The following is a 57,671-nucleotide window of genomic DNA, read 5'->3' on the forward strand; positions in this document are numbered from 1 at the left end:
CAATAATTTTCCGTCAACGTATCGATAATAAAATATATTTTGCCTCAGATATAAATCAAGTGTACTCATGGTAATCGGCAGTTAGATCGCCGCTCCGTTCTTGGTAATATCATTTTAATCATTACCTTATATTGTTAGTGTTAACGATAGCAATAATTACAAATGAATCAATAAAATTAATAACTATCATTACTTGTTTTTAAAAGATTTATTGTGTTGTTATGGGTTGATTTAAATAATGAAATTATCATTTGTCACACTGCTATATTAATGTTTTATTAAACCTCTTTGCTTTCTATTTTTTGTAATATTTGCTGCGTAGCTTTGATTGTAAATAAATAACCCTTTGCGATTTGAACTGGTATTTAATAACAAGTTATTTAATGATGCATTACTTAATTAGAATGGAGTAAAGGGATGAATAAGCTCGCATTAATAACAGGGTCGAAAGGGGGTATTGGTTCTGCAATATCATCACGTCTTGTTGGAAATGGTTATAGGCTAGTAGCTACGTATTATACTGGCAATTATGAATGTGCGAAAGAATGGTTTGAAGAAAAAGGTTTTTCTGATGATCAAGTACGCTTATTTGAACTGGATGTTACGAATACCGAAGAGTGTCATCAGAAGCTTGAACAACTTCAAGAAGAAGAGGGTACATTCGATCTCGTGGTCAATAATGCAGGAATTACACGAGATGGCCAGTTTAAGAAAATGAAAGCGGATGCGTGGTTTGACGTGATTAATACGAATTTGAACAGTGTATTTAACGTCACTCAACCTTTATTTTCAGCAATGTGTGAGAAAGGTGGTGGGCGCGTTATTAATATCTCTTCAGTGAATGGCCAGAAGGGACAATTTGGCCAGACTAACTACTCGGCTGCTAAGGCTGGCATGATTGGTTTTTCAAAAGCACTGGCTGCTGAAGGTGCTCGCTCTGGCGTGACGGTCAATGTCATTGCGCCCGGGTATACCGGCACACCAATGGTCGAGGCAATGCGAGAGGAAGTCCTTGATTCAATCAAGGGGTCGATCCCACTTAAACGATTAGCGCGACCTCAAGAAATAGCGGCAGCGGTCGCTTTTTTAGCAAGTGATGATGCCGCTTATATTACGGGTGAAACCTTGTCTGTCAATGGCGGTTTATACATGGCTTAACGGAGCACTAATTATGGAAAAAATATATATCGTTGCCGCAAAACGTACTCCGATTGGTAGTTTTGGAGGGAGTCTGAAAAATTATTCAGCTGGGCTGTTAGCGGCTGAAGCGATCAAGGGTGCCCTAGCATCTTGCCCTGTTGATGTTAAAGACATTGATGAAGTCATTGTTGGTCATGTTGTCAGTGCTAATCAAGGAATGGGTGTGGGCAGACAAGCGGCTATTTATGCTGAAATCCCAGACGAGGTACCGGCATATTCACTGAACATGGTATGTGGAAGTGGTATGAAATCGATCATGGATGCCGTTGCTCATATAAAGGCAAATGAAGCCGAGGTCGTGGTTGCGGCTGGTGTTGAAGTCATGTCCCAAATACCTTTTGCATTACCTGCGACGGCTCGCTTTGGCCATAAAATGGGTGATATGTCAGCTAAAGATTTGTTGGTTTCCGACGGGTTAACCGATGTCTTCAATCGCTACCATATGGGCGTGACCGCGGAAAATGTGGCTAAACATGTCGGTATTTCTCGTGCGGAACAAGATGTTTATGCAATAGAAAGTCAAATGAAAGCAGTATCGGCGATAGAAGCAGGTCGTTTTGCCGATGAAATTGTGCCAGTCGACATTACGGTGAAACGTCAAATCGTTTCATTTGCAACAGATGAATACCCGAAATCAGATGCCACGTTAGCTGGATTAACGAAGCTTAGGCCAGCCTTTGATAAAGAGGGGTCAGTTACGGCTGGGAATGCATCGGGTATAAACGACGGTGCGAGCGCTGTCGTGGTTGCCTCGGAAAGCGCAGTAAAACGCATGGGCTTAACACCGATCTGTGAAATCGTCGCGACAGCTCAAAGTGGGCTTAATCCCAATATTATGGGGTTAGGTCCAGTAAAAGCCGTTCATAACGCGTTAGAAAAAGCGCAGCTTTCGATATCCGATATTGATACGTTTGAGTTTAACGAGGCGTTTGCCGCGCAAGCGATAGGTGTTATTCGAACTCTCGCTGATGACTATGCTATTCCTGCAGAATCAATTATTGAAAAAACGAACCCTAATGGTGGTGCAATCGCACTTGGTCATCCACTTGGTGCATCAGGGAATCGCATTGTCGTTACCTTGGTACATGAAATGCTGCGCGAGCAGCACGAATATGGCGTCGCTTCACTATGTGTTGGAGGTGGCATGGGTACAGCCATTGTCGTCAAACGTTGTTAATCAAATTTAATCCCAATATCACTATTATTTTTTAGGAGACACCGTTATGTATACAGATATGTTTAAGATGTTTAATGAGCAGTCAGAAAAAACGATTGAACCATACACCAAGTTTAATCAATTAATGACGAAGAATATTGAGACGATGACTGAGTTACAGTTGAATGCAATGCGTTCATATACTGAGTTAGGCCTATCACAAATGAAAGCTGTTGCTGAAATTAAGGATGTGTCTTCGTTGACGGTTTTTAGCACTCAACAGGTCACATCACTAACTCGCCTATCTCAACAAATGGCAGACGACAGCAATAAGCTGCAAAAAGTGGCGAAAGAGTTTAAAGACGACCTTGAAGCACTCACAACCGAAACAATAAAAACGAATACACCGGCATAATTGGCGCTGGGGTGTAAATACCAAGGGTTTCGAGTGCACTAGTGTTCGAGACCCTTTTTTAATTGATAGGAAAAGGGTTTGAGTTATGTTTCAAAACTTTTTTTCGGACTACCTTGTAACGCTGCAGGAAAGTAACCAGAAATGGTGGCAAGACTTCGAGCAAGGCAAGGCAGCCGCGAGTAACCCGCTCTCGACAGCGATGCATGAACTGAATATAGAAGATACGGCTCGGTTTATGGAAAAAGCATCTCAGCAACCGGCTGTGATGTTGGATATCCAGATGAATTGGTGGATGCAACAGTTAGAGATTTGGCAAAATGCAGCATTGGGTAACGAAAAGGCCGATATCGTTAATTCGGAAAAAGGCGATCGTCGTTTTGAAGACCGCGCCTGGAGTGAGGAAGCGTTTTATAACTGTATAAAACAATCGTATGTGTTGTTTACTCAAACGTACCTAAACACCATCAATTCTGTCGAAGGTGTTGATGAGAAAGCAAAGGAGCGTTTGTCGTTTTTCTCTCGCCAAACATTGAATGCGCTTTCTCCTAGTAATTTTATCGCGACCAATCCAGAACTACTTAAGCTCACACTTGAGCAAAATGGTGAAAACTTGTTGGCGGGCATGCAGCAACTTCAAGAAGATATGAAGTCTAGTGCCGATGTGCTGAAGATTCGTATGACCAATACTCAATCTTTTGAAATTGGTGAGCATATTGCGAGCACTGCAGGGGAGGTCGTTTACCAAAATGAGTTATTCGAGCTCATTCAGTATCGCCCACTAACGGAAAAAGTGAACACGACGCCATTGCTTATTGTTCCTCCGTTTATCAACAAGTATTACATTCTTGATCTTCGCGAACAAAACTCGATGGTGAAGTGGTTACTTGAACAAGGTCAAGCGGTCTTTATGATGTCTTGGCGTAACCCTGGCGTCGAACAGGCACAAATTGAGTTTGGTGATTACGTTACAGAGGGTGTCGTCAAAGCGGTGACGGCAATCGAATCAATAACCGGTCGTGAGCAAGTTAACGCTGCAGGTTACTGTATTGGCGGCACGGTTCTAGCGTCGACGATCGCTTATTATGCGGCGAAACGAATGAAAAAGCGCATTGCCTCTGCGTCATTCTTCACCACGTTACTTGATTTTTCCCAACCGGGTGAAGTCGGAGCGTATATCAATGATCCTATTATCAACGCGATAGAAGCTCAAAATAACGCACAGGGATTCATGGATGGACGCTCACTTAGTGTGACGTTTAGTCTGTTGCGAGAGAACAGTCTGTATTGGAATTACTATATAGATAACTATCTCAAGGGCGAAAGCCCTGTTGACTTCGATCTTCTCTATTGGAATAGCGATAGCACAAACGTTACCGCGTCTACTCATAATTTTCTATTGCGGAGCCTCTACTTGGAAAATCGTCTTATAGAAGACAAAGGCGTGAAAATAGGAGGCGTTTGGATAGATCTCAATAAAATAAACGTGCCGAGTTATTTTATCTCGGCCAAGGACGATCATATTGCGCTGTGGCAAGGTACTTACAGAGGCGCATTAAAAGTCGGCGGTAGCAAAACGTTTGTATTGGGAGAGTCAGGTCATATCGCCGGTATTGTTAATCACCCAGCGAAAGACAAATATGGCTTTTGGGTAAATAGCTCCTTAGAAGAGTCACCTGAGGAATGGATGGCAAATGCCGAACACCAGAAGGGATCTTGGTGGATTCATTGGAATAACTGGCTGAATCAGTTTAACGAACAAGAATGGATAGAACCATTTTCTATTGGTAACAGTGACTATCCCGTACTTGGTACAGCCCCTGGTCAATACGTTCGACAAACACTGCCAATTAAGGATTCGCCTGTAGAAGAGCAAATAGCGATGCCCAATATTGCAACGGTGTAACACAGAGCAGCTATTGCTTTATGTCGTATGAAGAAGTCACGGAATGTGGCTTCTTTTTTACGTGAGGCATAACGTAACGCAGGCCAATGTATCCGTAAAATACTTTTTTTTATGGTAGGGATCCTTAATATGAATGATGTATTGGAAAATATTGAGGTTATGATGAAGTTTGAGACGTTAGAACAAAAAGTAAGCTACATTATGGGGCGAGAAATCGCTGTCGAATTAGCGAAGAAATCGTTTCCAAAAATGAACATCAAGATTATTCAAGAAGCAATCATGGATACATTTTTACAAAAAGAGTGGCCATTTGATTCTGACAACGCTGAGTCGCTAAAAAATGAACTTGAAGTACAGCAAAAATCTGCTCAAGCGACGCTAGAGCAACAAAAAGCCAATCGTGAATATGAATTCTTTAGTAAGAATGCGCTCCGTACATCGGTGGTGACGCATAGCTCTGGCATTCAATATGAAATTATCGATAACGGTGCGCAATCTGCTGAGATTATCCCTGAAAGTAAAGTCTCGATCCGACATAAAACCTGGTTGCTCAACGGGCAGCAAGTGGATGGTTCAACTCACCTTGCAACACCTCTAACTGTGCAATTACACCAAGTTCCCTTGTCATGGTTGATCGTTTTAAAACAGATGAATATTGGAGCAACATGGCGACTGTATGTACCAGGGCATCTAGCTTATAAAGAAAATGCTCACCAAAGTGTGCCAGCGGATACCGCCATCATCTTTGATTTACACATCGAGAGCGTAACTTAGATTTATATGTGGAAAAATAATAATACCCAGCATTTAGTGTTGGGTATTTTTGTTTATTTGGTAAGCTTTTTGACTAGTGATGCGTGATATTATTTTTTCTAATGTCACTTTTAAAAGATATTAATATATTAAACCTGTTTCAATGTTTGTTTTTATGCTGAAAATGGCGATATATGTAGTTTAATTTGTTGTGGTATTGTTAAGGGTGGGGGTTTTGAGTGTGATCTCGATCACGACCCGGATTAGCGAAACAAATTTATCATTCTAATCTGACGCTTCTTACTGCTAATCTGCAGGCGCTTTTGATGACTCCATCACTATGCAACATAAAAATAAGGAGTAATTATGACTAACGCCAAGAAACCTATGTCACTGACGACTCGAGTGATCATCGGTATGGTTGCAGGTATTTTAACAGGCTTCGCAATTCGAGGCCTCTTTGCTGAAAATGGATTTGTAGACGCATACATTGTAAATGGTCTTTTTGAAGTCGGTGGACAAATCTTTATTGCCAGTTTGAAAATGCTTGTTGTCCCACTTGTTTTTGTTTCTCTTGTTTGCGGAACAAGCTCACTTAAAGACGTGACGACTTTAGGCCGATTAGGTGGTAAAACGGTCGTGTTCTATATTGCCACAACGGCAATCGCGATTACACTCGCATTAACGATGGGCACGGTGTTCCAACCAGGCCAAGGTGCAGATTTAACTGCGGCCAGTTCATTTGCTTCCGCTGAAGCGCCATCGCTGGGACAAGTTATCATTGATATGTTCCCAACCAACCCAATTAGCGCGATGGCGGAAGGGAAAACACTTCAAGTTATAGTCTTTGCTGTATTGTTCGGGATAGCAATCAGTGCCGCGGGTAAACCAGGCGAACGTGTAGCGGCGATGTTCCAAGACTTAAATGAAGTCATTATGAAGCTGGTTGCACTTTTGATGAACATCGCGCCATATGGTGTGTTCTTCCTAATGGCAAAATTATTTACTGGTCTTGGATTAAGTGCGATTTTCAATTTAGCTGAATACTTCCTAGTATTAAGCGCTACGTTGCTGCTTCATGGTCTCGTCACTTACAGCGTCTTGCTTAAATCCTTCACTGGCCTAAGTCCAAAGATATTCTTGAAGAAGATGGAAGACGCAGTGATGTTTGCATTCTCAACGGCGTCTTCAAACGCAACCATCCCGGTTACGATGGAAACGGCGCAAAACCGCTTAGGTGTAGACAACAAAGTGGCATCGTTCACTATCCCCCTTGGTGCAACCATTAACATGGACGGTACCGCAATCATGCAAGGTGTTGCGACTGCGTTTATCGCTCAAGCCTTTAATATCGACTTGACGATGGGGGATTACCTAACCGTTATCCTAACCGCCACTATCGCGTCTATCGGTACTGCAGGTGTTCCAGGTGTGGGTTTGATCATGTTAGCAATGGTACTAAACCAAGTTGGCTTACCACTGGAAGGCATTGCATTAATCATGGGTGTCGACCGTTTACTGGATATGATTCGTACTGCGGTTAATATCACGGGTGACAGCGCGGTGACGTGTATCGTAGCGAAATCAGAAGGGTCATTAGACGTAGAGAAATTTAATAACCCTGCTGCCGGCCAAAAAGAAGAAATGGTGGAGTTGGCAAGAGGCTAACGACTCACCAAAATAAACCCCCAGTGATTTGACTCACTGGGGGTTTTCTTATTTATTGCGGATATTAATCATTCATTACGTAGAAACGCTAAGTAAGCCTAGTTAGGGCAATTTTTGCTTAAGAGAGAACAGTGGTTTGGAACGACAAGTTGGATGGCAGAGGGGATAACCTCAAATGTAATGCGTTTTTGAGACAGCGGCTCACCATCAAGGTTTACTGGCATTATTGAATCAGACAACCATTCAATAGTTTTGACCTGATTGCGTTTTACAAACCTGCCCATGAGCGTGTCTTCGCTCAAGAGCTCTTCTAACACATTAGGGATATCGATTGGCTCGAATTCTTCTAGTGAGATGACATCTAGCCACCCATCATCGATACAAGCGCGAGGTGCTAGGACTTGTCCACCGCCCGCCATCCTGCCATTACACACTGCGCCAATGACGATATTGCTATCTACGAGTTGGTTATCGTATCGGACGGCGCCTTTAAATGGCTGGAAGTTTATCGCTTGGATTAACCCAGAGAGTGTATAAGCGCCTCCACCTAAAAAGTTTTTTAATGCGACAGGCGTCGTTGCGGTTACTTGTGCGCCAAAACCAGCAGTGGCGATATTAATAAAGAATCGATCATTTGCACGAGCAGCATCAACAGAGTGAGCATTACCATCTAGTGCGAGCTTGAGGGCTTCATAGGGGTTATCGGTGGGTATACCACATGCGCTAGCAAAGTCATTGGCTGTGCCTAAAGGCAAAATCGCAACATCAAGATCAGAGTGCTTTTGTGACAAAATGGCATCGACGACTTCGTTAACCGTGCCATCCCCGCCACCGGCTACAACACGGTTTATACCTTGTTCTTTAGCCTCTGATACTAAACGAGCAATGTCACCTGTTTCCCAGGTTGTACGAACATCAATGCTATGACCTTCCTCTCTTAGCTGATAAACAGCGTGTCGGATGTCATCTTGAGCGGCTTTTTTTCCATTAAGAAGCAGGCGTATTGTCATCGTTGTACCATTATTTAAAGACAAGAGAACGTCGTATCATTTTGATTTTACTATAGCACAAAGGTTTCTATTGCTTTGGCCACACCATCATTATCATTGCTATCAGTGATGTAATCCGCGATAGCTTTTGTTTCATCCATGGCATTTTCCATCGCGACACCCTTGCCGGCATATCTAATCATGTGATGGTCATTTTCAGCATCACCAAAACACATAACCTGTTCGGCTGACAGTCCAAGTTGCTTCGCTATGACACTGACACCTTCGCCTTTATTACTTAAAGGATTCAGGAATTCTAAGAAGAAGGGGGCGCTTTGAACAATGGTGTAATCTTTGTAGTAAGCTTGGGGAATTGCTGAGATTCCAAGGGTGAGCTTACTTGGTTCGCCTACAATCATCGCTTTTATTATTTTATGATCATCATCCAGTTGGTTAAAATCAAAAACAGTGATATCGAGTTTATTTATTTTCGCTTCATGATCGGTGTAAGGGTTTGATTCGGTTGTGATGAGGCCCAACTCTTCGCTAAATGCATGGCAATGCAAATCAAGTTTTTTTGCGAGTATTGCCACTTCTTTTGCACTTTTACCATCTAATATTTGGTGATGAAGTACTTCGCCGCTTTGTACTTTTTGTACGAAAGCACCATTGAAGTGAATAATGAAGTCATCTGGGGTGTTAAGTCCCAGTTCATTAACAGCATCGATCATGCCGTTAATTGGCCGACCTGATGCGAGAACCACTGTGACGCCTTTTTGTTTAGCGGCATGAATTGCCTGTTTAGTGCGGTCGGTGATTTTTTTGTCTGATGTTAACAGGGTGCCATCCATATCAATGGCGATCAGTTTATACACAATAACTTACCTTAAAAGAAAACGACGACACTAGCATAAAAAAACTCAGGTATAAGTACCAGAAATTTAGTCGAAGAGTTTGTATTGAATTTCTTATGCGCTTACTTTAAGGTCTGCACATTAGTCATCATCAGCAATGTTCAATGAATACGACGCAATTTAAAATCAATGAGATGTTTGAAACCATTCAGGGCGAGGGTGTCTATACAGGCGTCCCTGCTGTTTTTGTACGCTTACAGGGGTGCAGTGTGGGCTGTGCTTGGTGCGATACCAAGCAAACTTGGTTTACCGACAACGAAGATGAGCGTTCGTTTGGTGAAGTTATCGCCAAACAGGGGGATGACCCTACTTGGTACAATGCAACGGCGAGCGAGTTAATTGAACAATACAAACAGCTTGGCTACAGCGCTAAGCATATTGTAATTACTGGCGGTGAGCCTTGTGAGTATGATCTTCTTCAACTTTGCGAGGCATTTGAAGATATTGGTTGCCATTGCCAAATAGAAACCAGCGGGACCGCACCTGTGATGGTGACACAAAACACATGGGTGACAGTGTCACCAAAAGTGGCAATGAAAGGTAAACTACCGGTACTACGATCGGCATTAGAAAGAGCCAACGAAATTAAACACCCGGTCGCAACACAAAAAAATATCGACCAGTTAGATGAGTTACTCGCTGATGTCACGCTGAATCCAGCGGTGATCATTGCATTACAGCCAATCAGTCAGAAAACGCGAGCGACAGATCTATGCATTGAAACGTGCATTAAACGAAACTGGCGTCTATCGGTTCAGACGCATAAATATTTAAGTATTGCATAATAAGATTAGGAAACAGACCCATGAAAAAAGCCGTAGTGGTATTCAGTGGTGGACAAGACTCGACGACATGTCTAGTAAAGGCGTTAAAAGAGTATGATGAAGTCCATGCAATTACGTTTGATTATGGACAACGTCATAAGCTTGAAATTGAAGTCGCTCAAGCGTTAGCGACTAAACTTGGTGTCACGGCTCACAAAGTAATGGACGTTGGTTTGCTGAGTGAATTGGCGATCAGTTCGTTAACGCGTGATGACATCCCTGTATCTCATGAACTGCAAGCCAACGGTTTACCGAACTCTTTTGTACCTGGCCGTAATATTTTGTTTCTTACATTAGCTGGTATCTACGCTTATCAAATCGGTGCCGAAGCCGTGATTACAGGCGTGTGTGAAACGGATTTTTCTGGTTATCCTGATTGCAGAGACGAGTTTGTTAAAGCGATGAACACGGCGTTAGTGCAAGGGATGGACAGGAACTTTACGATACAAACACCTTTGATGTGGCTAAATAAAGCAGAGACATGGGCATTGGCCGATCAATTAGGGTCGTTAGACTTGGTCCGTAACGAAACACTGACATGCTATAACGGTGTCATTGGTGATGGATGTGGTGATTGTCCGGCTTGCGATTTAAGGGCAAAAGGGTTGCAGCATTATCTCGATAACAAAGAATCGGTATTAGACTCCTTAGCCGTCAAATAAAATCGATAAGCAACAGATAAAAAAATAGAGGCCTTAGCCTCTATTTTTTTATCTTAAGGTATATACACGAATCAAAACGATTTATCGTCTTGAAGCGTTGACTACTTTAGATAAAGTTTTGCAACATCAGACGGTTCGATTTCTTTTCCATCTAGCTGAGCGTTCCAGTTGGCACCGATTAAGACACCATCTTCAGCAAGAGTAAGTAACCAGTCTTCAACAAAAATATCTAGCGGGATATGCAGTACTTCAAAATCAGCCCACTCTTCAACGTTATGCGTTTTTGCTTCTTCTTCCGAAGACCAAAATGGCATTACTTCAGAATTTTCGAATTCTGTTGAGTCACATGCCAACCAACCTTCATCGTTTTTCAGGCCCCAAACCAGCTCAGACGCTTTGGTTTCTTGGATGAAAAGCGCTAGGTTTTGTTCGACATCTGAAGTCAATTTACTCATGATTTTTATACTCTTAGTAATAACTGGCTTAAGAGTAGCACGAGATGGGATAGAACTAAATGAAGGACGTTAAAAAGGGCAGTACAATTGACTGCCCTACAAGATATATTGTTGTTAAAACAGCCTATTTGCCAATTTTAGTGAAGATAGTCCATTGCTGTTCAACTTCGCCTTTATATCCGATGACGGATGCGACTACTTTACGATTCATTGCATTAGCAAATTCGCTTGACCCTAGCTCTTCTAGTTTTGTATCACCGAACCCAATGATGGTCAGCCTAGTAGGATCAATCCCGTTATCGATGATGGCTTGTCGGACCGCGTCCGCGCGCGTTTGGGATAAAATAAGGTTCTTGTCTGGATTGCCGATGATGCTGGCATAGCCCTCTATCTCAATTTTTGTTTCTGGATAGGTCGCTAAGAAGTCAGCCATTTGTTGAATTTGATTCTGAAATACGGGCTTTATTACTGCTGAGTTGTTATCAAACAATACACGAATCGCCATTGATTGTGACGTATCGATGTATTTTTCACAACCGTCATTGTCGATGACTGAACCGTCAGGCGTAACCACACATAAGTCTCTCGCATTAATTACGCCATCCTTATCATCGTCTACTAAATCTGCCTTTTGATCGGCAAGTGGCGTTGGAATATAGTCGTATTTATCTTGCTCTTGAGTGGTTGCCTGTATTGTTAGCGAAAAAACGGACAAGCTACATAGCATCATAAGATTATGTCGTTTCATGATTTAGTACTCCACCTTTTCATTCCACTCTTGAGGCGTGTCAATGCGTAATCCCTGTAACAGGTTACCGGTTGCATTCATAACGCGGTACTTAGCTAACTGCTCTGCATATTTAGCATCTAGATAACCCTTTCGTGCTTCAAATAGCTCATTTTCAGTGTTGAGTACATCAAGCAGCGTGCGTTTGCCTATCTTGTATTGTTTCTGGTAAGCCACAACCGTATCGGATGCAGAATCTACGTGATCAGATAAAAATTCTTTCTGCTGAACCGTATACTCAAGCCCGGTCCAAGACAGTTTTAACCCTTCTTCAACCATGCGGAATGTGCGATCTCGATAATCCTTGGCTTTGTTTAGTTGATAGGCTGCGGACTCGGTACGGTCTGAATCTGAGCCTCCGTTATAGAGGTTGTAACGCATGCGCACCATGGCTCTGGTTTCATTATCAGTTCCTATATTTCCACTAGCATCATCACGCCAATTGTGACCTGCATCTATGTAGAACGTAGGGTAGTTAACCCCTTTTGTTTGTTGATATTGAAAGCGTGCCGAATCGACGTCAACTTGAGAAATACGGATGACAGGGTGTTGTTGAACCGCTATTTCTAATGCTTGGTCTACCGTCGGAGGAATTGCAACCAGATCAGCTTGAGGGTAAGTAAGACCTAGAGGTATTTGGCCAACTAGACGTTTGAATTGGGTATGGGTATCAAATAGGTTATTTTGTGCAGCCAGTAAGTTACCATGGGCTTTGGCAATACGTGCTTCAACCTGTGACAAATCGGCAGTTGAACCAATACCAGAATCAACCCGTTTCTTGATATCAGAATAGATTTTCTTATGCACTTCTAGATTGGCTTCGGACAACGACAGGATTTCGTAAGCTTTGGTCGCTTCCAAATATATACTGGATACTTCCAATGCGATATCGGACGCATCTGCTAAAAGTTGATAACGCACAGATTCAGCTTCAGCTGCTGTTCTGTCCATGTCGTTGAAGGTCTCGTTGCCGTCCCAAAGTAATTGGGTGAGGCTAATGCCCACTTCTTTTCTGGTAAGGCTTTCGTTACGATTGTTTAGTGAGTCTGCACGATCATAATCGGTTCGTTCGTAACCGATACCGCCGTCAAGGTCGACTTTTGGTCTGTAGGCCCCAACAGATGCCTCTGCATCATATCGCTTACTGACGTATTCGTTATACGCAGCTTTGATGTCGGGATTGGTGGCCAAAGTGGTTGCAACCGCTTGTTCTAGCGTCTGGCCTGCAGCAGGAAGACTAACTGCCACAAAACAGGCGACTGCTGAAATTGTTAACTTGTTCAATGTGACTCTCCTTGACCCTTATGCGACGTTACTTCTTCGATAAGGCTTGTTATGAACAAACGTTGTCGTTTTTATTATCTGATAATGTAAGTTAACTCATTAGGTTACGTTATCTATTACTAAACTATAGCGACCTATGAAGCAATATCAAATGGGATTTGCAATGTTCGTGTATCTAAACTAAGAATTTTCAAATCTTTTTCGCTTAAAGGGCGAAACTACAAACATATTATTGAAAATAGTAGAGAAATTCGGTTGTTCAATAGAAAGAGTGGGAGCGTGTCTCAAAATTGAGACAATGATGGCATAAAAAAAGCCACTCTTATAAAAATGAGTGGCTTAGTGTCAAAAGTGTTAATTGTTATGTAGAGATATTGGACTAAAGGACTTTACAAGCGAAGCCTTTTAAATAAAAGCCTTCTGGGTATGCCGTATCTGTTGGATGGTCGGCGGCTTGTTCGAAGCGTTCAACAAATTTAACTGAACGTCCGGCATCCAATGCAGCATCGGCTATGATTTTTTGGAATAGGTTTTGCTCCATTAAGCCTGAGCAAGAGTAAGTAAGTAACGTGCCGCCCGGCTTTAGGATTTGCATGGCCAACATGTTGATGTCTTTATAACCCCGACACGCGCCATTGAGTTGTGCTTTTGACTCAGCAAACTTTGGCGGGTCCATGATGACGACATCAAATTTTGTGCCTTGATCTCTGTATTCACGCAATAATTTAAAGACATCTGCGTTAAGGAATATCGCTTCTTTGCCTTTAAAACCATTCAAATGTGCGTTTTGTTTGGCTGTATCGAGTGCTAATTGAGATACGTCAGCGTTGATGACGCGTGTTGCACCACCTTTGAGCGCGTAGAGGCCAAATCCGCCTGTATAGCTAAAGCAGTTAAGTACTTCTTTGCCAGAGACGTATTTTTGAGACTGGTACCGACTATCTCTTTGGTCTAAATAGAAACCTGTTTTATGTCCTTTGATAATATCAACGCTTATCTTCACGCCGTTTTCTTCAATAACGACTGGCTCAAGCGGCTCTTCGCCCAATAGCACTCCGGTGCGCTCTTTAAGACCTTCTTTTTTCCGCACAGATACATCCGAGCGTTCATAGATAGAACATTCTGGGAAACAAATGTGTAAGGCTTGAACAAGTACATCTTTATTGTGCTCGGCGCCGGCACTCAATAACTGACACACCAAAAACTGGTTATATTTGTCGATAGTGATACCCGGTAACCCGTCTGATTCGGCTGCGATCAGACGGTAGCCAGTGAGTCCATCTCGTGTGATGATATCTTCTCTAAGAAGCTGAGCGGTTTTAATGCGAGAAACAAAAAAATCAACGTCAATATCAACTTTTTGAAAGCTCCACACACGTGCTCGGATTTGTGAGTTAGGAGAAAAAGCGGCTTTGGCTAACCATTCGCCATTATCAGCAAAGACATCGACAGTTTCGCCCAGTCCTGGTTGTCCATCTACGCGAGAGATGCCGCGTGAAAAAATCCAAGGGTGTTTACGTCTTAGTGACTTGTCACGACCTTTTACGAGATGTATTGCTGGAGTCATGGGATGCCTTACGGGTTTTGCCAAAGAAAGGGCGGCTATTTTGTGTGAAGTTTTAGATAAATGCAAACAATGCAGTCGTTATAACCATGTTTAGGTATTATTTGCACATAATTGCGCCTACTATTTTAATAATTAATGCAAAGTGAGTAATAAGATGGATGTTTGTAAGAAGTTTATTATTCAAGGTCTTGTGCAAGGCGTAGGTTTTCGATACCACACTTGTCATGAAGGTTTACGATTAGAAACAAAAGGGTATGCAAAAAACTTACATGACGGTTCGGTGGAGGTCGTAGTGTGCGGTACACTACGAAATGTAGAACGTCTCCAAGCTTGGTTAACAACAGGCCCTCGAACAGCGCGGGTAGAGTCTGTTGTTGAAAAACCATGTGACCATCAATCGTACAGCGGATTCAAGATACTTTGATGCGTATATGCTTGAGAGTTTTCATTAAAGTTAAAGACATTTCGCTGGCTTAGGGAGCCCTGCCAGTTTAGTTGCTTGTTTTGCGGGGCCTTTTTTAAACAGCTTAAATAAATATTTGCTGTTACCTTTCTCGGGTCCGTGTGCTTTTTCCATTGCCTTCACCAGCATTCTTACTGCTGGAGATGTATTGAATTCTTTATAGAACTCTCGAACAAACATAACCACTTCAATATGCGCTTCGGTGAGTTCTATATTTTCATCCTCTGCAAGAATTGTCATCATACCTTCTTCCCACTCTTCAAAATTAAGTAGGTATCCTTCTGCATCAGTCTTTATGGTTTTGTTTTGATATTGGAACATAGTATCAATCTGTTGATTAGTGACGTTGGGATGGTAGCTCAAAGGGTGAGGTAAATTCAAGGATGTCATTGGGAGTGTAGAGGGATCAAATGCAAAAAAGCCCGAGGAAATCTCGGGCTTTCAAATCTAGACAACGTTGACGAATTAATCGTCGTTCATGATACCAAGGATACTTAGTAAGCTAATGAAGATGTTGTAGATAGATACGAACAATGTAATCGTTGCTGAGATGTAGTTAGTTTCTCCGCCACGAATAATGCCTTGAGTGGTCATCAGGATAGCCATTGTGGAGAACACAATGAACAAGCTGCTAAGCGCAAGGTGCATAATAGTCGATTGGATGAAGATACTTGCAATCATACCAACGATTAAAACAACAAATAGTGACAACATTAAGCCGCCAAGCATAGAAAGATCACGCTTGGTGGTGAGTGCATAAGCCGACGCTGCCATAAACGATAGCGCTGTGCCACCTAGAGCGGTTAGGATGACGTCACCCATGCCGGCACCTAAATAAGCATTTAAGATTGGACCAATCGTATAGCCCATAAAGCCAGTAAACAAGAATGTGAATACTAACCCCATAGAGTTGTCGCGGTTTTTCTCAGTTAAGAAAAGCAACCCGTAAAAACCAACTAGAGTGATGATGATGCCAGGGCGCGGTAGACCCATAGCCATAGATACACCAGCCACTACTGCAGACCACAGTAGAGTCATAGAGAGTAGGGCATACGTGTTGCGTAGTACTTTGTTCGTTTGTAGAACGCTCGCTTCAGACGAAGTGCGAGATACCATAGGACCGTTCATAATCTTCCTCGTAGATGATTGACTTACTTATATGACTAGTTATGGGGCCGATTGTTCAAAAAATCAAGCTTTCCTATTATAAGTCACTTTACAAAATCATAATAAAAATAGTTGCTTAAGTATGTAGTAAGATGTAACACAATGTGTCACATCTGCAAATTATTGAATCCACAAAAAAAGGTGACGTATTCGCCACCTTTTTTTAATGGTTATTAATTTAATGATGCAAAATCTGACTTAAGAAGTTTTGTGTTCTGTCTGATTGTGGATTCTCGAAGAAATCAATAGGGTTGTTTTCTTCGATGATTTCGCCAGCATCCATAAAGATAACTCGATCGGCGACTTCTTTTGCAAAGCCCATTTCATGTGTCACACAAAGCATGGTCATCCCTTCGTCAGCGAGTTCAACCATAACATCGAGTACTTCGCGAACCATCTCTGGGTCAAGCGCTGAGGTTGGTTCGTCGAAAAGCATGACCTGCGGGTTCATACAAAGTGAACGTGCGATGGCGACTCGTTGTTGTTGCCCGCCAGATAACTGACCCGGATATTTGGCGGCTTGGTCTGGAATCTTTACACGTTCAAGGTATTTCATCGCCACGGCTTCTGCTTCTTCTTTAGGCATTTTTTTTACCCAGATAGGTGCAAGCGTGCAATTTTCTAACACAGTGAGGTGAGGGAAGAGGTTGAAATGTTGGAAACACATGCCTACTTCTCTTCTCACGGCTTCGATGTTTTTTAAGTCCTCGGTAAGCTCAGTACCAGAAACGAAAATATTACCAGCTTGGTGTTCTTCTAAGCGATTGATACAGCGAATCATCGTAGACTTACCAGAGCCCGATGGGCCACAAATAACGATTTTTTCACCTTTTTTAACGCTTAGGTTAATATTTTTCAGTACGTGAAACTCACCGTACCATTTATTCATGTCCTTAAGCTGGATCATGTAGTCTTCTTGTTGCGTCATAATACGTCCTTGAATTTCCGTTTTATCGTTTGTGACCGGTATGCAGTTTATTCTCAAGCCATATCGAATATCTCGACATGCTGAAGCAAAATACCCAGAACACTAACGCGACAAATACATAACTTTCCGTAGAGAAACCTAACCACTCAGGGTCGGTATTCGCTGCCTGACCAATACCTAACACATCGAACATGCCGATGATGAGTACTAAGCTGGTGTCTTTGAAAAGACCGATAAAAGTGTTAACGATTGAAGGAATGGTAATCTTCAATGCTTGAGGTAACACAATGAGCCCCATTTTTTTCCAATAACTTAACCCAAGCGCATCGGCGGCCTCATATTGCCCCTTAGAGATAGCCTGTAAGCCACCACGGACCACTTCGGCCATGTACGCGGCACTAAATAGGACAACACCGACTAACGCACGAATTAGCTTATCTGTTTCTGTGCCTTCCGCCAAAAAGAGGGGAAGCATAACAGAGGCCATGAATAGCACAGTAATAAGTGGCACGCCACGCCAAACTTCAATGTATACCGTACAGATACTTCGAATGATTGGCATTTCGGATCGTCGGCCTAACGCAAGTGCAACACCAATGGGTAAAGACACAATGATACCAACAAGGGCAATGATTAACGTGACTAGCAAGCCACCCCATTTATGCGTATCAACGACTTCTAACCCAAATACACCGCCATAAAGCAGAGCACCTGCCACGAATGGATAGATATTAACAAAGACCAACCATATCCATAAGCGTTTAGGCGTACGTTCATAAGCAAGCAAAGCGACAAAAATAGCTAACGTTGCATAAAATAAGCGTGGTCGCCAAAGTTCGGCTTGTGGGTAAAAACCATACATGAACTGTTCCCAGCGCACGCTAATAAATACCCAACAGGCACCTTCTTTAGAGCATGCATCACGAGTTGTTCCTACCCAATCAGCATTAATAAATGCCCAGTTTACGACTTGCCATAAAAGCGAGATGCATAGGTAACCAACGATGAGTGACAAAATCGAATTCACTGGTCCGTCGAATAAATTTTTTCGTAACCATCCCACTAAACCCACTGTGTTGGCTGGTGGTGGAAGATCTGGTTGAAATTGATGCTGTGACATATTATCTCTCCACCAATGCTACTTTGCGGTTGTACACGTTCATCAATGCTGACGTTAGTAAGCTTAAAGTGAGATAAACACCCATAGTCATGGCAATAACTTCTATTGCTTGGCCAACTTGGTTCAAGGTTGTTCCGGCGAAAACAGACACCAAGTCTGGATAACCGATAGCCATCGCTAATGATGAGTTTTTAGTTAAGTTAAGATATTGGCTGGTTAGTGGTGGAATGATGATTCTCATTGCTTGTGGAATGACCACTAGTTTTAGAGTCCTTGTACGTGGTAAGCCAAGAGACATGGCCGCTTCGGTTTGACCGTGATTGACCGCGTTGATACCAGAACGAACAATTTCGGCAATGAAGGAGGCGGTGTAAATACTTAAAGCAATGGTAAGAGCCGCCAGCTCGGGGAGAATACTGATACCACCCTTAAAGTTAAACCCTTTCAATACAGGATATTGCGCTGAGATTGGCATACCCATTACAAAATAAGCAATCAGTGGTGCTCCAACCATAAGGCCGAGCGCGATGCGAAACATAGGGGTTTGTTGGCCAGTCAACTTTTGTTTATTTTTAGCCCATATATTGACACCAAGTGTCGCAATGATACCAATAACAAACACAGCAATAACGATACTACTGCCTGCTTCCATTACTGGGGCTGGGAAATAAAGTCCTCGGACGTTTAGGAAAATGGCTTCACCTAGGCTCATACTTTGTCTTGGCGAGGGAAGTGCTTGTAAAACAGCGAAATACCAAAAAAATATTTGTAGTAATAGTGGGATATTTCTGAAAATTTCAATATAGACAGCGGCAAATCGGCTAACTAGCCAGTTAGAAGAAAGTCGGGCGATGCCGATAACAAAACCAAGCACTGTCGCAACAATGATGCCGAGGACAGAAACAAGAGCAGTGTTCAAAAGCCCAACAAAAAAAGTTCTACCGTAAGAGAAGGTTTCATCGTACTCGATAAGTGATAAACCGATCCCAAATCCAGCTTCTTCAGAAAGAAAGTCAAAACCAGTAGCGATACCACGGGCTGCTAGGTTATCCAATGCATTCGTTACAATAGTGTAGAAAAACGCACCTAACGCTAGAACAGCGATGGCCTGAAAGACAACGGAGCGAAAGGTAGGGTTGTACAGGAGATTTGCGCTTTTCGCAGGTTTGACCTGCGCTGCGACTTGATCATTAGTAGGTTTCATACAGCTATAACCTCAAATCCTTTGAGAAAGGGCGGTTAGACCGCCCTTGTTTTGGAACTAAATTATTTGTTACTAAGTAAAACGGTTAGCGAAGTGGTGGAGCGTACATGAAGCCACCCGCATTCCACAAAGCATTAACACCACGGTCAATTTTTAGTGGTGAGCCTGTACCAACAGTACGTTCAAAACTCTCGCCATAGTTACCAACTTGTTTGATGACCTGATAGCCCCAATCGTCATTAATGCCTAGGCCTTTACCTTTTGGACCGTCGATGCCAAGAATACGCTTGATGTTTGGATCGTTTGATTTCATCATCTCGTCAGCGTTCTTTGATGTAATGCCATATTCTTCGGCATTAATCATTGCATTTAGCGTCCATTTCGCGATGTTAAACCATTGGTCGTCGCCTTGTCGCACAACAGGGCCTAGAGGCTCTTTAGAAATAATTTCTGGAAGTACTGCAGCAGCACTTGGATCTTTCAGGTTGAGACGTAGGGCATAGAGACCAGATTGGTCAGTCGTTAGTACATCACAACGTCCAGCATCGAAACCTTTAGACGTTTGCGCTGCAGTATCAAATACGACAGGCTTGTAAGACATACCGTTGATGCGGAAGTAATCGGCTAGGTTCAATTCAGTTGTCGTACCCGATTGAACACAAACAGAAGCACCATCAAGATCTTTTGCACTTGCTACACCAAGGTCTTTCATTACCATGAAACCTTGACCGTCGTAGTAGTTAACCCCAACAAAGTTCAAACCTAGTGCGGTATCACGGTGTAGAGTCCACGTTGTATTACGCGACAGTACATCTATCTCACCAGATTGAAGGGCAGTAAAACGCTCTTTTGCTGTGAGTGGTACGTATTTAACTTTGGACTTGTCACCAAGGACTGCGGCTGCAACTGCTTGGCAGTATTCTACATCAATACCTTCCCATTCACCTTTTGAGTTAGGGTTGGAGAAACCGGGAAGACCCGTACTCACACCACAAGTTAAAACACCTGCTTTAGTGACCTTCTCTAGTGTACTGTCAGCCGCGTTAGCTGACGTGCTTATCATAGCTGCCGAAGCGGCTACAAAAGATGCGATTAGAGTGAGTTTCGTTGCCATTGTGTATCCTTCCTGTAAATTCCGTATAAATCAGGTCCATCCTGAATACAATATGCAAATCATTGTATTTAGTGAATCATTATTTTGGTGCATCATAAGTTCTTAATAATCGAACTAATTTCTATCAGTTGTAACAACCGTTTAAAGCGTAGATAATGATTTATGATTTCTCAAATTATTAATTTAAAAGATGTTTTGAGTAGTCACATGGTTGTTAACAATGGTTAGAATGACTAAATGTAATAGTTTTGTAAATAGTGCAACTGTACACCATGTTGGTGCTATAGAAGTTGATGTGTTAAAAAAACGTTAATTTAAAATGTTTGATTGATATTTTATGTTTTTCATTGGTTTCGTGCTTGTCTTGGTCGAAATTTCAGTGGAAAATTGTTTTGTGATGAATGTCTCGGTGACAAAGCTGCACCATGTTGGTGAGATTGAATGAATAGTTATTTCGTTTTGAAAAGGAAATTTATGCGTTACTTTCCACTGTTTATGGATCTACTTGAGAAGCCTGTATTAGTTGTTGGTGGTGGCGAAGTCGCTTGCCGAAAAATTGACATGCTAATCAGAGCTGGAGCCTGTGTAACGGTTGTGTCCCCTAAGATTGAGCCATATTTGATGCAACTAGTAGAAAGTGGCAAGTGCCATTGGATTCAACGTTTCTACGAACGAGAGTTGATGACGGCCAATTATGTACAAGTTTGGGCAACAACCGATAATCCCACCCTGAATCATCAGGTGCATAAAGATGCAAAGAAAATAAATACTCTTGTTAATGTGGTTGATGATACACCGTATTGTGACTTCATCACGCCATCTATTATTAACCGAGGTCGCATCCAAATAGCTATTTCAAGTGGTGGTTCTTCTCCGGTTTTGATTCGAGGGGTACGGGAAAAAATTGAGGCAATTCTACCGATGAATACCGCTCAACTGGCCGATTTTGCGGCAAGTAAGCGAGTAGACATCAAGCAACGTTTCCAATCTGTAGACGAGAGACGTAAGTTTTGGGAGTTGTTTTTCCGAGAGCCTGAAGTGATGAATTGTGTAAACAATCAGGATATTGAGCGGGCGTATCAGCGTCTTATTGAGCACTCAAACCAATTCTCAGACTCATGTACGTGGGTCGAGTTTGGTACGGATCCTGAATATTTACCGCTTAAAGCGCTACGATTGATGCAGGAAGCAGAAATCGTGTTCCACGATGACGCTTGCCCATTTGGATTTATCGACTTGGTAAGGCGAGATGCAGAAAGGGTGGTGTTTAAAGACATTACCGAAGTATCAGAATCTATACGCCGTGCCAAAGCTAACAAGCAAAGGGTTGTCGTATTTATAGACCCAACTTCGTCAGCTTATCGTTTACTGAAGGAAGACGATGTGGTTATTCAACTGGGGAAAATGAAATAAAAAGGACTTAAGTCCTTTTTATTTCATTTGAGTGAAGCTTGTTGTTGGTATGATATACCATTATCGCGTAGCCCACACTGAGTGGGCTGGCCGCTAACTTGGCGCTAATTAATCGCGAAAGTTTTCGAACTGGAACGGTTGACCTAGCTCACCCGTCTTAACCAATTGCATAGCCGCTTGTAGATCGTCACGCTTCTTGCCCGTTACTCGTACTTTTTCGCCTTGAATAGACACCTGTACTTTTACTTTTTCGTCTTTAATCAGCTTAACAATCTTTTTGGCAATTGGGGTTTCAATGCCTTGCTTGAATTCGACATTCTGGTGCCATAACTTTCCAGTCTGCTCAGCAGTTTTAGATTCCATTGAACCCACATCTACACCGCGCTTAGTTAGGTTGCCACGCAAGATGTCACGCATTTGTTTAAGTTGAAAGTCACTCTCGCAAGATAGCTTTACCACTTCTCCAGTTAGAGAGAATGAGGCTTCCACGTTGCGGAAATCAAAGCGAGTCGTGATCTCTCTGTTCGCGTTATCGACAGCATTGCGGACTTCTACGAGTTCGATCTCAGAAATAATATCAAATGATGGCATGTTAGACTTCCTTACTATTACGTTGTTTTACGGCGTCAGCGAGTACATTGAGCATATCAACAGTATCGCTCCAACTTAGGCATGGGTCAGTGATTGACTTACCATATTCGAGGTTATTGATGTCTTCCATGCTCTGATTGCCTTCTTCTATAAAGCTTTCAGCCATGATCCCTGCGACCTTATGTGATCCCGTAATAATTTGGCGTGCGATTTCTTCAGCAACATCGAGCTGTTTGCGGTGCTGTTTTTCGCAGTTCGCATGACTAAAATCAACCACAAGTCTTTCAGGTAGGTCAAATGACGCAAGTTGCTCACAGGCATTGTTTATTGATGCTTCATCAAAGTTAGGGCCTGTATCACCACCACGCAAAATAATATGGCCATGTGGGTTTCCGCTAGTGCGGTAGACCGTCATACGACCATTTTTATCTGGTGAGTAGAAATAATGCGAAGCACGAGCCGCTCGGATAGCGTCCATAGCAATTTTGACGCTGCCGTTAGTGCCGTTCTTAAATCCTACTGGGCAAGAAAGTGCTGATGCCATTTCTCTATGGATTTGTGATTCAGTCGTACGAGCGCCAATCGCTCCCCAGGTGATGAGATCAGCAATATATTGACCAGTGATCATATCTAAGAATTCAGTGGCTGTTGCTAGCCCCAGCTTATTGATATCAAGCAAAAGTCCTCTTGCTTTATTTAAGCCAGTCTCAAGCGCATAAGAACCATCTAAATTCGGGTCGGTAATTAACCCTTTCCAGCCAACGACAGTACGAGGCTTTTCAAAATATGTGCGCATAACAATGAAAAGCTCATTGCTATACTGGTCTTGGATCGCACTTAGGCGTTTTGCGTAATCAAGCGCTGCGTCAGTATCATGGACTGAGCAAGGGCCAACAATGCATAGAAGGCGGTTGTCTTCGCCAGTAAGAATGCGTTCGATCTGGCGGCGAGACTCTGCGATTCTCGTGGCGACATCATCTGTAATAGGGTGTGACGTACTGAGTTCGAGCGGAGTCGGCATTGGGCCTAGTGCCTGGGTTCTTAATTCGTCTGTTTTTAATGGCATGGGGCAGCCTGCATTTTAATTTCGAAGCGGTAAAGATAACGGAAATGAGGAACCAAATAAACTATTAATGGCAATCTCCTTAAGGAACGAGGTATTACAGTGAAACTAGGCTTTATAATTGCTCAAAATTAGTTCAAATAGAAGGGCTGATAGCGTGCCAGTTAAATAGTTGGCGAATATTCGTGTTCTTGTCTTGTATTCCATAGAGTGAGTCGGTATTTTGCCAGTAGTTAGTATTAACAAAGCACGGAGCGGTCATGAGTTACGAAAACGAGCAAGTCAATAATAAGCCAACGGCATCACTGAGTTACGGCAATGTATTTCCCAGTCACTCTGATCAAGGTGACGCTGAACACTTATATGTCTCGATCGCGGAACTCATTATGGAGAAGATATTTTTTCATCCAAATTACGCGCAGTTAGAAGGTGAGCTAGATACGGTTGAACTTGATGCGATAAACGCATTGCTGGGTGGACGTGAAGTGGCGGATTTCATTGTCAGCACTTTAGTTGCTGAAATCAGCTCTGCGGTCAAACCTGAACACAATACGATTCGAGTTGAACTCAATGATGCCGATAGTTACAACATGAGTGCATTGCTCGGTGGAAAAGCTGAGTCTGGAGAAGTGAATCCAATCTTGGGTGTTCGAGGCGTGGCACGATTTGCCTCTGAAGCTTATAAAGCAAGCTTCGCTTTGGAATGTAATGTAATAAAAGCGCTGCGAGAGCAAGGGATCAATGTCGAGATAGTCGTTCCGTGTGTGCGAGCGTTAAGTGATGCGGCGACGATCATTGATAAGCTCGCCGAGCAAGGTCTACCTCGCGGCTTGAATGGGCTGAAAATTTTATTCGCCTGCGATACTCCGTCTGCCGTATTACTGTCTGAGCGATTACTTCAGTACTTCGATGGGTTGGTACTAAAAATTGATAATTTAACGCAACTTACGTTAGGTGTTGATCGTGAGCAGGATGAGCTTACTCATTTATATGATCCTCAAAACGAAGCGGTGTTAAAACTCGTTAGAGATGGCATCTTGACGGCGAAAGACGTAAAAAAACCCGCGCTGGTTGTTATTGGCTCACTTGAAGACTACCCAGTGCTTCGCAATCATCTTGAAGAACTCGGTCATGCTGAGGTTTATGTGACCGCGTAACGGGATGGCGACCAAAGTCAAGCCAACCAAGCATAACTAATAATAAGCCCGGCCAGCAGAGCCGGGCTTATTATTAGTATGTTGTGATTTAACATTCCTTTGACATCTACTGCGCTTTTTAGTTTACTGGTCTGATGAGTTTTCTTATTAAGGAAAAAGAAAATGTTGTCACCACTTCGCAAAGCAAATCTCTACCTGAGTACGTTTGGTTTTTTTAAGGTTCCGTTTATTTGGCTATGTCGTCCTAAAATTTTGCAATTGGATGAGCATCGCGTTGAGATAAAAATTCCGTTGAAGCGCAGAACCAAAAACCATTTGAACAGTATGTATTTTGGAGTACTTGCGGTAGGGGCCGATGTAGCGGGCGGATATATGGCCATGAACAAAGCTCAGCAACGGGGTCAGAAGGTCTCATTAGCCTTCAAAGAGGTCGAGGGTAAGTTTTTGAGACGACCGGAATCTGACGTTCATTTTGTTTGCGATGACGGATTGTTGATTGATGAAATGCTCGATGAAACATTAGCGACAGGAGAGAGGGTGAATCGTCCTGTTAAGATTACAGCCATTTGTCCATCCCTGCATGGGGATGAACCAATGGCCGAGTTTTCATTAGTGTTATCACTAAAGAAAGTGACAAAAAAGCCGCTGCATTAAGTCGTTTTATTATTTGTCGGTGAGAACCCATAAATACCCTAGAGAGGGATTTTTTCTATATCGACAATTTTGGACCGATTAAGAATAATCTTCCAACGATAATATAGTGGTTCACTGTCATAGTTATTCTCCTTAATGATTAAGTTAAGGAGATGACGTTTTTCCAATGACTCTTTAACCACTTGGCCATCCTGCAACCTAAAGAAGCGATTGTTGCTCTTATCCATGAGACGAGTAAGTGTTCGAAAGTTAATGTTAATGACCTCTCGAGTTTGGTCATAACCGCTGGTGAATTTGGATGTGGCCATGGTGGTGTGGGTACGATAATGGAGAATTTTTTCTTCTCTTTGTACGACACGCTTTTTTCGAATCTGTTTGATGCGATCAGGTAACCGGTCGAATGAAATGAAATCGAGCCATTCAATCTTTCTTCCCACTTCTTTTTTAGTGGTAGGGTCGATATAACGTCTTCGCCACTTAGGCTTTCCTCGTTTTATCCAACGCCACAAAATATCCCGTAAATCATCTTTAAACACCTCACGAAGTGCATAAATAACGGAAAGAACCAGAATGAAAGATGCGGTAATTTCGCCCAGATAATCTCGAGCAAGAATCACTGCGGTGGTGACAAACAACATCACAAGTCCGGTAGCGGAACCTTTGATAACACGCATAGTGTTATGCCCCATTGAGGTGAGCTTTTCTTGTAACACAATAGGGTGTTCAATCAAGCGTCGGAGCAATCGCATTTTATTGCTTAACCGGGTTGAATCACGGCGAACCTGTTCTGAATTGTAATCGTTGAGGTTACGGTGAGCCTGTTCTTTTTCAACAATGGTTATTAGGCGTTCTTTAAGCGGTGTATAAGACTTACTATTTGGTAAAGTGACCACCAAAGACAAAAATTTTTGTCCCGTGTACCAAGAAAGGTAATTGTCTATATTCGCGTAATACCGTTTGAGGCTTTCTTCATACGGAACTGCGCGTCGCATTTTCCTTAGAATATCAATGGCGAGCTCAATTAACTCATCGATTTCGTCGGCGGTGACTTCTTCTTTTGATGAGTCTATTAATAGTGAAACCGCGCTGTCCAGTGCGAAGACATATTGATAAGCAAAAAGACTCAAGCTGACACGATATTGTGTGTTTGATAAACGACCACGTTTTGCCAGTCTTGAGTGAATGAGAGGCAGCAGCGTCTCGGTACTAAAGTACGTACGTTTTTGTGTGATGGAATTATGGTAGAAGTCTGATTCAGACACTTGATGGGATTCTAAATCAAGCTCTCCTGGAATGAACAGAAAAATATCAAGATCCAATGTTTTCGTATTTGCCATAGCGTGAGCAATCTTTAACGTAATGGCATCTTGCTTGTCGACGGTGACCAAACAACTTCTCCCTTTAAATTGATACCGATAAGCATATCAGAACACGTGGAAACTAGCATCTTAAAGCGAGTTAGGTATAATCCTCGAATAATCCTAGTAGAGATAAACAGAATGATAAATGTAGGTCAAATTAACCAACTTGAAGTGACAAAAGAAGCCGATTTTGGATGGTTTCTGGACGGCAAAGATTATGGTTCAATTTTGCTAACAAAGAAATACGCTCCAGAAGGAGTAAGCATTGGCGACACGCTAGACGTTTTTCTCTACTTTGATTCAGATAACCAGATCGCTGCAACAACAGCTAAACCTATCGCCCAAGTCGGTGAATGGGGTGTCATGACGGTTGAAGGTGTCAACAGTGTTGGTGCTTTTGCGAGTTGGGGTATTAAAGAAAAAGACCTATTGATTCCTTTCAGTGAACAACGTGGCCGCTTAGTTGTCGGCCAAAGTATTCTTGTTTATGTGTATACCGATAAAGCGTCGGGGCGTATTGTGGGAACGACTAAGTTCAACAAATGGCTTGATAACGTGCCTGCTGTATATAGTACCAACCAGCAAGTTGACCTTATCATTGCTGAACGTAGCGAACTGGGTTACAAAGCGATTGTTAACGGTGAACACTGGGGAATGATTTTCCAATCAGATGTATTTGGTAAGTTGTTCGTAGGTAAACGACTCAAAGGCTTTATTAAACAAGTTCGCGAAGACGGAAAAATTGACCTTAGATTGCAAAAAATTGGCGTAGCCAAAATGGACGATTTAAGTGAAAGCATTATGAGCCTTCTTGAAAAGAAAGGTGGCTTTTTGCCTCTGAGCGATAAGTCGACCCCTGAGGCTATTTTTACGACCTTTAAAACCAGTAAAGGTACGTTTAAGAAAACGATTGGCGGTTTGTTTAAGCAAGGGAAAATCACCATTGATAAAGAAGGCATTCGCTTAGTCACTGACGAAGATGCTTCGGCTTAATTTGATTGCGATGGTGTTGAATGGGTTAAGTCAGTCAATAAAGACAACACCCTTCTAAACTAGAGTAGGCAGGGGCTGACTATTTCATTTGGTTGGCCCAGTGAAATGAGAAGTGCCTTACTCGATGCTCTGTTACAAACACGAAAAAAACACAAAGTCAGTAGAAATGGACAAAAAGAGGCCCAAAACTGATCCTGATTTGGGCCTAGGGGAATGGCTCATGGAGAGCCTACGCTAACTGTTTCAAATATACGTTTCAAACGAGCGATTGACTTTGTACAAGAGCTTTAGGTTACAAGGGTAAGGTTTCTACAAACGGCTGTACGTTTCAAACGAACGCAGCCTTACCAGAGCTAGGTTTGATGCGTATTTTGCCAAGTGCTTCAAACGGAAAATCAATTCACCACTCTGCGTTAATAACTCTTAAAGTGTAGTACAGAATAACAAAAAAGCGATTAGGATGGCCGTTTAAACCATCCTAAATCGCTATGTCGTTGGGTTAGAATAGATTTTTATCTCGTACTAATTCCCTAGGCAGTCCGTTCTTGATCCTGTTGCCGACCCATTTACCTAATCCGATGACGATACCGTGATAACTGACAAAGGTTTCGCCTGTACCGGACAGACCCTCAGGACGAATATCTCGCCCCATATACCATTCGCGTGCATCGGACTTATTAACAGCGATAGTTTGAGAACTGCTGTTCGCTAAGCACGTTGCGACTTGATGCTGCCATCGATAGCCTTTTTTATGCTGTTCCGCGACCTTAATCCCCATACGAGAAAATCGAAACTCAGTTAATAACGGTTCTAATGCGGTAGGGAACAGCCATATATCATTGTCACGTTTCCAAAGTTGGCTGCCTTGTGGGAAGTCGACGGAAAGTGTTTTATTAAGTGACACTGTGACATCTTCGGTATCTTTTGAGGATAACTTTTGAAACGGAAACTTGCCAAGGCGCTTTTTAACCACTGGTGGGGTTATTGATGCCACTTTTTTTACTTTGGCGATGAAAAAGCCTTCGCTGTCATAAATTTGCGGAAAAACATGTAAGAAGCCTTCATTCGTTAATGCAAGTTGTGCGTCTGCAAATAGATTTCCCAGCGATTCAAACTCGACCGCGTCACCGGCGCACTCTTTGAGGTGAAACATAACTTGTTGATTTTCTTCTTGGCTAAGGGCGCAGGTTGAATAAACCAAGGTACCACCGACTTTCAAGGCGTGAAAAGCGCTCTCAATGAGATCTTTTTGCGTCGCCGCGATTTCTAGAGTCGAATCTAGGCTCCAGTTTTTCATCGCATCAACATCTTTTCTGATGGTGCCTTCGCCCGAGCAAGGAGCATCTAATAAAATGGCGTCAAAGCGCTCGGGTAACCATCCGCCAAATACGCGGGCGTCATAGTTGCTCAGTGCGGCATTTTTGACACCGCAGCGTTCAATGTTGGCATGCAATACTTTGACACGACTCGATGCGTATTCGTTAGCGACGAGTATGCCATCATTATTCATGATTGCGGCAATTTGGGTTGTTTTTGACCCAGGTGCCGCGGCCATGTCTAAGACAGTTTCAAATGCCTGTGTTTCAGATTCCAGTGTCGAGTGGAAAAGTGCACTTGGCGGCAGCATTGAACTGGCTTCTTGGATATAAAACAACCCCGCCATATGCTCAGCGGTATTGCCTAATGGGACATGGGTTTCATCTGCATCAATCCAAAATCCTTGGCTGCACCATGGGATAGGTTGCAAGCTCCAACCATTGTCTTGAGCTCGTTGTTTAAATGCCTCGATCGACAATTTTAAGGTGTTGACACGAATGCTTTTTCGCAATGGCCTTTGACAGGCTGACACTAGGTCATCCATGGTTAGGTGAGGCGGTAGGTGAGATTCAATGTGTTTCAAAAAGGCGTCAGGAATATAGACGTTAGGATGCAAAATAAGGCCTGCTAGCTCAAAGTGTTTTGGAAATTATACCCTGAAGCGGCCGGAACAGAAAATGAAAGCCCGCATTTGCGGGCTTATAAATGAAACGAATGCAATAGATGACCAATAACTCGTGCTAGGGAGCAGGGATGGCAGTGCGCCATGCTTTCCATTTAGGATCGCCCGTTTGGTTTAAATAAAAGCTTTGTCCCTCGGTCGCTCTAGGTTGAAGCTCGGAGCCTTCAGGTGTTGAAAATGTGACACCGCCACGAACTAAACTATCTACGGTTCCTGCTTTAATACTCGCGCCTGAGAGTCCGATTTGTACATCAACACCGGATACATTCCAAAAAACGCTATTTGCACGAACAAGATAAGCATAATCGGGTAGCACTTGGAATGTAGAGATGACACGGTCAGCGAATGGCCCTAGCTCTACCATCGTGATTCGCCCGATCTCGATATCACGATACAGGATAGGGGTTCCTTCCTTCACTGAGCCACGATTCTCGCTTTGTAAGGTAAATTCAACACCATTTTCTACTTTAGGGAAATCAAAGAGTTTAAATTGCTTTTGTTTGGAACCCTCACCCGGCTCAACGGCAATATACTGTGAGACTAATGCATTGAGGTTTTTGACGCCGCTCAAACCAATCTCTGGTTTGACTAACCAAAAGTAAGCACCCGAGTTAGTCAGTTTATCAACATATTCAGGAAGAATACGCGCGACAACCTCGACTCGTTCGCGAGTGAAGTCGGGTACGGTGAGCATGACTTCACCTACTTTGATGCCCTGATATTTAATCGGCATTCCTTTGGCGATTTGTTGATCGGCAGTGGTGGTAACAAGCTGAACAGAAGAGCCGAATTTTCTCGCGTGATTGAAATCTTGGTAGAGTTTCCAATTTTTGCCCGTTTTGTTTTCAATACCCGGCATTGAGTCAAATGCTATGCCTCCGTCGATTAAGGTTTTTAGTGGTGCAGCTTTGACACTTACGCCAGCTAAAGAGGCCTCAACTTCGATTCCAGAGCGATTCCAAAACACGGTTTGCGGTGTGATAAGGTGCTTATATCTATTGTCTATCGACGTGTTGATGTATACGCCTCCATCAACAAGAGAGAAGTCGGTAACACTGCCCACTTGCATATTTCGATACAGGATAGGGCTGCCTTCTTGAATGGGAGGTAATTCATTAGCAAACAACCCGAGCTTCATTGATCCAGATTGATTGTGTTTGGCGAGCTCAGCTAACGACTTTGTTTGGAACAGCGGAAACTCGACACGGTCTGTTGCTTTGCCTTCACTTACAAAGCTGATGGAACCCGTCAATAACTGTTTCGCTGGCGGCACGGTAACATTAAGACCCGCTTTAGTCAGTTCTGCCGTTGCGCTGCCAGTGACGTAGAAACGGTTTTGAGTGCGAATGAGGTTTTTGTATTCGATATCTACCGCAATGTCCATTGCAACTTGGTCATCAACCAACTCAACGGATGTTAAAGAGCCAACCGGGATGCCCCGATACAACACGCTACTGCCGGGCTCGAGTCCAAATGAATTTTCTGACAAAAGACGAATTGAAATGGACTTAGCTTTGACTCGGTCAAACTCTTCTTGTTTTATGGCGTCAAACTGACGAGCTTTATCGCCAGTGCCGGGCACTAGTGTTAAAAAGTTGCCGGTGATTAGGTTGGATAAATTTTCCACCCCAGACAACGACACTTTCGCTTCTTCAAGCAAGAACAAGGTGCCTTGGTTTAACATGTCACTGAATGCTGGTTCAATAGAGGCGGACGCAACAATCGAATCTCGTTCTGCATTGAGTGCTAGATTATTAATCTGGCCTATCTCAAGTCCGCGATAAACGATCGGCGAGCCATTGGCTTTCAAATTGCTGTTGTCAGGCAGCGTGATGGATATTGGGATACCACGACCGGCTGTTTTTAAATCCTTATAGAGTTTAAATGGTGTACCTTTAACGACGGGTTCTCCGCCATCAGGAGAGTCAACGGCGATGGCACCTGACAGGATAGCACTGAGGCTTTCTAAACGGATATCAACGCCTTGAAACCCAACATTTGCACCAATACCACTGACATTCCAAAAACGACTCTTATTGGTAATGATGTGACTAAATTGTTGTTCAATCGATGCTTTAATCAGCACGCTTTCTGCATTGTCATCGAGCTTGAAGCTGTATACTTCGCCAATCGGGATTTTTTTGTAGACAATTTTGGAGCCAACGGATATGCCCCCTAAATCACGAGCGTTTAACGTCACGGTCAGGCCTTGATTGGCGGCAAGCTCAGCAGGTGCGCTATCTAAGGCTTGAAACTTGCTCTTAGAGCTACTCGTTTCTGTAGCAGGATAAATAGAAACATAATTACCTGATACTAGCGCATCTAAACCTGAGATCCCCGAGAGCGATGCTGAAGGCTTCACCAGCCAGAACTTGGTATCTTCTCCAAGTAGTTTTGTGGCTTCAGGGTAAATATCGGCATCAACATAGATGTTGCTTAGGTCACTGGATAAATTGATATCACGCACCATACCCACCTCTAGGCCTTGATATCGTATGGTCGTGCGACCCGCAATTAAGCCTTGGGCGTCTGAGAAATAAATTTGAACACGTTGACCTGAATCATGAACAGCTTTGGCGAGCAGCCAACCTGCCAACGCAAGCGTCAAGATAGGTAGAATCCAAAGCGGCGAAATTCGACGATCTTTCTTCACCTCAGGGTTAAACGACATAGGTTGCTTATTCTCGTTACTCATTACCGCTAATACTCGTCTTAGTGTCTAATGCAGGAGATGGTGTTGTTTGTTTGTCCCAAAGCAAGCGAGGGTCGAGACTCTCTGCTGCAAACATGGTGAAAATTACAACAATACCAAACGCCACCGCGCCAAAGCCCGGTGTAAAGTTAAGAATCTGACCTCGGTCAACCAAGGTCAGCATAATTGAGATGACGAAGAGATCTGTCATCGACCATTTACCAATCCACTTAATAATACGATACACCGTCATTTCGAAACGATGGTTTTTTGCTGCATCAAACTGAATGCAAAAAAGCAAATACCCCAAGCCTAGTATTTTAGCAACAGGTACGACAATACTGGCGACAAAAATGATGATCGCAATACCCAACATATCATTAGTAATTAATGAGGCCACACCGGAAAAGATAGTGTCTTCTAGACGCTGTCCATTGGTAATTAGGATTGAAATCGGGATTAAATTAGCGGGTAAAATCGCTATCGTTGCCGCGATCAAGTATGCCCATGTTTTTTGAAGTGAATAGGGCTTTCTGTGATGCAGTGTCGCCTTACAGCGCAAACACTGTTTTCCTTCGGGTTGGGATAGATGACAGCTATGGCAATGAATTTCTTTTTTCATGTTTTTATAAGAGGATTCGGGTTTCCACGCATCCCAATATCGTCGAACACTGAGCCTACAAACTAATAATACGCTGAGTCCTTGTAATAGAACCAAGCTGTAGAGCGCATGACCAATGTAAATGTCAGAATAATCTTGTAATTTGAAGCATGAAATGGCGACGCTGATTAGGAACACGTCGAGCATCATCCAATGCTTACTGTGTGACAATATGGAAAGTGACCACTTTAATGTAGTGAACCATCTATAACGAATAGCGAGATGGGTTGTCAGTACCGCGCTGCACATTGCAACAGGCGCAATGGTGTGGCAGAAGAGTGTGAGTAGCGCCAAGCCAGAGTAGCCTTCTTGACTGAGAGCCCAAACTCCATCCATCAAGGTTCCTTGGATCATCACACCGACAAGTCGGATAGTAATGAAATCAAAGAAATGTGAAGGAATAAAGAGCAGTAAACAGGTGATAGCAATGGCTAGGTTGCCGTTGATGGAGTGGTGTTCACTTCGGTAAAGTTGGGTTCCACAACGTGGGCAATCTGCACTGTAGCCTTTGTCTAAGTCAATAATAGCCACAGGAAGCTCACAACATTGGCATAACCTTATGTTTTTGCTTTCATTTTCTTCGACTATTTCAGGTGAAGTGCGCATCGTAAACTCCAATATCCGTGCACGATGCGTTCTTCTCGTCACGATTAACTAGCTGATTGTACCGAGCCATAAAGCGTTTGATATAGACCTTGTTGCTCTACTAATTCGATGTGAGTGCCTGTTTGACTCACTTGTCCATCTTCTAACACATAGATTAAATCCGCTTGTTTTACGGCAGATAATCGATGTGCCACGATCAACGTCGTTCTATTTTTCAAAAATGTACTTAAGGCAAAGTGTAATGAGGCCTCTGTTGCCGTATCCAGCGCCGATGTCGCTTCGTCTAAAATGACAAATTGTGGATCACTGAGTATCATTCGAGCGATCGCTAAACGCTGTCGCTGCCCGCCAGATAAGCGGATACCGTTGCGACCAATTTGGGTATTTAACCCATCAACAAGCTTATCGGTGACGTCTTGTAACTGAGCAACGTCTAATGCGTTCCATATTGCCGCGTCATTATAGTGACGACCAAGTGTCAGATTATGCCTCATGCTGTCATTGAATAGTATAGGTTGCTGTAAAACAACAGCAATTTTATCTCTAATTATGTCAAAGCCGATGTCTCTCGTGTCAGAACCATTATAATTAATGATACCTTGTTGTTGATTATAGACACCAATCAGTAACTGTATGAGCGTAGACTTCCCTCCGCCGCTGGCACCGACTAATGCGACTTTTTTTCCAGCAGGGATGTGCAAGGTTAGGTTACTTAGTACGTTTTTATCGTCATCGTAGCTAAAGCTCACGTTTTCGATGGACACATCGACCTGTTTACCATCGTTAAATGGATTGAGCTTACTTACCGTCCTTGGTTCTTCATCCAATGCGAGCAAAGAGTTGATGCGTGTTAATGCCGCTTTAGCGCTGTACCAAGAAAACTGGATACCTAACAATTCTTGAACAGGACCAAGCATAAACCACAAATAGCCGAATACGGCAAAGATCTGTCCGATAGTCAGGTCGCTAAACAAAACCATGACCATCGCGACGGCGCGAAATAGCTCAAACCCAATGAGAAATAAGAGAAAGGAGACTCGACTCGCAGCTTCAGATTGCCAGGCATATTTGTCGGCGTTGACTCTAATTTGATCGGCCTGTTGTTTCAGCTCTTGTAAAAACTCCCGCTCGCGGTTCGCAGCTCTTAGCTGATAAATCCCATCAAGAGTCTCTACCAAGCGATTCTGAAAGCCTTCGAATGCTTGGTTTTCACGTTTTTTAAGGTGTTTTACCATTCCACCGAGTTTTCGTGAAAAATAGATCACCACAGGATTGACTAACAAAATGAATAAACCTAGTCGCCAGTCAAGCCATAGCAAAACAATCGCGGTGCCAATGACCGTCAAAAAACTCACTAAAAACTTACTTAATGTTGAGCCAATAAATTGGTCAATTGTCTCGATATCAGTAATTAGATGCGCATTTATCCCGCCACTTCCTCGTGTCTCATATTGCCGAATGCTGATTCGCCCAAGTTTGTCTATCATCTGACAACGAATTTTGTAGGTAATCGTTTTAGAGACCAGCGTGAACTGCCGGCTTTGTAAAATGTTAAATGCCTGGCTAAAGGCTCGCATTAGAACGACGAGAATTAAGGTAAGCGTAATATAGCCGATAGGGGTTTCAAGGTTAGTAGGGAGGAGCCGATTCATGTAATCGAGTCCGACACCTGGTTGCTCAAGGAGAACTTCATCGACCATTAGTGGCATGAGTAATGGGATAGGAACACTGATTAACGTGGCGATGATTGCGATTAAATTCGCACCGATAAGTCGAGACTTATGAGTTTTTACTTGTGTTATCAACCAAGAGCGGCTAATAGTATCTTTCGTACTGATCATATTTATGAGAATGAGTCCTATTTAGGTTGGGGCATTGTACGTTTATTAAAATAAAAGCAAAGTATTATTAATGGAAAAATCATGAATTTAGAAAACTACGAGCGCCTAGGTAGGCAAGCGATTGGACTGATAGAGTCTGAAACCGATTTTATTGCTAACCTTTCTAATATTAGTGCACTTCTGAACATGGAGTTAGACGATCTCAACTGGGTTGGCTTCTATCTCATGAATCAAGGTGAACTTGTGTTGGGACCGTTTCAAGGAAAACCCGCTTGTGTGCGCATCCCAGTAGGTCGTGGCGTTTGCGGAACGGCGATTGCGACGAATACTGTGCAGCGCATTTCTGACGTTCATGAATTTGAAGGGCATATCGCTTGTGATGCAGCGAGCAACTCTGAGATTGTTATTCCGTTTAGCGTGGATGGCGAAGTAGTAGGAGTATTGGATATTGATAGCCCAACTATTAATCGATTTTCGGAAATTGACGAGATTGGACTAACAAAGTTCATGAGATCTATAGAAAAGGTGCTCAATTCCCATACAAACGTGGTTTAAAATCACATTTGCCAGTGGTTTTTCTAAAGCAGGTCTCTATAATACCAAGAATATTTTTCTTAATGCTTCGCGGAAAACCGCATTAACCAGGAACCCACATGGAAAACACTGAGAAGTTGAAGAACAGCAAAGAAATTATTGCGTATATTGCTGAATGTTTCCCTAAATGCTTTACTGTAGAAGGTGAAGCGAAACCGCTTAAAATTGGTATCTTTCAAGATCTTGCTGAACGCTTGAAAGACGATGAGAAAGTTAGTAAAACTCAGCTGCGTGCCGCGTTAAGACAATACACTTCTTCTTGGCGTTATCTACACGGTGTTAAACCGGGTGCCGCACGAGTTGATTTAGACGGTAACGCTTGTGGCGAATTAGAAGCAGAGCATGTTGAGCATGCACAAGCTACACTTGCTGAAAGCAAAGCTAAAGTTGCTACTCGACGTAAAGAACAAGCTCAAAAGGCACGTGAAGAAGCGAAAGCTAAGCAGCCTAAAGCGAAGAAACCACAGGCTCGCAAGCCACAAACTAACACGAACAAGAACGCAAAAGTAAACACGCCAGTTGAAACGCGTGCTTTGAATGCAGATGAAATGATCGTAGGCAAAGACGTAAACGTAAACATGGGTAAAGGGAACATGGCTGCGACCATTGTTGAAATCAATAAGGAAGATGTGCGTGTTCAGCTAGTCAATGGCCTACAAATGGTTGTTAAAGCGGAGCATTTGCGCGCTTAAAGGAGAAACTCCTACGCATGAAGTGCCGTTCAAAAGTATCTTTGATTACAGCTAGCCTATGGCTAGCTGTATCGTCAGCTCACGCTCTGGAGGCTAAGTATCAGGAATCTGATATTCCAAAACTGGCCCCAGAAGCACAACATGAAACTGCCAGTAAGCGAGTTACGTCTCGTTTTACACGCTCTCACTACAAGCATTTTACGCTAGATGACGAATTCTCTAAGGCGATTTTTAATCGATATTTAGAGATGCTCGACTACAACCGCAATATTTTCACTCAATCAGATATCGACGGCTTTGATGCTTGGTCAACCCAGCTCGACGATCAATTGAAGGCTGGAAATAATCAAGTTGCATTCGATGTCTACAATCTTTCTATGCAAAAACGATACGAACGTTTTGTTTATGCCTTGTCTTTGTTAGACAAAGAAATGAAGTTTGATGTTGATGAGGGCATTGAGCTAGATCGTTCCGAAGCCAACTGGGCTAAGAGCGAAGATGAGCTTAATGAATTGTGGCGTAAACGTGTTAAATACGATGCTCTGAATCTTAAACTAGCAGGTAAAGATTGGGACGAGATTAAAGAAACGTTGGGTAAGCGTTATAACAATGCCATCAAGCGTATCACGCAATCTCATAACGAAGACGCATTTCAAATATACATGAACGCTTTCGCGCGTGAAGTAGATCCTCATACCAGTTATTTATCGCCACGCTCTGCCGAACAATTTCAATCTGAAATGAATTTGTCTCTTGAAGGTATCGGGGCGGTACTGCAACTCACGGACGATTACACCATAATTCGTTCTCTTGTTGCTGGTGGACCTGCGTCAAAGAGTAAACAACTTGGCGAAGGCGATAAGATTATTGGCGTCGGTCAAGATGGCAAAGAAATTGTCGATGTCATTGGGTGGCGACTTGATGATGTAGTGCAACTGATCAAAGGACCGAAAGGAACAAAAGTTAAGTTGCAAGTTTTGTCTGAGGGCAAAGATGCTAAAGCACAAGTCGTTGAAATTACGCGTGATAAAATTCGCCTAGAAGACCGAGCGGTTAAATCGGAAGTCTTTGAACAGAACGGTAAGAAAATTGGTGTGCTGGAAGTACCTAGCTATTACGTTGGCCTTTCAAAAGACACCGATAAGTTAATTACCGAACTTAAAGAAGAGGGTGTTGACGGTATTATTGTTGATTTACGCAACAATGGTGGTGGAGCACTTACCGAAGCAACGGCATTAACGGGCTTATTTATTGAAAGTGGTCCAGCAGTACAAGTTCGAGATAGCTATGGCCGCGTCAATGTTAATAGCGATACAGATGGTAAAGTTAGCTACGACGGACCTTTAACCATCTTGGTGAATCGATATAGCGCATCAGCATCTGAAATTTTTGCCGCCGCTCTTCAAGATTATGGCCGTGCGATTATTTTAGGTGAGAACTCGTTTGGTAAAGGTACCGTTCAGCAACATCGCTCGTTAAATCATATTTATGATTTGTTTGATAAAGAACTTGGCTATGTTCAATACACGATTCAAAAGTTTTATCGTATTAATGGTGGAAGTACGCAAAATAAAGGTGTAGTACCTGATATTGCATTCCCAACACCAATTGATCCTGCGGAAACTGGTGAGAGCGTAGAGGACAATGCACTGCCTTGGGATAGTATTGAACCTGCAAAATATGACGTGTTACAACGTAACGACGAGATGATTGCGGCGTTGACCTTGAAGCATAAAGCACGTGTTGATTCAGACATGGAATTTGGTTTCATTGCTGAAGATATTGCCAAATATAATGCTGAAAAGGATGACAAAACGTTATCACTCAATGAAGCAACGAGAAAGGCTGAAAGTGATGATAACGATGTCAGAAGACTCGATCGTATTAACGCTCGTCAAAAAGCGGCCGGTGAAAAGCCATTTGCCACGTTAGATGATGTGCCGAAAGATTACGAAGTCCCTGATGCCTACCTCGACGAGGCTGTTGCAATCATGGTTGACATGATCAATAAGTAACGACTTTACCGTGTTATTTGAAAAGCGAGCTTAAGGGCTCGCTTTTTTTGTATCTGCTATTCGAATTTTCAATCTCAAAGCTGATACATCACAATAAAAATTGTGATTTAGATCAAAAAAATTCGCTTTCTCTCGTTGAACACCTAGGCTTATATGAACAGCAAAGGGGAAGCATATGAGATGGATTACACTGATTTTATGTGTCGTGTCGTTTGGAGCAATATCAGATACGCGTAAAGACAACAATGATTTAACCCAGTTTGACCAACCGTTTTTACTCGGTGATTGGTACCTGATTAACCCCAGTCCCGAAGAATCGCCCGATGCCTTTTTGGCGATCAAGCTATCACTTAATTCTAATTATTCCTTCAATATTGATATTCAGAAGCAAGACTACAGTATCGAACACTGGGAAGGACTGTTCACCGCAAACGAAGACACGATTATTTTGGGACTTAATAGCGATGAACCTCAAGTTTACAAATATGATGGTAATCATCACATGTTAAATTTGAACGGAGTGGTATTCACTAAAGCGCTACCGAATGCACTTGCTGGTATTTGGTCTTCGACCACCGTGACCGGCGATGACAAACATGCAAGTGATATTGCAAGAATGGATTTGGTTCTGCAACCAGACTTTGTTTTCACATTTCGTGTAAGTTCTAATGAAGGTAATGAAGCTATTCATAGCGGTGTGTATTATACCGAAGACGACCATATTGTTTTGTTGTATCAAGATGGTGAACATGATGCGACTTATACACTTAACCAGGATGAATTAACGTTGGAAGTGGAAGACGGTGATATGTTTGCGGTATTAAATAGAATCCGATAATTTTACGGATTACGGATTACGGATTACGGATTACGGATTACGGATTACGGATTAGTCGACTCCACTCGCGAAGCACCATACTGTCACTGCAGTTGATATAGGTACCAATAAAACCTTCATTCAAATCTATCTCAAAGCGCCAATGTTAATTGGCGTTTTTTTCGTTTCTATCCTGCAATCAATTGATACATGGGGGTATAATCAATTTGTATCTAAGCAAAAATGCTAACAATAATTTATAAGGACTAAAGGATGACTGAGTCAGCACCTAAAGCCAAGTACCGTAGCGATTATCAATCGCCTTCTCATATTATCTCAGATGTTAATCTCACTTTTGACCTCCATGAACAAAACACGATCGTAACAGCAATATCTCAAGTTAAGCAGAACGTAGAGTCGAGCACACTTGTTCTCGATGGGGAAGGTATTGAGTTAGTCTCAGTACAAGTGAACAATCAAGATTGGAAAGATTACCAAATACTTAAAACGGGGTTAAAGCTTAATAATTTACCCAAAGAATTTGAACTTCGGATTGAAAACAAGATTTCTCCAGTTTCTAACACAGCTCTTGAGGGACTGTACCTTTCGGATGGTGCATATTGCACTCAGTGTGAAGCGGAAGGTTTTAGGCGCATCACGTATTTTCTTGATCGACCGGACGTGCTTGCTACTTACACCACGAAAGTTATTGCCGACCAAGCTGCCTTCCCGTATTTATTAAGTAACGGTAATAAAATTGAAGAAGGCCAAATATCAGAAGATCGGCACTATGTCGTGTGGCAAGATCCACATCCAAAGCCTTGTTACTTATTTGCTCTAGTGGCGGGTGATTTTGATGTGCTTCGTGATAACTATTCTACTCAGTCTGGTAGAAATGTGGTTTTAGAAATTTTTGTCGATAAGGGAAACCTTGACCGAGCGAACCACGCAATGGTGTCGTTGATCAATTCAATGAAGTGGGATGAAGAGCGATTTGGTTTAGAGTATGACCTCGATATCTATATGATTGTTGCTGTTGATTTTTTCAACATGGGCGCGATGGAAAACAAAGGATTAAATGTTTTCAATTCAAAATTTGTATTAGCGAATGAAAATACGGCAACGGATACAGACTACTTGGGAATTGAAGCTGTCATTGGTCACGAATATTTCCATAACTGGACGGGTAACCGTGTTACTTGTCGAGATTGGTTTCAACTAAGTTTGAAAGAAGGGCTTACGGTTTTTCGAGATCAGGAGTTTTCGTCTGACTTAGGTTCTCGTTCTGTTAATCGGATTAATAACGTCCGCATTATTCGTGGCCCGCAATTTGCGGAAGACGCAAGTCCAATGTCTCATCCGATTCGTCCGGAAAAAGTGATAGAGATGAATAATTTCTATACGCTTACCGTGTATGAAAAGGGGAGCGAAGTTATTCGAATGATGCACACGCTACTTGGGGAAGAAAAATTCCAAGCGGGAATGAAGCTATATTTTGAACGACATGATGGCACCGCAGCAACATGTGAAGATTTTGTTTGTGCAATGGAAGAGGCTTCTGGTGTTGATCTTAAGCAGTTCCGATTATGGTATAGCCAATCGGGGACACCATGTGTTACGGCTACCGATCATTTTGATGCTAACACAAATACCTATTCATTGACGTTAACTCAAGTGACACCTTCGACTCAAGATCAAGCAGAGAAGCACGCGCTTCATATTCCATTCGATGTAGAACTGTATGATAAGTCAGGAAATATTCTTGAGTTACGCTGTAACGGTGAGGTGACTGATAACGTCTTGAACTTGACACAAGCACAGCAAACGTATGTATTCGAAAATATTACATCTCAACCCATCCCGTCCATGTTGAGGGAGTTTTCGGCACCGGTAAAATTACAATTCGATTACTCAGATGAACAATTGGCATTTCTGATGGTTCACGCACAAAATGACTTTGCGAAGTGGGATGCCGGACAAATGCTTTTGGCCAAGTACATTAAGTCAAATGTCGAGTCGGTCGTTAATCAGCAATCAATTGCCTTACCCGATCTTGTTGTAGATGCTTTTCGCGGTGTGATCTTAAATGATCAGCTTGATCCGGCATTTATCGCTGAAGTTTTATCATTACCAAGCTTTAATGAGGTTGCTGGTTGGTACGATACAGTGCCTGTTGATGCAGTGTGCGACGCGTTAAAAGGGCTTAAGTCGATTTTAGCCTTCGAACTGAAAGATGAATTTTCTGCGACATATCATTCTCTTCGTCAAGAAGCTTATACCATTAAGCACGAGGCTATTGCCAAGCGTGCGCTCAGAAATCTTTGCCTACAGTACTTAGCGACACTCGATGAGTATGAAGGCCTGGTTCATGAACAATTTCAAGCTGCCAATAACATGACTGATACGATGGCCGCAATGGCCGCAGCGAATAGTGCATCTCTTTCGGTAAGGCAAACCTTGATGGATGACTACAGTCACAAGTGGAGTCATGATGGGCTAGTGATGGACAAATGGTTTGTATTACAAGGTTCTAACCCAAGTGAAGATGCGCTTGATAACGTAAAAGCTTGTATGTCTCACTCTGCGTTTAGCCTCAATAATCCAAATCGTATACGAAGTTTGGTCGGTTCGTTTCTAAATATGAACCCACGTCGTTTCCATGATATTTCGGGTTGTGGTTACCAGTTTGCAGGCGAGATTCTAAAGCAACTAAATGAATCGAACCCTCAAGTTGCGTCAAGATTGATTGATCCCTTGCTGAAATTTAAGAAATACGATGCAACCCGACAAGCCTTGATTGTCGTGGAGTTAGAAAAGCTGAAAGCACTAGATAACCTTGCGAATGATCTATTTGAAAAAGTCACTAAGGCCTTAGAAGCTTAGACACCGGTGACGTGAATCGAATAAATAATTTGTTTTTTAGTTAACAATAAGTGCACAAGGCAATGACAAGTCGAAAGTACTGTTTTTATATACAGCTCTATTTGACTTGTCGTTCAATGTTCTATTATTGTCTGTTTAATGAACAAAATTGAACGAATTTCTGCATTTATTAACAACCAACCCTATTATTTAGTCAATTTTGATACTGTTTTTATATACAGTATTTGTGCGAGAGGTAAAAATTGGTCACCAAAAAGTATTTTTTTTCGATGAACTTGAGTTACCAAGCGTTTATTTCTCATTATTCCGGGCATGCTTCGAGCATTATGGTTCAAACAGATTGTGGCCTACGGTTACAATTACCGGCGGTCAGATTTCGAGCGTATTTAACACAATTGGGTATAAAAGGTCGTTTTAGATTGACAACTGACCACAACAATAAATTTTTACGGTTAGATTCACTGTAATTAGTACGTTTGCTAGCGATATAAATAAGTACATTAGTCACAATATCAAACTTTTCTCTCCTACTACTGCTAAATTTTATTAACTCTTTATCAATAAAGCTTTTACAATAAAAGCAGCCTTATCCCCCATAAAAATAGAAAAGTGGAGCGTTATCATGACCACGCGCGAACCCGTTGTTCCGGTTCTTCTGGAGAAAGTGTACAAATTGATTGAGTCGAAACTTGAGGGTTCGAATCAACCTCTAGTGACCAAACTCGCCAAGCATATCTTTTCAAATGTTTCCCCTGATGATTTGTTACAACGAAATGAATCCGACCTGTATGGTGCCGTGATTAGTTTATGGCACCACCTGAACGAAAAGAAACACGATGAAATCTCAGTTCGAGTTTTCAATCCGTCTGTAAGTAAACATGGATGGCAATCGACACACACTATTGTTGAAATTGCGGTCCCGGATTCTCCGTTTCTTGTTGATTCCGTTAAGATGGCTTTAAACCGACTTGATTTGACCTGTCATATTACTCTACATGGACCGACTCAATTTGAGAGGAACAGTAACGGGCAGATCACTTCGGTCAATGAAAAGAAAGGGCATTTGCAGTCTATTTTCCACATTGAAGTCGACCGACTTAACGACAAGCAAGAAATGACATCGCTCAAAGATGAGCTGGTCACTATTTTCGAAGATACGAGTTTAGTGGTTAATGGTTGGGAGCCGATGTCGAATAAACTTAAGGAAATCACTCAAGATCTGCTTAAGAATAAATCGATGTTACCGACTGAAGATGATCGATTTGATGAAACGATGGCGTTTTTGGAATGGTTAGGAGACCACAACTTTACTTTCATGGGTTACAAAGAATTTGACTTAGTCCAAGTAGATGGCGACTCAATTCTTAAGCCAACGGAAGAAAGAGGGCTTGGTCTGTTTTCTAGTGAGCAACGAGTCCGCGCCGTTAAAATCTCAGATTTTTCTGACTCAGCTCGACTAGAAGCAAAAAAGCCTTTCTTACTGATCTTAACCAAAGGTAATAAAGCGAGTCGTATACATAGACCTGCGTATACCGATTACATTGGTATCAAGAAATTTGATAAGCACGGGAAGGTGATCGGTGAGCATCGCTTTACTGGACTTTATACATCTGCCGTTTATAACCAGAGTGTTTCAACGATTCCATTGATCCGTGAAAAGATGGATAGAATTCTTGATTCAAGCGGTTATCGCAATGGATCCTATTCTTATAAAGCGCTGCGAAACATTCTTGAAAACTATCCCCGTGATGAATTGCTTCAGGCCAAAGAAGAAGAATTACTTGAGATAGGAATGGGTGTAGTGCAAATGCAGGATCGAGACCTGATCCGCTTGTTTGTGCGTCGAGATCCTTTTGGTCGCTTCTTTAGTTGTATGGTCTATGTAAGCAAAGACCGTTATAACACCCAGCTTCGTAAAGATACGCAACGGATCTTAAAAAGTTACTTTGGCTGCGAGCAAGAAGTTGAATTTACGACCTATTTTTCTGAAAGCCCTCTGGCCAGAACACACTATATAGTAAGGGTTGATAACAACAATATGGATGTGGATGTAAAAGCGATAGAACAGAATTTGATGGAAGTATCGGCGTCATGGGATGATCGTTTATCAGAAGCGATCGTGGCTAACTTTGGTGAGAGTAAGGGATTACCGCTTTCTAAGGTATATTCTCGAGCTTTCCCTCGCTCTTACAAAGAAGACATGATGCCAACCTCGGCAGTCGCCGATATCGAACGCCTTGAAGCATTGAGCGAAAGTAACAAGTTAGGGATGCTGTTTTATCGACCTCAAGAAGCTGCGGCCGATTCAAAAGAAGTAAAGCTTAAGTTATATCATCAAGATGAGCCAATACATCTTTCTGATGTGATGCCGATGCTTGAAAACCTTGGCTTGAGAGTAATCGGTGAATCGCCTTACGAAGTCATTAAAAACGATGGCGGTAGCTATTGGATCCTTGATTTCTCCATGCTCCATAAGAGCGAAACTGTGGTAGATCTTCGTGAAGCCCGCGATCGATTCCAACAAGCTTTTGCATCAATATGGGCTGGGGATCTAGAAAGTGATGGGTTTAACCGTTTGGTACTTGGCTCTGGTTTAACGGGGCGTGAGGTTTCTATCCTCAGAGCATATGCGCGTTATATGAGGCAAGTCGGTTTTCCATTTAGCCAGCACTACATCGAGGATACATTAAACCATTATCCAGAGCTTGCTAAAGACTTGGTTGAATTGTTTTCTCAACGATTCATGCCGTCGTTGAAGGGCAGCAAGAAAGGCCAGCAACGAATTGTTGATAAAATAGAGACTCAATTGGATAAGGTTGAGAGCCTTGACGATGATCGTATTATTAGACGATACGTCGAAATGATTTCAGCGACCTTGCGTACCAATTATTATCAAAAAGATGATAAAGGACTTAATAAGCCTTGGTTATCGCTGAAACTGCAGCCGTCTAAGATCCCGGATATTCCAGCCCCTGTCCCTGCATTTGAAATTTTTGTGTATGCCTCTGATATAGAAGGTGTGCATTTACGTGGCGGTAAGGTCGCTCGTGGCGGATTACGTTGGTCTGATCGACAAGAGGATTTCCGTACCGAGATTCTAGGCTTAGTAAAAGCTCAGCAAGTTAAAAATACAGTGATTGTGCCCGTTGGTGCAAAAGGTGGCTTTGTTTGTAAGCGTCAGCCACAACTGACTTCGCGTGATGAAATTTTTGCTGAAGGTCAACGTTGTTACAAGCAGTTTATTCGTGCGTTACTTGATGTGTCTGACAATATCATCGAAGGAGAGGTGGCTCCCCCAAAAAGTGTGGTACGTCATGACGAAGATGATCCATACTTGGTGGTTGCAGCGGATAAAGGAACAGCAACATTTTCTGACTTAGCTAACGCTGTATCAGCAGAGTATAACTTTTGGCTTGGTGATGCTTTTGCGTCTGGTGGTTCTAACGGTTATGACCATAAAGCGATGGGTATTACAGCGAAAGGCGGATGGGAGTCCGTTAAGCGACACTTCCGCGAAATGGGAATTGATTGCCAGAGTGAAGATTTTACTGCAATTGGTGTAGGCGATATGGCAGGAGATGTGTTTGGTAACGGTATGTTGCTTTCCAAGCATATTCGTATGCAAGCCGCGTTTAACCATATGCACATCTTTATTGATCCAAATCCAGACTCAGCGACGAGCTGGATCGAGAGAAAGCGTTTATTTGATCTGCCTCGTTCGAGTTGGGAAGATTACGATCTTAAATTGATCTCTGCTGGTGGTGGGATCTTCCCACGCAAGGCGAAATCGATCACATTGACGCCCGAGATCCAAAAAATGGTGGGCACAAAGAAAAGTTCCGTGACGCCAAACGATCTCATCAAGATGTTACTTTCTATGAAAGTTGATCTTCTTTGGAATGGTGGAATCGGCACGTACGTGAAAGCGTCATCGGAGACGCATACCGACGTAGGAGACCGTGCTAACGACGTACTTCGCATCAATGGCGGTGACTTACGCGCTAAAGTGGTTGGTGAAGGGGGCAACCTTGGTATGACACAGCTTGGCCGTATTGAGTACGCGTTGGCTGGTGGTCGAGTTAATACTGATTTTGTCGATAACGTTGGTGGCGTAGATTGCTCAGACAACGAGGTTAACATTAAGATATTCCTTAATGGACTGGTCTCAAGTGGTGATCTGACGATTAAACAGCGCAATGAGACGCTTGAGGCAATGGAAGATGAAGTTGGTGACATCGTGCTTGACGATGCATATTGCCAAGCTGAGTCTATTTCAGTGACTGAATACCAGGGCGTTCCGCTTATGAAGGAGCAAATACGGTTTATTCATACACTAGAAAAAGCCGGTTATTTAGATCGTGGGTTAGAGTATCTTCCCGCCGATGATGATTTGCTAGAGCGAGAGAAGCAAGGCATTGGGATGACTCGTCCCGAGCTATCTGTTCTTGTCGCGTATGGGAAAATGGTCCTTAAAGAGCAATTAGCCGTTGATGAAATTGCCAATGATCCGTATCACAACCAACAATTAGTTCAATACTTCCCATCACTGTTACGCCGTCACTATATTGATAGTATGCCTAACCATCCATTGAAGGCAGAAATTGTCGCAACAGGATTGGCGAATCAAATGGTGAACGAAATGGGGTGCAACTTTGTTACGCGTCTAAAAGAAGAGACGGGTGCAACCATTGTTGATATTGCAAACGCCTATGCAGCGTCACGAGAGATTTACGGTTTTGCATTTACCTTTGAGCAAATTCGTAAACTTGATAATGTCGCGACCTCTGAGGCTCAATATGAGCTACTGTTTATTGTTCGCCGCACATTACGCCGGTTAGCGAGGTGGTTATTACGTAATCGCCCTGGCAAGCAGTCAGTAGAACAACTTGTCGCACGCTACCGCGATAATGTGATTAAAATTGAACAAAAACTTGAAACTTGTTTAGTTAATGAAGAAGTCGCTGAACACAATATACAAGCCCAAGTGTGGATTGAGAGCGGGGTAGATACAGATCTAGCAAACTATGTGTCTCGTTTATCAAGCCTATTGTCTGCTGTGGATATTTCAGAAATAGCCGCAGAAGCCAACGTTGCTGTTGAGCAAGTATCAAAACTGTATTTCCATCTTGGGGATCGTTTGTCGCTTCATTGGTTCTTGAATCAAATCAATGGCCAAGCGGTAGACAATAACTGGCAAGCACTTGCAAGAGCGGCATTTAGAGAAGATCTCGATTGGCAACAACGCCAACTCACCGCCCAAGTACTGCGGTGTGGTTGTGGTGACGATAAAAACGTTATCCTGTCACTTGATAATTGGATGGAGACGAACTCAGTAAGCCTTCAACGTTGGGAGAACATACTCAATGAATTTAAAGTGGGTAATGTTCATGAGTTTGCTAAGTTCTCTGTGGCCTTAAGAGAGTTAAGCCTACTTAATCTAAACTGTGCGGCCACGGCTTAAGCCAGAGCTTCACGCAGTATGTTAATCAGATAATGTTAGGTTTAGCCTAAATAAAAGCGCCCAATTAGGGCGTTTTTTATTACTTTAGCGTTATTAGTGACGTTGTCACTCTGTGATTGTATGCTTATTCGCCTAAACGATTGCTTTTGGTAAACAAAAGCGAATTCTCAATTGCAAGTTTAAACGTTTGCGTGAATAATACCTCCCCGTTTACACGGGTTATCTATCGGAGGCACCATGCTTTACCGTCTGGCCAGAACTGGCTTTTTTCAACTTGATGCCGAAAAGGCTCATGATCTTGCTATTCAAAACTTCAAGCGCTTTACCGGCACACCTCTTGACTTAGCTTATCGTCAACATCTACCTGATCGTCCAGTCGAATGTATGGGACTGACTTTTAAGAATCCAGTGGGACTTGCTGCTGGTCTTGATAAAAATGGCGAGTGCATTGAAGCATTTGGTGCCATGGGTTTTGGCTTTGTCGAAGTAGGGACGGTTACACCACGTCCGCAATCGGGTAATGACAAACCACGCCTCTTTCGTCTTGTAGAAGCTGAGGGCATTATTAACCGAATGGGATTCAATAACTTAGGCGTTGATAACCTAGTTGAGAATGTTAAAAAGGTGAAGTACGACGGTATTATTGGGATCAATATTGGTAAGAATAAAGACACACCGATTGAGAAAGGGGCTGAAGACTATGTGATTTGCATGGAAAAAGTGTATGAACATGCAGGCTATATTGCCGTTAATATTTCTTCCCCAAATACACCAGGGCTGCGCTCGCTGCAGTATGGTGAAGCACTTGACGATCTTCTCAGTGAGCTAAAAGCAAAGCAAGCCGAGTTGGCCGAGAAGCATGGAAAGTATGTGCCACTTGCGTTGAAAATTGCTCCAGATCTTAGCGATGATGAGCTTCAACAGATTTGTGAATCACTCATTAACAACAATATAGATGGTGTGATCGCGACGAATACGACGTTAGACCGTACCATTGTTGACGGTATGAAGCATGCAAATGAAGCTGGTGGACTGAGCGGACGACCGGTTCAGTCACGCAGTACCGAAGTGGTGCGCTTACTGGCTAAGCATCTTGAAGGTAAACTACCGATCATTGGTGTTGGCGGGATCGATTCTTATGTATCTGCAAAAGAAAAGTTGATGGCTGGTGCTGAATTGGTCCAAGTCTATTCAGGTTTTATTTACCATGGACCTAAGCTCGTGAAAGAGATAGTGAAGAACTTATAATGTTCTTCACTCATTAATACGCTCATAGACGAGCAATACGTTCATATATTGACAGTTCTGTCCAAGTTATAACCATAGAGAGGGGAAATAGTTTTCCCCTTTTTTTTTATCCAATCGTTTGTAGAATTAGAATCAACTGACCAAAAAGGTAATTAAGCGTTTTACCTAACAGTCTGATTATTCTTTAGTTATAAGAGACGGAACGATGCTTAAACCCAGCGATACATGGATCTGGTATATGGATGAGGATGAAAATTCTCTGATGCTGGATTTGGGAGATGAGATGGTTTTTAAAACCAATCTTTCCCGAAAACTCTTAGTTGAGTGCGCGATGGGTCAGAATAACTTCACAGTTGATGACGCGTCCGCGTTTCAAATCTATAAAGACCAAATTAGTACATTAGACCTTTCTGAACCACGACAAGCCGAGTTAGCTCTGTATTGTGTAGCGGCCAAGCGCTTTCATAAGCCGGTACAGCCGAAGAGCTGGTTCTTTGACCATCAGAATACCGTATTCGAGCCTGAAGAAGGCGAGTTGGTTCGATTGACGAACCAGCACTCTGCGGGGTTCTTTATTGTCTTAGAAGTGGGAGAGAGCGCGAGCTTGTGCGCGTTAGTCGATTTAGAGGCGTTTAACCTGACGTCATCTAAAGGGGTCCAGTTTGGTCAAAGTATTAAAGTGATGCATGATAGGATGGCTTCAGCACATCTCTACATGACGTCGCTAGAGCCAATCGCATTGGTTGGCTAGCAAGGGCGTGAGAACGCCAAAGAGGAAAAGCAGTGGTGCTTTATTCCAACGTTAAGATGCTCCATCAATAATAAATCGACCTTAGGGTCGATTTTTTTTGTTTGGAAAACGCCACCTCATACCATCGCTTTCATGGAAGCATCCTCATAAGGGCTTTCCCGTCACGACATATTTTGAAGGGCCGCAAATAATTGCGATAAATATCACGTAGTTTGCGCTCTATTTTTCATCATAAAACCTCTATTTTTTCATCATTTATTCCTCATTTTATTCATTATGTAAGTAACTTTCAGTAATTATATTTGCTTGGTATAGTCCAATTTTAGTGTGAATAAGTAGTCACTTCGGCCTTAAGCGATACGGGCGTGAGTTGTATTTAAAAAATGGCAAAGTGAATCAAGAGGAGTGTTGTTTGTTTTCATATGATTAAAGCTTGCGCAAATAAACAGTAATCATGAGTAAAGCGGCTTGTTTGGTTAGTGAGATTCGGCTTTATCAGGTATAATTAGTGCCATTTTTCCGCAGTCAGACAAACACTATGAATCAATATCTTGCCGTTACTTCAAATGGGCTTGAGAACTTACTTGCTCGTGAGCTTGAGCAACTTGGAATCGAAACCGTCAATCCCGTCCAGGCAGGGGTGAAATTTAAAGCAACTAATGAGCAGATCTATCGTCTTTGCCTGTGGAGCCGATATGCTTCTCGCTTCGTTAAGATTCTCGCTGAGTTCACCTGTCAAGATGATATGGATTTGTACCTGTCTGCGTCTGCAGTTAATTGGGTTAACCATTTTCATAGTTCTAAAAAATTCATTGTGGATTTTAACGGCACTAACAATGAAATTCGCAATAGCCAATACGGCGCGATGAAAGTAAAAGATGCAATTGTTGATTGTTTCACTAAAAAGAGCCTACCACGTCCAAATATCAGTAAAGAAAACCCTGATGTCCGTATTCACGTACGTTTACATAAAGAGAAAGCGATATTAGGCCTTGATATGGTTGGTTCCGGTTTACATCAACGTGGGTACCGTACCGAAGCGGGTCGCGCACCATTACGTGAAACTTTAGCATCCGCTATTGTAGCTAGGAGTGGTTGGACGCCTGGTGGTAACTTATTAGATCCTATGTGTGGTTCTGGAACGTTATTGATTGAAGCCGCGATGGTTGCGGCCAATATGGCGCCAAGCGTTAAGCGCAAAAGTTGGTGTTTGGAAGCCTATGAAGACTTCCAACCTGAGCTGTGGGCAGAGACTAAATCGGAAGCCAGTGTGCAAGGTCGACGCGGTGTCAAGAAAACTGACAGCCGGTTTTGGGGGGTTGATAACGACCCTCGAGTAATACAAACGGCAAAAGACAATGCACGCCGTGCTGGTGTTGAAGACCTGATTACGTTTGCAGTGGGTGATGCGAGTAAATTGACGAAGCCTGACGGGTTTGGCGATGGCGTGATTATTTGTAACCCCCCTTATGGCGAGCGACTAGGGACCGAACCTGGTCTAATCGCATTATATACTGAGTTTGGTAATCAATTAAAAATCGAATTCGGTGGCTGTAACGCTTCTATATTTTCAAGCTCTGATGACCTGTTAAGTTGTTTACGTATGCGTGCTGACAAACAATTTAAGTTGAATAATGGTGCGTTACCGTGTCACCAGAAAAATTACTCAATATCTGGACGCTCTGCAGGTGAACTTGCCGAAAAACGCACTGACCAAGTCATTGCCCCTGATTTTACTAACCGACTTAAAAAGAACCTTGCGAAGATAGCCAAGTGGGCTAAGCGTGAGGAGTTGGATTGTTATCGTATTTATGACGCCGATCTTCCTGAGTACAATGTCGCCATTGACGTGTATCAAGACCATCTTGTCATTCAAGAATATGCCGCACCTAAAGACATTCCAGAAGAGAAGACAAAACGTCGCTTGACGGAAATTATTCGCGCCAGCATTAACGTGACCGGTATTGAGACGAATAACGTTGTGATTAAGGTTCGTGAGAAGAAGAAAGGTTCATCTCAGTACAATCGATTGGCAACGAAATCTGATCGCATGGAAGTTAATGAGTACGGCGCTAAGTTGATTGTTAATCTTCATGATTATCTTGATACTGGGCTGTTTCTTGACCATAAAATTACTCGTCGTAAATTAGGTCAAATGGCTGCAGGGAAAGACTTTCTAAATCTGTTCGCTTATACCGGCTCTGCTTCCGTACATGCAGCAGTTGGTGGTGCAAAATCCACCACAACAGTCGATATGTCCAACACTTATCTAGAGTGGGCTAAAGAGAACATGCAGCTTAACAACCAAGTGGGTGGGCAGCATAAATTTATTCAAGCGGATTGCTTGCAATGGCTAGAGAATGAAAATACGGACTACGATTTAATTTTTATTGACCCGCCAACATTTTCTAATTCAAAACGCATGTCTCAATCATTTGATGTTCAACGTGATCACGTCATGCTGATGGAAAATCTTAAACGTTTGCTCAGAGAAGACGGAACGATTGTTTTTTCCAATAACAAGCGTTTGTTCAAGATGGACCATGATGCACTTGCTCAAGTAGGGCTTGTCGCGAAGAACATTTCAGATAAAACCTTACCGCTTGATTTTGCCCGCAATAAGCATATCCATAACTGCTGGCTGATTACTCACAAGAGCTAAATGATTTAATGACAAAGGAACTGATTTTATACAGTACGGAAGGATGCCATCTCTGTGAGATGGCATCCGAACTGCTTCATAGCGTAGGGCTTTCTCTACAATTCGAAACAATTGATATAGCATTCAACGACGATTTATTTGAGCGTTACGGTGTCACTATACCTGTGGTCGCGACAAATACTTCAGAGCTAAATTGGCCCTTCGATATTTATCAATTACAACAATGGTTGAACCTCAATGGCATTACTTACCATTCATAATGGACAACTAGCATTTGGTGATCATCCTTTGCTAGACAAATCAGATTTTGCACTTCAAGAAAATGAACGTGTGTGTTTAGTTGGCCGTAACGGTGCCGGTAAGTCGACATTAATGAAAGTCATTGCCGGTGAAATCATCATGGACGACGGCAAACTGCAAATTACACAAGATGTGGTCGTTTCTCGTCTTGAGCAAGATCCACCCCGCAACCAAGAAGGCACGGTCGAAGATTACGTGGCAGAAGGGCTTGCAGAGGTAGGTCAAGTTCTCAAGGAGTATCATGCATTACTCGATCTGATGATGCATGATCCAAGCGAAAAAAACATTAACAAGCTTGCTCGCGTTCAGGAAAACCTTGAGGTTCTTGGGGCTTGGCGTTTTGAAGACAGAATCAAAAATATTCTTGCCGCATTAAAACTCGACGGAGCCACGCTGCTTACCGATCTGTCGGGCGGTTGGCAACGCAAAGCCGCACTGGCACGTGCACTGGTGTGTGACCCTGATGTTCTATTACTCGATGAGCCAACCAACCATCTAGACGTCGCGACGATTGAATGGCTTGAAACGTTTTTAAAAGATTTCCGCGGTTCTATTATCTTTATTTCGCACGATCGCGCCTTCATTAGTTCGATGGCGACACGTATTGTTGATTTGGATCGAGGCCAGTTAGTCTCATATCCGGGTAATTATGATCAATACCTGATTGAAAAAGAAGAAAACCTGCGTATCGAAGAGATGCAAAATGCAGAGTTTGATAAAAAATTAGCACAAGAAGAAGTATGGATTCGACAAGGTATTAAAGCCCGTCGCACCAGAAATGAAGGCCGTGTTCGCGCACTTAAAAAGCTTCGGGAAGAGAGAAGTGATCGTCGTGAGGTTCAAGGTAAAGTGAATCTTAACGTTGATGACAGCACGCGTTCAGGAAAAATTGTCTTTGAAGCAGAAGGTCTAAATTACGATATTGAAGGAAAGACGATCGTTAAAGATTTCTCTTTCAATATTATGAGAGGCGATCGAATTGCTTTGATTGGCCCAAATGGTTGTGGCAAAAGTACTCTAATCAAGTTGCTGCTTGATAAGTTGCAACCGTCTTCTGGAAAATTGAAGTGTGGCACCAAATTAGAGGTAGCTTACTTTGACCAATATCGAGAGGCACTCGATCCGGAAAAAACCGTCATCGATAACCTCGCCGATGGTAAACAGGAAGTCACGGTTGGTGGCCGTCAAAGACATGCGTTGAGTTATCTTCAAGACTTTTTGTTTGCGCCAAAACGAGCACGTACACCGGTTAAAGCACTTTCTGGTGGCGAGAAAAACCGTTTGCTATTGGCTAGACTCTTCCTAAAGCCTAATAATTTATTAATTCTCGATGAACCAACGAACGATCTCGATATTGAAACGCTCGAATTGCTCGAAGATTTACTCGGTAATTATCAAGGAACAATGCTGTTAGTTAGTCACGATCGTCAATTTGTTGATAATACTGTGACGACGAGCTGGATTTTTGAAGGTGAAGGGGTTATTGAAGAGTTTGTAGGCGGTTATCATGATGCTCAGCAGCAACGTTTGCAGGTCAAAGATGCCCGACGTGGTGTTGATGTTGTCAAGGTGACAGAAAAATCGCCAGTTGAAACGAAAAAGAACCCAACAGCGGTGAACTCCAAACCGAAAAAATTGTCGTATAAACTGCTGAGAGAGCTAGAAGCGTTACCCGCACTACTCGAGCAGTTAGAAGATGAACTTGGTACGCTACAAGAAGTGGTGAACGACGCCGAGTTTTTCTCAAAACCCGTTGAGGAAACTCAACCCGTATTAGATAAGCTTTCTGCTAAAGAGCAGGAGTTGGACGTTGCTTTCGAGCGATGGGAAGAGCTTGAAGCAATGCAACAGGAAAGTTAGCCTAGATGAGTTGTAAACAATTTAAAATTTCAATGGTCGCTGCAAGCGTATTCGCTGCAACCACCGCACATGCCGCTTTATACAAAGTAGTAGAAGTTGATCCAACCGCCAGCATTCAAAGTGATGGTATCTATGACGCGACTTACACTGAGTTTTATGGCTCAGCAATAGCGAAAACAACCGACGATCTCTCTTCATCGCCGATGGGCTGTTTTGATGACGGTCGCAGCTGTCCGGATTATACGCTTTATGGTGACTCAAGAAATGGGTCAGAAGGGTTTTCTTATAGGGATGAAATTCCACATAACCTTGATGTTAGCTTTTATTATACGGATTGGAATCGAAATCGAGATTATTGTCGTTCTGAATTGGGTTACCAGACTTGTGACCCGGCTTGGACCGATAAAATGTGGCACAGTTTTAGTTCGATTGGTGGATTAAAGCGTGAAAGAGACGCTTATAATGCAAGTGAGTATAAGTCTAATGCCCAAGCCTTCTCCGGCAATGAAACAAGCGCTGTAGAGAAACTATCTGTCGATCCAACGTCAATATATAAACCTGGTGATATTCAAGTAGCAGAAGCTAACTCAGCAAATATTGTTATCAATAACCTTGATGCTGAAAAGACAATAGGCACGACCAGTTCAGGTTACTTTAAGCTGGATTCAGGCAAGTTGGCCACTGCCTATAGACAACGTGGTTACGTATTTGATGGTACAAATACGACGATGCTTTTACCTATTGCCGATAGTGGTAGTGATCAAGAAAAGCAGATTACGACTCAAATGGGCCGCACAATGGCCTGGGATTCATTTACAGATAGCGGTAGTACCTATTATGTCGGTAGTGCCGCAGTAGGTCCATTCGATTATAACGATGACAATAAAAACTGGGGAGGCGACCTAAACAACTGCCTTTCAGGCGATGACCCAGCAGCAAAACGTGAGTGTCAAAATTTTGCGTTTGCGTCCAAAGCGGCCGTTTGGTCTTCAGATGGCAGTGCCGTAACTGCAATATCAGGTTGGAATAATGGTACCTCGCGAAACGTCGATAAAAAAGCCATGCAAGGCAGTGTTCGTGGTGCGGTTGTTAGTAAAAACCCCAACGTTTTTAACGGCAAACCAGTACTCGTTGGTTTAAACAGTTATCAAGACGGAAGTAATGTTTTCGTTGAGGCTACTGTGTTTAGACCAAACGATACACCCATAATGGATGGTAATGCTTGGTCACCATCTCGGATCAGTCGCTCGACGATTAAAGACGGCGATGATTTCATTTACAGTAACTCAGTCGCTACCGACATCAATGAACAGTTAGTGTTAATTGGCGAAGCGAAGCGACGTGGCGATAAGCGTGAAAACGGTGCAGCGGCAAATCGAATGTTCCTATCTCAAGTGAACAGTAGCGGCGGTGCATCGGCCCAGTACTTCGACGAACTGAATGGTAATAGCGGTATCTTTTTCCGTGGTGTCGGCGGTAAGACTGGCGCAATCAACAACTTTAACGAAATTGTCGGTGCTGTCGATGCTGAACAAGCGACGGAGTTCTACGGTAAAAAGCGTCGTCAACGTGGATTTATTTATCCGTACGATACCACAGGAACTGATGCAAACCGTCTCGCTGTATTCCAAGGCAAACCTTGGTTGCTTGATGATTTGACTAATGGCGGCGACGCCGACATCAGTAAGAATAACAACCACTATCGTATTATTGATGCCGCTGATATCAATGATGATGGCGTGATTGCCGCTACCGCCCTTAAGTGTGAACCTGGTTATGATTCGACAGGCCATAACTCTTATTGTGGTAATGGTCAAACGCGAGAAAAAGTCGTCGCGGTGAAGTTGATCCCGATCGCAAATGCAGCAGACCGCTCAATTGTAACTCGCTCCTTAGATTCTGTGCCTGTTGAACGTAAAGGTGGCAGCTTAGGTTGGATCGCAATGATTTTCTTAGGCTTCTTGGGGTTACGCCGTAACAAGTAAAGTCGTCTAATGATCAGCCCAGGTTTACTTCTGTAAATCTGGGCTTTTTTATACCTTGAGTTCTGGTGGAAAGTAGACAATTATTACTAGGGAGTCATAAAAACTCCACCAATCTTTAATACTAGAAGGCTAACACACAGTTGGTCTTGTATAGCGAGGACCGCACTATGAAGAGACAAAAGCGTGACCGTTTAGATCGAGCTCAATCCCAAGGATACAAAGCGGGAGCGAACGGTAAATCTATGGAAACCTGTCCATATCAACAAATGGATGCGAAGTCATATTGGCTTGGCGGGTGGCGCGATGCGCGGGATGATAGACATTCAGGACTTTTCAAATAGTCGGAGTAGAATTAAAACATGAAGGTCTCAGCGGAGGCCTTTTTGTTATGGCTCTAATGCACTATAACTTAATTGGTTTGGTTAAAATAAAACGGCCAATACAGCCGTTTTTAATAACCCATCAATTAGAAGCTAGACGTGTCTTTAAACAAACCAACTTTCAAATCTTTCGCTACGTAAATCTCTTTACCGTCCACAAGTACACGGCCGTCAGCGATGCCCATTACGAGTTTTCGATTCACAACACGTTTTAGATGAAGTTCGTAGGTGACTTTTTTGGCGGTTGGCAAAACTTGTCCCATAAACTTAAGTTCGCCCACACCAAGTGCACGACCTTTACCTTCGCCACCAACCCAGCCAAGATAAAATCCAACAAGTTGCCACATCGCATCTAAGCCCAAGCAACCTGGCATGACAGGGTCGCCGATAAAGTGGCAATCAAAAAACCATAGATCAGG

47 protein-coding genes (1 of these 47 running past the window's edge) are annotated in these 57,671 nt (G+C 42.8%); 27 read left to right on the forward strand and 20 right to left on the reverse strand.

Annotated elements, in window-relative coordinates:
- Positions 1-417 precede the first annotated feature (417 nt).
- The 6 genes from AB4405_RS21180 to AB4405_RS21205 all read left to right on the forward strand — a co-directional run bounded on the left by AB4405_RS21180 (position 418) and on the right by AB4405_RS21205 (position 7,095).
- Entirely contained in the window at positions 418-1,158 is a 741-nt protein-coding gene (locus tag AB4405_RS21180) for an SDR family oxidoreductase (RefSeq protein ID WP_372062722.1), read from the forward strand.
- Positions 1,159-1,171: 13 nt separating this feature from the next.
- Positions 1,172-2,377: an acetyl-CoA C-acetyltransferase gene (locus tag AB4405_RS21185; protein WP_372062723.1), complete on the forward strand. Its 1,206-nt coding sequence runs from the start codon at positions 1,172-1,174 to the stop codon at positions 2,375-2,377.
- 46 nt (positions 2,378-2,423) lie between these two features.
- The gene (locus AB4405_RS21190) at positions 2,424-2,771 is read left to right on the forward strand and encodes a phasin family protein (RefSeq protein ID WP_102467818.1); all 348 of its coding nucleotides are present in this window, start codon (positions 2,424-2,426) and stop codon (positions 2,769-2,771) included.
- Positions 2,772-2,856: 85 nt separating this feature from the next.
- Positions 2,857-4,674, forward strand: a complete 1,818-nt coding sequence (gene phaC / locus AB4405_RS21195; RefSeq protein ID WP_372062724.1) for a class I poly(R)-hydroxyalkanoic acid synthase — start codon at positions 2,857-2,859, stop codon at positions 4,672-4,674.
- Positions 4,675-4,803: 129 nt separating this feature from the next.
- Entirely contained in the window at positions 4,804-5,448 is a 645-nt protein-coding gene (locus AB4405_RS21200; RefSeq protein WP_372062725.1) for an FKBP-type peptidyl-prolyl cis-trans isomerase N-terminal domain-containing protein, read from the forward strand.
- Positions 5,449-5,793: 345 nt separating this feature from the next.
- Positions 5,794-7,095 carry a dicarboxylate/amino acid:cation symporter gene (locus AB4405_RS21205; protein WP_372062726.1) on the forward strand — a complete coding sequence of 434 codons (1,302 nt, stop codon included), beginning with the start codon at positions 5,794-5,796 and terminating at the stop codon, positions 7,093-7,095.
- Between the two features lie 98 nt (positions 7,096-7,193).
- On the opposite strand, the gene yegS is transcribed toward AB4405_RS21205, so the two are convergent.
- Entirely contained in the window at positions 7,194-8,105 is a 912-nt protein-coding gene (gene yegS, locus AB4405_RS21210; protein ID WP_372062727.1) for a lipid kinase YegS, read from the reverse strand.
- Between the two features lie 50 nt (positions 8,106-8,155).
- Positions 8,156-8,959: a Cof-type HAD-IIB family hydrolase gene (locus AB4405_RS21215; protein ID WP_372062728.1), complete on the reverse strand. Its 804-nt coding sequence runs from the start codon at positions 8,957-8,959 to the stop codon at positions 8,156-8,158.
- 143 nt (positions 8,960-9,102) lie between these two features.
- Here AB4405_RS21215 and queE point away from each other — a divergent pair, with 143 nt between their 5' ends.
- Together queE and queC are read left to right on the forward strand one after the other, a co-directional pair.
- Positions 9,103-9,783 (forward strand): 7-carboxy-7-deazaguanine synthase QueE, encoded by a 681-nt coding sequence (gene queE, locus AB4405_RS21220; protein ID WP_102467812.1) that lies wholly within the window; start codon positions 9,103-9,105, stop codon positions 9,781-9,783.
- A gap of 20 nt (positions 9,784-9,803) precedes the next feature.
- Positions 9,804-10,484 carry a 7-cyano-7-deazaguanine synthase QueC gene (gene queC, locus AB4405_RS21225; RefSeq protein WP_372062729.1) on the forward strand — a complete coding sequence of 227 codons (681 nt, stop codon included), beginning with the start codon at positions 9,804-9,806 and terminating at the stop codon, positions 10,482-10,484.
- 101 nt (positions 10,485-10,585) lie between these two features.
- Here queC and AB4405_RS21230 read toward each other — a convergent pair whose 3' ends face one another.
- From AB4405_RS21230 to AB4405_RS21245, 4 genes are all read right to left on the reverse strand, one after another.
- Complete coding sequence (locus tag AB4405_RS21230; protein ID WP_102467810.1) at positions 10,586-10,939, reverse strand: DUF2750 domain-containing protein; 354 nt, start codon at positions 10,937-10,939, stop codon at positions 10,586-10,588.
- A gap of 124 nt (positions 10,940-11,063) precedes the next feature.
- Positions 11,064-11,687: an OmpA family protein gene (locus AB4405_RS21235; RefSeq protein WP_372062730.1), complete on the reverse strand. Its 624-nt coding sequence runs from the start codon at positions 11,685-11,687 to the stop codon at positions 11,064-11,066.
- Positions 11,688-11,690: 3 nt separating this feature from the next.
- Positions 11,691-13,010 (reverse strand): TolC family outer membrane protein, encoded by a 1,320-nt coding sequence (locus tag AB4405_RS21240; RefSeq protein WP_372062731.1) that lies wholly within the window; start codon positions 13,008-13,010, stop codon positions 11,691-11,693.
- A 379-nt stretch (positions 13,011-13,389) separates the two neighbouring features.
- The gene (locus tag AB4405_RS21245) at positions 13,390-14,577 is read right to left on the reverse strand and encodes a class I SAM-dependent methyltransferase (protein ID WP_372062732.1); all 1,188 of its coding nucleotides are present in this window, start codon (positions 14,575-14,577) and stop codon (positions 13,390-13,392) included.
- 154 nt (positions 14,578-14,731) lie between these two features.
- Between AB4405_RS21245 and yccX the strand changes: the two genes are divergently transcribed.
- Positions 14,732-15,001 carry an acylphosphatase gene (gene yccX / locus AB4405_RS21250; RefSeq protein WP_372062733.1) on the forward strand — a complete coding sequence of 90 codons (270 nt, stop codon included), beginning with the start codon at positions 14,732-14,734 and terminating at the stop codon, positions 14,999-15,001.
- A 30-nt stretch (positions 15,002-15,031) separates the two neighbouring features.
- On the opposite strand, the gene AB4405_RS21255 is transcribed toward yccX, so the two are convergent.
- From AB4405_RS21255 to AB4405_RS21280, 6 genes are all read right to left on the reverse strand, one after another.
- Positions 15,032-15,361, reverse strand: coding sequence for a TusE/DsrC/DsvC family sulfur relay protein (locus tag AB4405_RS21255; protein WP_102467805.1), 330 nt, complete (start codon positions 15,359-15,361; stop codon positions 15,032-15,034).
- Between the two features lie 144 nt (positions 15,362-15,505).
- The gene (locus tag AB4405_RS21260; protein WP_102467804.1) at positions 15,506-16,168 is read right to left on the reverse strand and encodes a Bax inhibitor-1/YccA family protein; all 663 of its coding nucleotides are present in this window, start codon (positions 16,166-16,168) and stop codon (positions 15,506-15,508) included.
- Positions 16,169-16,385: 217 nt separating this feature from the next.
- Entirely contained in the window at positions 16,386-17,135 is a 750-nt protein-coding gene (locus tag AB4405_RS21265) for an amino acid ABC transporter ATP-binding protein (RefSeq protein WP_102467803.1), read from the reverse strand.
- A gap of 22 nt (positions 17,136-17,157) precedes the next feature.
- Positions 17,158-18,255 (reverse strand): amino acid ABC transporter permease, encoded by a 1,098-nt coding sequence (locus AB4405_RS21270; protein WP_372062734.1) that lies wholly within the window; start codon positions 18,253-18,255, stop codon positions 17,158-17,160.
- Position 18,256: 1 nt separating this feature from the next.
- The gene (locus AB4405_RS21275) at positions 18,257-19,459 is read right to left on the reverse strand and encodes an amino acid ABC transporter permease (RefSeq protein ID WP_372062735.1); all 1,203 of its coding nucleotides are present in this window, start codon (positions 19,457-19,459) and stop codon (positions 18,257-18,259) included.
- Between the two features lie 85 nt (positions 19,460-19,544).
- Entirely contained in the window at positions 19,545-20,573 is a 1,029-nt protein-coding gene (locus AB4405_RS21280) for an amino acid ABC transporter substrate-binding protein (protein ID WP_102467800.1), read from the reverse strand.
- A 474-nt stretch (positions 20,574-21,047) separates the two neighbouring features.
- Between AB4405_RS21280 and AB4405_RS21285 the strand changes: the two genes are divergently transcribed.
- Complete coding sequence (locus AB4405_RS21285; RefSeq protein WP_372062736.1) at positions 21,048-21,986, forward strand: NAD(P)-dependent oxidoreductase; 939 nt, start codon at positions 21,048-21,050, stop codon at positions 21,984-21,986.
- A 108-nt stretch (positions 21,987-22,094) separates the two neighbouring features.
- On the opposite strand, the gene AB4405_RS21290 is transcribed toward AB4405_RS21285, so the two are convergent.
- Complete coding sequence (locus tag AB4405_RS21290) at positions 22,095-22,577, reverse strand: YajQ family cyclic di-GMP-binding protein (protein ID WP_102467798.1); 483 nt, start codon at positions 22,575-22,577, stop codon at positions 22,095-22,097.
- A gap of 1 nt (position 22,578) precedes the next feature.
- The gene (locus tag AB4405_RS21295; RefSeq protein WP_372062737.1) at positions 22,579-23,643 is read right to left on the reverse strand and encodes a 3-deoxy-7-phosphoheptulonate synthase; all 1,065 of its coding nucleotides are present in this window, start codon (positions 23,641-23,643) and stop codon (positions 22,579-22,581) included.
- Positions 23,644-23,900: 257 nt separating this feature from the next.
- On the opposite strand from AB4405_RS21295, the gene AB4405_RS21300 reads away from it, so the two are divergent.
- On the forward strand, positions 23,901-24,797 hold the full coding sequence (locus tag AB4405_RS21300) for a putative PEP-binding protein (protein WP_372062738.1): 897 nt from the start codon (positions 23,901-23,903) through the stop codon (positions 24,795-24,797).
- A 162-nt stretch (positions 24,798-24,959) separates the two neighbouring features.
- Positions 24,960-25,451, forward strand: a complete 492-nt coding sequence (locus AB4405_RS21305) for a PaaI family thioesterase (protein WP_102467795.1) — start codon at positions 24,960-24,962, stop codon at positions 25,449-25,451.
- 38 nt (positions 25,452-25,489) lie between these two features.
- Here AB4405_RS21305 and AB4405_RS21310 read toward each other — a convergent pair whose 3' ends face one another.
- Positions 25,490-26,839, reverse strand: coding sequence for a hypothetical protein (locus AB4405_RS21310; RefSeq protein ID WP_372062739.1), 1,350 nt, complete (start codon positions 26,837-26,839; stop codon positions 25,490-25,492).
- 111 nt (positions 26,840-26,950) lie between these two features.
- Between AB4405_RS21310 and AB4405_RS21315 the strand changes: the two genes are divergently transcribed.
- Positions 26,951-27,805, forward strand: a complete 855-nt coding sequence (locus AB4405_RS21315; protein ID WP_102467793.1) for a S1 RNA-binding domain-containing protein — start codon at positions 26,951-26,953, stop codon at positions 27,803-27,805.
- 499 nt (positions 27,806-28,304) lie between these two features.
- Here AB4405_RS21315 and rsmF read toward each other — a convergent pair whose 3' ends face one another.
- The 4 genes from rsmF to AB4405_RS21335 form a co-directional block, all read right to left on the reverse strand.
- Positions 28,305-29,738: a 16S rRNA (cytosine(1407)-C(5))-methyltransferase RsmF gene (rsmF, locus tag AB4405_RS21320; RefSeq protein WP_372062740.1), complete on the reverse strand. Its 1,434-nt coding sequence runs from the start codon at positions 29,736-29,738 to the stop codon at positions 28,305-28,307.
- Positions 29,739-29,862: 124 nt separating this feature from the next.
- Positions 29,863-32,499, reverse strand: coding sequence for an MlaD family protein (locus tag AB4405_RS21325; RefSeq protein WP_372062741.1), 2,637 nt, complete (start codon positions 32,497-32,499; stop codon positions 29,863-29,865).
- Positions 32,492-33,763 carry a PqiA/YebS family transporter subunit gene (locus AB4405_RS21330; protein ID WP_372062742.1) on the reverse strand — a complete coding sequence of 424 codons (1,272 nt, stop codon included), beginning with the start codon at positions 33,761-33,763 and terminating at the stop codon, positions 32,492-32,494. Before AB4405_RS21330 ends, AB4405_RS21325 begins: the two co-directional genes overlap by 8 nt.
- Positions 33,764-33,807: 44 nt before the next feature.
- Positions 33,808-35,604 (reverse strand): ABC transporter ATP-binding protein, encoded by a 1,797-nt coding sequence (locus AB4405_RS21335; RefSeq protein WP_372062743.1) that lies wholly within the window; start codon positions 35,602-35,604, stop codon positions 33,808-33,810.
- 81 nt (positions 35,605-35,685) lie between these two features.
- Here AB4405_RS21335 and AB4405_RS21340 point away from each other — a divergent pair, with 81 nt between their 5' ends.
- From AB4405_RS21340 to rmf, 14 genes are all read left to right on the forward strand, one after another.
- Positions 35,686-36,159: a GAF domain-containing protein gene (locus tag AB4405_RS21340; RefSeq protein ID WP_102467788.1), complete on the forward strand. Its 474-nt coding sequence runs from the start codon at positions 35,686-35,688 to the stop codon at positions 36,157-36,159.
- 98 nt (positions 36,160-36,257) lie between these two features.
- Positions 36,258-36,890: an RNA chaperone ProQ gene (gene proQ, locus AB4405_RS21345; protein ID WP_102467787.1), complete on the forward strand. Its 633-nt coding sequence runs from the start codon at positions 36,258-36,260 to the stop codon at positions 36,888-36,890.
- A 17-nt stretch (positions 36,891-36,907) separates the two neighbouring features.
- Positions 36,908-38,905: a carboxy terminal-processing peptidase gene (gene prc, locus AB4405_RS21350; RefSeq protein WP_372062744.1), complete on the forward strand. Its 1,998-nt coding sequence runs from the start codon at positions 36,908-36,910 to the stop codon at positions 38,903-38,905.
- Positions 38,906-39,080: 175 nt separating this feature from the next.
- Positions 39,081-39,743 carry a hypothetical protein gene (locus tag AB4405_RS21355; protein WP_102467785.1) on the forward strand — a complete coding sequence of 221 codons (663 nt, stop codon included), beginning with the start codon at positions 39,081-39,083 and terminating at the stop codon, positions 39,741-39,743.
- Positions 39,744-39,995: 252 nt separating this feature from the next.
- Positions 39,996-42,605: an aminopeptidase N gene (gene pepN, locus AB4405_RS21360; protein WP_372062745.1), complete on the forward strand. Its 2,610-nt coding sequence runs from the start codon at positions 39,996-39,998 to the stop codon at positions 42,603-42,605.
- A 242-nt stretch (positions 42,606-42,847) separates the two neighbouring features.
- Positions 42,848-43,072, forward strand: coding sequence for a DUF2835 domain-containing protein (locus AB4405_RS21365; protein ID WP_372062746.1), 225 nt, complete (start codon positions 42,848-42,850; stop codon positions 43,070-43,072).
- A 155-nt stretch (positions 43,073-43,227) separates the two neighbouring features.
- Positions 43,228-48,066 (forward strand): NAD-glutamate dehydrogenase, encoded by a 4,839-nt coding sequence (locus AB4405_RS21370; RefSeq protein WP_372062747.1) that lies wholly within the window; start codon positions 43,228-43,230, stop codon positions 48,064-48,066.
- 237 nt (positions 48,067-48,303) lie between these two features.
- A complete protein-coding gene (pyrD, locus tag AB4405_RS21375) occupies positions 48,304-49,314 on the forward strand; it encodes a quinone-dependent dihydroorotate dehydrogenase (RefSeq protein ID WP_372062748.1) in 1,011 nt (336 codons plus the stop codon).
- A 205-nt stretch (positions 49,315-49,519) separates the two neighbouring features.
- Positions 49,520-50,065, forward strand: coding sequence for a cell division protein ZapC (locus AB4405_RS21380; protein ID WP_102467780.1), 546 nt, complete (start codon positions 49,520-49,522; stop codon positions 50,063-50,065).
- Positions 50,066-50,603: 538 nt separating this feature from the next.
- On the forward strand, positions 50,604-52,727 hold the full coding sequence (gene rlmKL, locus AB4405_RS21385; protein ID WP_372062749.1) for a bifunctional 23S rRNA (guanine(2069)-N(7))-methyltransferase RlmK/23S rRNA (guanine(2445)-N(2))-methyltransferase RlmL: 2,124 nt from the start codon (positions 50,604-50,606) through the stop codon (positions 52,725-52,727).
- A gap of 8 nt (positions 52,728-52,735) precedes the next feature.
- Positions 52,736-52,987: a glutaredoxin family protein gene (locus tag AB4405_RS21390; protein WP_102467778.1), complete on the forward strand. Its 252-nt coding sequence runs from the start codon at positions 52,736-52,738 to the stop codon at positions 52,985-52,987.
- Positions 52,965-54,887 (forward strand): ABC transporter ATP-binding protein, encoded by a 1,923-nt coding sequence (locus AB4405_RS21395; protein ID WP_372062750.1) that lies wholly within the window; start codon positions 52,965-52,967, stop codon positions 54,885-54,887. The genes AB4405_RS21390 and AB4405_RS21395 overlap by 23 nt, the downstream gene beginning before the upstream one ends.
- Positions 54,888-54,892: 5 nt before the next feature.
- On the forward strand, positions 54,893-56,872 hold the full coding sequence (locus tag AB4405_RS21400; RefSeq protein ID WP_372062751.1) for a DUF3466 family protein: 1,980 nt from the start codon (positions 54,893-54,895) through the stop codon (positions 56,870-56,872).
- 167 nt (positions 56,873-57,039) lie between these two features.
- Positions 57,040-57,213: a ribosome modulation factor gene (gene rmf / locus AB4405_RS21405; RefSeq protein ID WP_102467775.1), complete on the forward strand. Its 174-nt coding sequence runs from the start codon at positions 57,040-57,042 to the stop codon at positions 57,211-57,213.
- Positions 57,214-57,338: 125 nt separating this feature from the next.
- Here rmf and fabA read toward each other — a convergent pair whose 3' ends face one another.
- Positions 57,339-57,671, reverse strand: the 3' portion of a protein-coding gene (gene fabA / locus AB4405_RS21410) for a bifunctional 3-hydroxydecanoyl-ACP dehydratase/trans-2-decenoyl-ACP isomerase (RefSeq protein ID WP_102467774.1). It continues 186 nt past the right edge of the window; the window shows 333 of its 519 coding nt (coding positions 187-519); its start codon lies beyond the right edge, outside the window — the gene reads right to left on this strand; it ends in the stop codon at positions 57,339-57,341.

Source organism: Vibrio sp. 10N.261.51.F12, from assembly GCF_041471725.1.
Taxonomy (GTDB): Bacteria; Pseudomonadota; Gammaproteobacteria; order Enterobacterales; family Vibrionaceae; genus Vibrio.

Coding starts and splice junctions, on each gene's coding strand:
- AB4405_RS21205 (WP_372062726.1), top strand. CDS start 5,794: ATGACTAACGCCAAGAAACCTATGTCACTGACGACTCGAGTGATCATC.
- AB4405_RS21335 (WP_372062743.1), bottom strand. CDS start 35,604: ATGATCAGTACGAAAGATACTATTAGCCGCTCTTGGTTGATAACACAA.
- AB4405_RS21390 (WP_102467778.1), top strand. CDS start 52,736: ATGACAAAGGAACTGATTTTATACAGTACGGAAGGATGCCATCTCTGT.
- AB4405_RS21340 (WP_102467788.1), top strand. CDS start 35,686: ATGAATTTAGAAAACTACGAGCGCCTAGGTAGGCAAGCGATTGGACTG.
- AB4405_RS21275 (WP_372062735.1), bottom strand. CDS start 19,459: ATGAAACCTACTAATGATCAAGTCGCAGCGCAGGTCAAACCTGCGAAA.
- phaC (WP_372062724.1), top strand. CDS start 2,857: ATGTTTCAAAACTTTTTTTCGGACTACCTTGTAACGCTGCAGGAAAGT.
- AB4405_RS21395 (WP_372062750.1), top strand. CDS start 52,965: ATGGCATTACTTACCATTCATAATGGACAACTAGCATTTGGTGATCAT.
- rlmKL (WP_372062749.1), top strand. CDS start 50,604: ATGAATCAATATCTTGCCGTTACTTCAAATGGGCTTGAGAACTTACTT.
- pyrD (WP_372062748.1), top strand. CDS start 48,304: ATGCTTTACCGTCTGGCCAGAACTGGCTTTTTTCAACTTGATGCCGAA.
- AB4405_RS21315 (WP_102467793.1), top strand. CDS start 26,951: ATGATAAATGTAGGTCAAATTAACCAACTTGAAGTGACAAAAGAAGCC.
- queC (WP_372062729.1), top strand. CDS start 9,804: ATGAAAAAAGCCGTAGTGGTATTCAGTGGTGGACAAGACTCGACGACA.
- AB4405_RS21290 (WP_102467798.1), bottom strand. CDS start 22,577: ATGCCATCATTTGATATTATTTCTGAGATCGAACTCGTAGAAGTCCGC.
- AB4405_RS21355 (WP_102467785.1), top strand. CDS start 39,081: ATGAGATGGATTACACTGATTTTATGTGTCGTGTCGTTTGGAGCAATA.
- pepN (WP_372062745.1), top strand. CDS start 39,996: ATGACTGAGTCAGCACCTAAAGCCAAGTACCGTAGCGATTATCAATCG.
- AB4405_RS21380 (WP_102467780.1), top strand. CDS start 49,520: ATGCTTAAACCCAGCGATACATGGATCTGGTATATGGATGAGGATGAA.
- AB4405_RS21285 (WP_372062736.1), top strand. CDS start 21,048: ATGCGTTACTTTCCACTGTTTATGGATCTACTTGAGAAGCCTGTATTA.
- AB4405_RS21245 (WP_372062732.1), bottom strand. CDS start 14,577: ATGACTCCAGCAATACATCTCGTAAAAGGTCGTGACAAGTCACTAAGA.
- yccX (WP_372062733.1), top strand. CDS start 14,732: ATGGATGTTTGTAAGAAGTTTATTATTCAAGGTCTTGTGCAAGGCGTA.
- AB4405_RS21305 (WP_102467795.1), top strand. CDS start 24,960: ATGTTGTCACCACTTCGCAAAGCAAATCTCTACCTGAGTACGTTTGGT.
- AB4405_RS21325 (WP_372062741.1), bottom strand. CDS start 32,499: ATGAGTAACGAGAATAAGCAACCTATGTCGTTTAACCCTGAGGTGAAG.
- AB4405_RS21190 (WP_102467818.1), top strand. CDS start 2,424: ATGTATACAGATATGTTTAAGATGTTTAATGAGCAGTCAGAAAAAACG.
- rmf (WP_102467775.1), top strand. CDS start 57,040: ATGAAGAGACAAAAGCGTGACCGTTTAGATCGAGCTCAATCCCAAGGA.
- prc (WP_372062744.1), top strand. CDS start 36,908: ATGAAGTGCCGTTCAAAAGTATCTTTGATTACAGCTAGCCTATGGCTA.
- yegS (WP_372062727.1), bottom strand. CDS start 8,105: ATGACAATACGCCTGCTTCTTAATGGAAAAAAAGCCGCTCAAGATGAC.
- AB4405_RS21235 (WP_372062730.1), bottom strand. CDS start 11,687: ATGAAACGACATAATCTTATGATGCTATGTAGCTTGTCCGTTTTTTCG.
- AB4405_RS21200 (WP_372062725.1), top strand. CDS start 4,804: ATGAATGATGTATTGGAAAATATTGAGGTTATGATGAAGTTTGAGACG.
- AB4405_RS21260 (WP_102467804.1), bottom strand. CDS start 16,168: ATGAACGGTCCTATGGTATCTCGCACTTCGTCTGAAGCGAGCGTTCTA.
- AB4405_RS21265 (WP_102467803.1), bottom strand. CDS start 17,135: ATGACGCAACAAGAAGACTACATGATCCAGCTTAAGGACATGAATAAA.
- proQ (WP_102467787.1), top strand. CDS start 36,258: ATGGAAAACACTGAGAAGTTGAAGAACAGCAAAGAAATTATTGCGTAT.
- AB4405_RS21295 (WP_372062737.1), bottom strand. CDS start 23,643: ATGCCATTAAAAACAGACGAATTAAGAACCCAGGCACTAGGCCCAATG.
- AB4405_RS21370 (WP_372062747.1), top strand. CDS start 43,228: ATGACCACGCGCGAACCCGTTGTTCCGGTTCTTCTGGAGAAAGTGTAC.
- AB4405_RS21185 (WP_372062723.1), top strand. CDS start 1,172: ATGGAAAAAATATATATCGTTGCCGCAAAACGTACTCCGATTGGTAGT.
- queE (WP_102467812.1), top strand. CDS start 9,103: ATGAATACGACGCAATTTAAAATCAATGAGATGTTTGAAACCATTCAG.
- AB4405_RS21300 (WP_372062738.1), top strand. CDS start 23,901: ATGAGTTACGAAAACGAGCAAGTCAATAATAAGCCAACGGCATCACTG.
- AB4405_RS21330 (WP_372062742.1), bottom strand. CDS start 33,763: ATGCGCACTTCACCTGAAATAGTCGAAGAAAATGAAAGCAAAAACATA.
- AB4405_RS21280 (WP_102467800.1), bottom strand. CDS start 20,573: ATGGCAACGAAACTCACTCTAATCGCATCTTTTGTAGCCGCTTCGGCA.
- AB4405_RS21230 (WP_102467810.1), bottom strand. CDS start 10,939: ATGAGTAAATTGACTTCAGATGTCGAACAAAACCTAGCGCTTTTCATC.
- AB4405_RS21180 (WP_372062722.1), top strand. CDS start 418: ATGAATAAGCTCGCATTAATAACAGGGTCGAAAGGGGGTATTGGTTCT.
- AB4405_RS21255 (WP_102467805.1), bottom strand. CDS start 15,361: ATGTTCCAATATCAAAACAAAACCATAAAGACTGATGCAGAAGGATAC.
- AB4405_RS21270 (WP_372062734.1), bottom strand. CDS start 18,255: ATGTCACAGCATCAATTTCAACCAGATCTTCCACCACCAGCCAACACA.
- AB4405_RS21400 (WP_372062751.1), top strand. CDS start 54,893: ATGAGTTGTAAACAATTTAAAATTTCAATGGTCGCTGCAAGCGTATTC.